This window comes from Proteus sp. fly-1008 (assembly GCF_040140305.1).
GTDB classification, from domain to species: domain Bacteria; phylum Pseudomonadota; class Gammaproteobacteria; order Enterobacterales; family Enterobacteriaceae; genus Proteus; species Proteus vulgaris_B.
The window spans coordinates 173,015-230,685 of the sequence record NZ_JBEEWH010000003.1 but is presented as its reverse complement, the minus strand read 5'-3'; the positions used below and the strand labels follow the sequence as shown (position 1 = coordinate 230,685).

The 57,671-nt window shown below is 38.4% G+C and carries 45 protein-coding genes (2 of these 45 running past the window's edge); 30 read left to right on the top strand and 15 right to left on the bottom strand.

Features of this window, described 5'->3' with window-relative positions:
- The 12 genes from murE to lpxC form a co-directional block, all read left to right on the top strand.
- Nucleotides 1-932: the 3' portion of a UDP-N-acetylmuramoyl-L-alanyl-D-glutamate--2,6-diaminopimelate ligase gene (gene murE / locus ABN256_RS07575; RefSeq protein ID WP_349439307.1), read on the top strand. The gene continues 556 nt to the left of window position 1, outside the view; 932 of the gene's 1,488 nt are visible here — the last part of the coding sequence; the start codon falls outside the window, past its left edge; its stop codon occupies nucleotides 930-932.
- Nucleotides 929-2,311, top strand: a complete 1,383-nt coding sequence (gene murF / locus ABN256_RS07570; protein ID WP_072069271.1) for a UDP-N-acetylmuramoyl-tripeptide--D-alanyl-D-alanine ligase — start codon at nucleotides 929-931, stop codon at nucleotides 2,309-2,311. The genes murE and murF overlap by 4 nt, the downstream gene beginning before the upstream one ends.
- The gene (gene mraY, locus ABN256_RS07565) at nucleotides 2,305-3,387 is read left to right on the top strand and encodes a phospho-N-acetylmuramoyl-pentapeptide-transferase (RefSeq protein ID WP_023581493.1); all 1,083 of its coding nucleotides are present in this window, start codon (nucleotides 2,305-2,307) and stop codon (nucleotides 3,385-3,387) included. Before murF ends, mraY begins: the two co-directional genes overlap by 7 nt.
- A 1-nt stretch (nucleotide 3,388) precedes the next feature.
- Nucleotides 3,389-4,699, top strand: a complete 1,311-nt coding sequence (murD, locus tag ABN256_RS07560; protein ID WP_349439306.1) for a UDP-N-acetylmuramoyl-L-alanine--D-glutamate ligase — start codon at nucleotides 3,389-3,391, stop codon at nucleotides 4,697-4,699.
- Nucleotides 4,699-5,892: a cell division protein FtsW gene (gene ftsW, locus ABN256_RS07555; RefSeq protein ID WP_072069269.1), complete on the top strand. Its 1,194-nt coding sequence runs from the start codon at nucleotides 4,699-4,701 to the stop codon at nucleotides 5,890-5,892. Before murD ends, ftsW begins: the two co-directional genes overlap by 1 nt.
- Nucleotides 5,889-6,971, top strand: coding sequence for an undecaprenyldiphospho-muramoylpentapeptide beta-N-acetylglucosaminyltransferase (murG, locus tag ABN256_RS07550; protein ID WP_197268962.1), 1,083 nt, complete (start codon nucleotides 5,889-5,891; stop codon nucleotides 6,969-6,971). The genes ftsW and murG overlap by 4 nt, the downstream gene beginning before the upstream one ends.
- Nucleotides 6,972-7,012: 41 nt before the next feature.
- A complete protein-coding gene (murC, locus tag ABN256_RS07545; protein WP_072069267.1) occupies nucleotides 7,013-8,476 on the top strand; it encodes a UDP-N-acetylmuramate--L-alanine ligase in 1,464 nt (487 codons plus the stop codon).
- Between the two features lie 5 nt (nucleotides 8,477-8,481).
- Nucleotides 8,482-8,838 carry a hypothetical protein gene (locus ABN256_RS07540; RefSeq protein WP_196554009.1) on the top strand — a complete coding sequence of 119 codons (357 nt, stop codon included), beginning with the start codon at nucleotides 8,482-8,484 and terminating at the stop codon, nucleotides 8,836-8,838.
- A 1-nt stretch (nucleotide 8,839) separates the two neighbouring features.
- Complete coding sequence (gene ftsQ / locus ABN256_RS07535) at nucleotides 8,840-9,625, top strand: cell division protein FtsQ (protein WP_115350670.1); 786 nt, start codon at nucleotides 8,840-8,842, stop codon at nucleotides 9,623-9,625.
- A gap of 45 nt (nucleotides 9,626-9,670) precedes the next feature.
- Nucleotides 9,671-10,927 (top strand): cell division protein FtsA, encoded by a 1,257-nt coding sequence (gene ftsA, locus ABN256_RS07530; protein ID WP_006533748.1) that lies wholly within the window; start codon nucleotides 9,671-9,673, stop codon nucleotides 10,925-10,927.
- Nucleotides 10,928-10,997: 70 nt separating this feature from the next.
- Entirely contained in the window at nucleotides 10,998-12,164 is a 1,167-nt protein-coding gene (gene ftsZ, locus ABN256_RS07525; RefSeq protein ID WP_072069264.1) for a cell division protein FtsZ, read from the top strand.
- Between the two features lie 98 nt (nucleotides 12,165-12,262).
- Nucleotides 12,263-13,180, top strand: a complete 918-nt coding sequence (lpxC, locus tag ABN256_RS07520; protein WP_036913397.1) for a UDP-3-O-acyl-N-acetylglucosamine deacetylase — start codon at nucleotides 12,263-12,265, stop codon at nucleotides 13,178-13,180.
- Between the two features lie 34 nt (nucleotides 13,181-13,214).
- Here the strand turns inward: lpxC and ABN256_RS07515 are convergent, their stop codons facing one another.
- Complete coding sequence (locus ABN256_RS07515; protein WP_196554010.1) at nucleotides 13,215-13,730, bottom strand: DUF721 domain-containing protein; 516 nt, start codon at nucleotides 13,728-13,730, stop codon at nucleotides 13,215-13,217.
- A gap of 45 nt (nucleotides 13,731-13,775) precedes the next feature.
- Here ABN256_RS07515 and secM point away from each other — a divergent pair, with 45 nt between their 5' ends.
- A complete protein-coding gene (secM, locus tag ABN256_RS07510; protein ID WP_115350669.1) occupies nucleotides 13,776-14,303 on the top strand; it encodes a secA translation cis-regulator SecM in 528 nt (175 codons plus the stop codon).
- Nucleotides 14,304-14,402: 99 nt separating this feature from the next.
- Nucleotides 14,403-17,111 (top strand): preprotein translocase subunit SecA, encoded by a 2,709-nt coding sequence (secA, locus tag ABN256_RS07505; RefSeq protein ID WP_115350668.1) that lies wholly within the window; start codon nucleotides 14,403-14,405, stop codon nucleotides 17,109-17,111.
- Nucleotides 17,112-17,219: 108 nt separating this feature from the next.
- On the opposite strand, the gene cueR is transcribed toward secA, so the two are convergent.
- The 4 genes from cueR to ABN256_RS07485 all read right to left on the bottom strand — a co-directional run bounded on the left by cueR (nucleotide 17,220) and on the right by ABN256_RS07485 (nucleotide 26,999).
- Entirely contained in the window at nucleotides 17,220-17,669 is a 450-nt protein-coding gene (gene cueR, locus ABN256_RS07500; RefSeq protein WP_115350667.1) for a Cu(I)-responsive transcriptional regulator, read from the bottom strand.
- A gap of 110 nt (nucleotides 17,670-17,779) precedes the next feature.
- On the bottom strand, nucleotides 17,780-20,269 hold the full coding sequence (locus ABN256_RS07495) for a heavy metal translocating P-type ATPase (protein ID WP_196554011.1): 2,490 nt from the start codon (nucleotides 20,267-20,269) through the stop codon (nucleotides 17,780-17,782).
- Nucleotides 20,270-20,546: 277 nt separating this feature from the next.
- A complete protein-coding gene (gene hpmA, locus ABN256_RS07490; RefSeq protein WP_349439304.1) occupies nucleotides 20,547-25,280 on the bottom strand; it encodes a calcium-independent hemolysin HpmA in 4,734 nt (1,577 codons plus the stop codon).
- A gap of 33 nt (nucleotides 25,281-25,313) precedes the next feature.
- Nucleotides 25,314-26,999: a ShlB/FhaC/HecB family hemolysin secretion/activation protein gene (locus ABN256_RS07485; RefSeq protein WP_197268965.1), complete on the bottom strand. Its 1,686-nt coding sequence runs from the start codon at nucleotides 26,997-26,999 to the stop codon at nucleotides 25,314-25,316.
- 827 nt (nucleotides 27,000-27,826) lie between these two features.
- Between ABN256_RS07485 and tnaC the strand changes: the two genes are divergently transcribed.
- The 4 genes from tnaC to mutT all read left to right on the top strand — a co-directional run bounded on the left by tnaC (nucleotide 27,827) and on the right by mutT (nucleotide 31,281).
- Nucleotides 27,827-27,931: a tryptophanase leader peptide gene (gene tnaC, locus ABN256_RS19195; protein ID WP_071788547.1), complete on the top strand. Its 105-nt coding sequence runs from the start codon at nucleotides 27,827-27,829 to the stop codon at nucleotides 27,929-27,931.
- A gap of 115 nt (nucleotides 27,932-28,046) precedes the next feature.
- Nucleotides 28,047-29,450: a tryptophanase gene (locus tag ABN256_RS07480; RefSeq protein ID WP_072069257.1), complete on the top strand. Its 1,404-nt coding sequence runs from the start codon at nucleotides 28,047-28,049 to the stop codon at nucleotides 29,448-29,450.
- Nucleotides 29,451-29,522: 72 nt separating this feature from the next.
- Nucleotides 29,523-30,773 carry an aromatic amino acid transporter gene (locus ABN256_RS07475; protein ID WP_196554015.1) on the top strand — a complete coding sequence of 417 codons (1,251 nt, stop codon included), beginning with the start codon at nucleotides 29,523-29,525 and terminating at the stop codon, nucleotides 30,771-30,773.
- Nucleotides 30,774-30,879: 106 nt separating this feature from the next.
- Nucleotides 30,880-31,281, top strand: coding sequence for an 8-oxo-dGTP diphosphatase MutT (gene mutT / locus ABN256_RS07470; protein WP_196554016.1), 402 nt, complete (start codon nucleotides 30,880-30,882; stop codon nucleotides 31,279-31,281).
- Nucleotides 31,282-31,349: 68 nt separating this feature from the next.
- Here mutT and yacG read toward each other — a convergent pair whose 3' ends face one another.
- The 6 genes from yacG to ppdD all read right to left on the bottom strand — a co-directional run bounded on the left by yacG (nucleotide 31,350) and on the right by ppdD (nucleotide 36,043).
- On the bottom strand, nucleotides 31,350-31,562 hold the full coding sequence (gene yacG / locus ABN256_RS07465) for a DNA gyrase inhibitor YacG (RefSeq protein WP_196554017.1): 213 nt from the start codon (nucleotides 31,560-31,562) through the stop codon (nucleotides 31,350-31,352).
- Between the two features lie 54 nt (nucleotides 31,563-31,616).
- On the bottom strand, nucleotides 31,617-32,369 hold the full coding sequence (gene zapD / locus ABN256_RS07460) for a cell division protein ZapD (RefSeq protein WP_072069254.1): 753 nt from the start codon (nucleotides 32,367-32,369) through the stop codon (nucleotides 31,617-31,619).
- Nucleotides 32,362-32,985: a dephospho-CoA kinase gene (gene coaE / locus ABN256_RS07455; protein WP_196554018.1), complete on the bottom strand. Its 624-nt coding sequence runs from the start codon at nucleotides 32,983-32,985 to the stop codon at nucleotides 32,362-32,364. Before coaE ends, zapD begins: the two co-directional genes overlap by 8 nt.
- A gap of 233 nt (nucleotides 32,986-33,218) precedes the next feature.
- Entirely contained in the window at nucleotides 33,219-34,418 is a 1,200-nt protein-coding gene (locus tag ABN256_RS07450; RefSeq protein WP_197268967.1) for a type II secretion system F family protein, read from the bottom strand.
- Nucleotides 34,415-35,515 carry an ATPase, T2SS/T4P/T4SS family gene (locus tag ABN256_RS07445; RefSeq protein WP_231619266.1) on the bottom strand — a complete coding sequence of 367 codons (1,101 nt, stop codon included), beginning with the start codon at nucleotides 35,513-35,515 and terminating at the stop codon, nucleotides 34,415-34,417. The genes ABN256_RS07450 and ABN256_RS07445 overlap by 4 nt, the downstream gene beginning before the upstream one ends.
- An 84-nt stretch (nucleotides 35,516-35,599) precedes the next feature.
- A complete protein-coding gene (ppdD, locus tag ABN256_RS07440) occupies nucleotides 35,600-36,043 on the bottom strand; it encodes a prepilin peptidase-dependent pilin (protein WP_196554020.1) in 444 nt (147 codons plus the stop codon).
- A gap of 211 nt (nucleotides 36,044-36,254) precedes the next feature.
- Between ppdD and ampD the strand changes: the two genes are divergently transcribed.
- The 10 genes from ampD to ABN256_RS07390 all read left to right on the top strand — a co-directional run bounded on the left by ampD (nucleotide 36,255) and on the right by ABN256_RS07390 (nucleotide 50,717).
- Nucleotides 36,255-36,797: a 1,6-anhydro-N-acetylmuramyl-L-alanine amidase AmpD gene (ampD, locus tag ABN256_RS07435; RefSeq protein WP_072069249.1), complete on the top strand. Its 543-nt coding sequence runs from the start codon at nucleotides 36,255-36,257 to the stop codon at nucleotides 36,795-36,797.
- 325 nt (nucleotides 36,798-37,122) lie between these two features.
- Nucleotides 37,123-37,893, top strand: coding sequence for a pyruvate dehydrogenase complex transcriptional repressor PdhR (pdhR, locus tag ABN256_RS07430; RefSeq protein WP_072069345.1), 771 nt, complete (start codon nucleotides 37,123-37,125; stop codon nucleotides 37,891-37,893).
- Nucleotides 37,894-38,056: 163 nt separating this feature from the next.
- Entirely contained in the window at nucleotides 38,057-40,723 is a 2,667-nt protein-coding gene (gene aceE / locus ABN256_RS07425) for a pyruvate dehydrogenase (acetyl-transferring), homodimeric type (RefSeq protein WP_072069248.1), read from the top strand.
- Between the two features lie 12 nt (nucleotides 40,724-40,735).
- Nucleotides 40,736-42,601 (top strand): pyruvate dehydrogenase complex dihydrolipoyllysine-residue acetyltransferase, encoded by a 1,866-nt coding sequence (gene aceF / locus ABN256_RS07420; protein ID WP_197268968.1) that lies wholly within the window; start codon nucleotides 40,736-40,738, stop codon nucleotides 42,599-42,601.
- A 201-nt stretch (nucleotides 42,602-42,802) separates the two neighbouring features.
- Nucleotides 42,803-44,230: a dihydrolipoyl dehydrogenase gene (gene lpdA, locus ABN256_RS07415; protein WP_072063363.1), complete on the top strand. Its 1,428-nt coding sequence runs from the start codon at nucleotides 42,803-42,805 to the stop codon at nucleotides 44,228-44,230.
- A 506-nt stretch (nucleotides 44,231-44,736) separates the two neighbouring features.
- The gene (gene acnB, locus ABN256_RS07410; protein ID WP_197268969.1) at nucleotides 44,737-47,334 is read left to right on the top strand and encodes a bifunctional aconitate hydratase 2/2-methylisocitrate dehydratase; all 2,598 of its coding nucleotides are present in this window, start codon (nucleotides 44,737-44,739) and stop codon (nucleotides 47,332-47,334) included.
- A gap of 136 nt (nucleotides 47,335-47,470) precedes the next feature.
- Nucleotides 47,471-47,842, top strand: a complete 372-nt coding sequence (locus ABN256_RS07405) for a YacL family protein (protein WP_196554023.1) — start codon at nucleotides 47,471-47,473, stop codon at nucleotides 47,840-47,842.
- Between the two features lie 92 nt (nucleotides 47,843-47,934).
- A complete protein-coding gene (mscS, locus tag ABN256_RS07400; RefSeq protein ID WP_196554024.1) occupies nucleotides 47,935-48,795 on the top strand; it encodes a small-conductance mechanosensitive channel MscS in 861 nt (286 codons plus the stop codon).
- A 476-nt stretch (nucleotides 48,796-49,271) separates the two neighbouring features.
- The gene (gene argO, locus ABN256_RS07395; protein WP_196554025.1) at nucleotides 49,272-49,895 is read left to right on the top strand and encodes an arginine exporter ArgO; all 624 of its coding nucleotides are present in this window, start codon (nucleotides 49,272-49,274) and stop codon (nucleotides 49,893-49,895) included.
- 87 nt (nucleotides 49,896-49,982) lie between these two features.
- On the top strand, nucleotides 49,983-50,717 hold the full coding sequence (locus tag ABN256_RS07390; RefSeq protein WP_072069241.1) for an oxidative stress defense protein: 735 nt from the start codon (nucleotides 49,983-49,985) through the stop codon (nucleotides 50,715-50,717).
- A gap of 70 nt (nucleotides 50,718-50,787) precedes the next feature.
- Here ABN256_RS07390 and ABN256_RS07385 read toward each other — a convergent pair whose 3' ends face one another.
- Nucleotides 50,788-51,687, bottom strand: coding sequence for a LysR family transcriptional regulator ArgP (locus ABN256_RS07385; protein ID WP_109407438.1), 900 nt, complete (start codon nucleotides 51,685-51,687; stop codon nucleotides 50,788-50,790).
- A 161-nt stretch (nucleotides 51,688-51,848) separates the two neighbouring features.
- Between ABN256_RS07385 and rpiA the strand changes: the two genes are divergently transcribed.
- Nucleotides 51,849-52,505: a ribose-5-phosphate isomerase RpiA gene (rpiA, locus tag ABN256_RS07380; RefSeq protein ID WP_196554026.1), complete on the top strand. Its 657-nt coding sequence runs from the start codon at nucleotides 51,849-51,851 to the stop codon at nucleotides 52,503-52,505.
- Nucleotides 52,506-52,777: 272 nt separating this feature from the next.
- A complete protein-coding gene (gene serA, locus ABN256_RS07375; protein ID WP_072069238.1) occupies nucleotides 52,778-54,028 on the top strand; it encodes a phosphoglycerate dehydrogenase in 1,251 nt (416 codons plus the stop codon).
- Nucleotides 54,029-54,099: 71 nt separating this feature from the next.
- On the opposite strand, the gene ABN256_RS07370 is transcribed toward serA, so the two are convergent.
- The 3 genes in view from ABN256_RS07370 to ABN256_RS07360 are tightly spaced (at most 18 nt apart) and all read right to left on the bottom strand, a layout consistent with a single transcriptional unit that may run on beyond the window.
- A complete protein-coding gene (locus ABN256_RS07370; protein WP_331459167.1) occupies nucleotides 54,100-56,220 on the bottom strand; it encodes a type I secretion system permease/ATPase in 2,121 nt (706 codons plus the stop codon).
- A gap of 18 nt (nucleotides 56,221-56,238) precedes the next feature.
- Complete coding sequence (locus tag ABN256_RS07365; protein WP_349439303.1) at nucleotides 56,239-57,600, bottom strand: HlyD family type I secretion periplasmic adaptor subunit; 1,362 nt, start codon at nucleotides 57,598-57,600, stop codon at nucleotides 56,239-56,241.
- A 2-nt stretch (nucleotides 57,601-57,602) separates the two neighbouring features.
- On the bottom strand, nucleotides 57,603-57,671 hold the 3' end of the coding sequence (locus ABN256_RS07360) for a peptidase domain-containing ABC transporter (RefSeq protein ID WP_197268971.1). The gene runs 1,992 nt beyond the window's last position; the window shows 69 of its 2,061 coding nt (coding positions 1,993-2,061); its start codon lies off the right edge, out of view — the gene reads right to left on this strand; the stop codon is at nucleotides 57,603-57,605.

The window sequence follows — 57,671 nt, the reverse complement described above, 5'->3', positions numbered from 1 at the left end:
CTCATGGCTTAGTGCAAGGTCGCGTTAGCGCTTTACCTTTTGTGGCGAGTGTGTTTACCAATTTAAGTCGTGATCATCTTGATTACCATGGTGATATGGCAAATTACGAAGAGGCAAAATGGTTACTGTTCTCCACACATCATAGTGGTGAAAAAATCATTAATGCTGATGATACTGTTGGTCAAAAATGGCTATCACGTTTGCCAGACGCTGTTGCAGTGACAATGGATAATAAATTGCCAGTAAATTGGCAAGGCCGCTTTGTTAAAACAACAGACATTAATTACCACGATGAAGGCGCGACTATTCGCTTTAGCTCAAGCTGGGGTGAAGGAGAAATTGAAAGTCCATTAATGGGGGCATTTAATGTCAGTAATCTATTATGTGCTTTAGCGACATTGTTAGCGCTGGAATATCCATTAGATGCTGTGATTAAGGCATCATCTGCACTCACTCCTGTTTGTGGTCGAATGGAAGTGTTTAGTGCTGATAATCGACCTACTGTTATTGTCGATTATGCTCATACTCCTGATGCGCTAGAAAAAGCACTCCAAGCCACTCGTTTACACTGCTCTGGTAAATTGTGGTGTGTGTTTGGTTGTGGTGGTGATAGAGATAAAGGTAAGCGCCCACTAATGGGTGCAGTTGCAGAAGAATTAGCAGATAAAGTTGTTATTACTGATGACAATCCACGTAGTGAAGAGCCACAAGCCATTATTCAAGATATTCTTTCTGGTTTAATGGATCCTGGTCGTGCAATTGCTATTGAAGGTCGAGCAGAAGCAGTGACTAACGTGATTATGCAAGCCGACGCTAATGATATGATTTTAGTCGCGGGTAAAGGGCATGAAGATTACCAGTTAGTCGGTTCACGTCGCCTTGATTATTCGGATAGATTAACCGTTGCACGGTTATTGGGGGTGATAGCATGATCCCTTTATCACTCGAAATCATTGCACAAGTCACTGATGGTAAGTTGAGTCATATTGCTCAAAGCCAAGCTAATCAGCTAACGATTAAGTCAATTTCTACAGATAGTCGCAATATCGATGAATATTGCCTCTTTATTGCATTAGCGGGTGAGCGTTTTGATGCGCATAACTTTATCGCTGATGTTAAAGAAAAGGGCGCTGTTGCTGTATTGGTCAATCGTGAAATTGATATTGATTGTCCGCAAATCATTGTGAAAGACACCCGTTTGGCAATGGGGGCGGTTGCTACTCATATCCGTTCACTGAGCAATGCTAAAATTGTGGCATTAACAGGCTCTTCAGGAAAAACATCCGTCAAAGAAATGACGGCTTCAATTTTGCGTCATTGTGGTGAAACTTTATATACCCACGGTAATTTAAATAACGATATTGGTGTGCCACTAACACTGTTTCGTTTAACACCAGAGCATCGTTTTGCTGTTATTGAGCTAGGTGCAAACCATATTGGTGAAATTGCCTATACCGTGGATATGGTTAAACCAGATAGCGCCTTGGTAAATAATCTCTTTTCTGCTCATATTGAAGGTTTTGGCTCACTTGAAGGCATTGCCCAAGCAAAAGGCGAAATCTTTACTCATCTAAAAGAGCAAGGTACAGCCATTATTAATCTTGATAGTAATGGCTTACCTCTATGGAAACGCCATTTTAATGCGCGTCAAACGCAATGGTCTTTCTCTTTATCAGCTCAAAGCAATGCGGATTTTTATCCGACGGATATCGCTGTTAAGCAATTCACCACTAACTTCACCTTACATACACCAGAAGGTTGTGTTGAAGTCACTCTTCCATTGCCGGGGCGTCATAATATTGCCAATGCTTTAGCTGCCAGTGCGCTGGCACTTTCAGCAGGTGCAACGCTTGATGCGGTTCGCCTTGGGTTATCGACATTAAAAGCGGTACCTGGAAGATTGTACCCTGTGGAGTTAACCACAGGAAAAATGGTGCTAGATGATACTTATAATGCGAACGATGGTTCGATGATCGCGGGCTTACAAGTTTTATCACAATTGCCGGGATATAAGATTTTTGTTGCAGGTGATATGGCTGAGTTAGGTAAAGACTCAGAGAAATGTCACCGCGATGTGGGGCGTTTTGCACACAATGCAGGGATTGATAGTGTATTTACTGTAGGGGATCACAGTCACTTTATTAGTGATGAAAACCAAGGTGGTCAGCATTTTACATTTAAAGCCGACTTACTTGCTCAATTAATTCCATTATTACAGCAGCATGATGTTGTTTCAGTTTTAGTAAAAGGTTCACGAAGCTCCGCGATGGAAGATATCGTGAACGCATTAAAGGAGTGCTTTGAATGTTAGTTTGGCTAGCCGAATATTTGGTTAAATACCATACATTTTTTAATGTGTTTTCTTATCTGACATTCAGGGCGATTGTTGGTTTATTGACGGCATTAATTATTGCTTTGTGGATGGGGCCTCACCTCATCGCTTGGTTACAAAAAATGCAAATTGGGCAAGTGGTTCGTAGTGAAGGGCCAGAGTCTCACTTTAGCAAACGTGGTACACCAACAATGGGCGGGATTATGATCCTGTTCTCTATCTCCATTTCCACACTACTATGGGCAAGATTAGACAACCCCTATGTTTGGTGTGTGCTGCTGGTTTTAATTGGTTATGGCGTCATTGGCTTTGTTGATGATTATCGCAAAGTCGTTCGTAAAGATACCAAAGGCTTGATCGCACGTTGGAAATATTTCTGGCAATCCGTGTTGGCGTTAGTCGTTGCATTTAGTATGTATGCTATTGGTAAAGATACACCTGCAACACAGCTAGTCGTTCCATTCTTTAAAGATGTTATGCCTCAATTAGGCATGCTTTATATTTTATTGGCGTATTTTGTCATTGTAGGAACCAGTAACGCCGTTAACTTAACGGATGGTTTAGACGGCTTAGCTATAATGCCAACCGTTTTTGTGGCAGCCGGATTTGCTTTGGTTGCATGGGCGACTGGTAACGTTAATTTTGCAAGCTACTTGAAAATTCCTTATTTAATGCATGCTGGCGAATTAGTGATTGTCTGTACTGCCATCGTCGGTGCGGGTTTAGGTTTCCTTTGGTTTAATACTTACCCAGCGCAAGTCTTTATGGGAGATGTTGGTTCTCTCGCATTGGGTGGCGCGCTAGGTACGATTGCTGTGTTATTACGTCAAGAATTCTTATTAGTGATTATGGGCGGTGTGTTTGTTGTTGAAACACTCTCCGTTATTTTGCAAGTCGGTTCATTTAAATTACGTGGTCAACGTATTTTCCGCATGGCCCCAATTCATCACCATTATGAATTAAAAGGCTGGCCTGAACCTCGTGTTATTGTCCGCTTCTGGATTATATCGCTGATGTTAGTACTAATTGGTCTGGCGACGTTAAAGGTACGTTAAGATGGCAAATTATCAGGGAAAAAAAGTCGTTGTTGTTGGGCTTGGAATAACAGGCCTTTCCTGCGTTGACTTTTTTATCCGTCAAGGTGTTACACCTAAAGTGATTGATACGCGCCAAAAACCAGGAGGCTTAGATAAGCTTCCTATTGACGTTGAATATCATACAGGCAGTTTTCACCAAGCATGGCTTAATGATGCAGATTTAATTATCTCAAGTCCTGGTATTGCCCTTTCGACACCTGAGCTTGTTGAAGCTGCAAGTTATGGTGTCGAAATTGTGGGGGATATTGAACTATTTTGCCGCGAAGCAAAAGCACCTATTGTGGCTATCACAGGCTCTAACGGTAAAAGCACAGTCACAATGCTTGTGGGTGAAATGGCAAAAGCGGATGGCATTCGTGTTGGTGTTGGGGGGAATATAGGTGTTCCTGCACTGACTTTACTAACTGAGCCTCATGATCTTTATGTATTAGAACTATCAAGTTTTCAACTAGAAACCACATATAGTTTAAAAGCGGCAGCGGCAACAGTCTTAAATATTAGCGAAGATCATATGAATCGCTATCCATTAGGATTGGAACAATACCGTGAAGCGAAATTACGTATCTATGATAATGCCAATACCTACGTTTATAACCAAGATGACACACTCACATTACCTTTAGCGGGTAAAGATGGCCGTTGTGTCAGCTTTGGTGTAGGACAAGGCGATTATCAGCTTGATAACACGAACCGCGTCTTAAAAGTAAAAGGTGAAAAAGTTCTTTCAACGTCCGAAATGTATCTTTCAGGACAGCATAATTATACCAATGGACTTGCAGCATTGGCACTTGCTGATGCGGTAGGGATCACACGTAAAGCGGGATTGGGAGTACTGAAAAACTATCACGGCTTGGCTCACCGTTTTCAATTAGTTTATTCACATCAAAATGTACGTTGGATAAATGATTCTAAAGCAACTAATGTCGGTAGCACAGAAGCAGCCCTTCGTGGCTTAGACGTCGAAGGTACATTGCATCTTTTATTAGGAGGCGATGGAAAATCAGCCGATTTCACTGCTTTATTGCCTTATATCAGTGGCGGCAATATTCGTCTCTATTGCTTTGGACAAGACGGGCAAGCCCTAGCAAGTTTACGGCCAGATGTCTCTTTATTAACTGTGACAATGGAAGAGGCAATGCGTGCATTAGCCCCTACTGTTAAACCCGGGGATATGGTGTTGCTTTCACCTGCTTGCGCAAGTTTAGATCAATTTAAATGTTTTGAGCAACGTGGCGATGAATTTGCACGCTTGGCAAGGGAGCTTGGCTGATGAGCATATTCGCAATGCGAAGACTAAAACAGTGGTTAGTGGGCAGTTATCAAACTGAGAATACGGCGTTTGTACCGTATGATCGCACTTTGCTCTGGTTTACTTTCGGATTAGCGGTTATCGGTTTTGTCATGGTGACATCAGCTTCAATGCCAGTTGGTCAACGACTTGCAGAAGATCCTTTCTTATTTGCAAAGCGTGATGGGATTTACCTTATTGTGGCGTTTTGTATTGCGTTAGTCACTATGCGTATTCCTATGGCAATTTGGCAACGTTATAGCAGTTTAATGCTGTTTGGTTCAATACTACTTTTATTAGTGGTATTGGGCGTCGGAAGTTCGGTTAATGGTGCTTCACGTTGGATTGCTGTGGGTCCCTTAAACTTTCAACCTGCTGAATTATCAAAACTGGCTTTATTTTGTTACTTATCTAGCTACTTAGTTCGAAAAGTTGAAGAGGTCAGAAACAACTTTTGGGGTTTCTGTAAACCTATGGGTGTTATGTTAGTGCTGGCTGTTTTACTGTTATTGCAGCCAGACTTAGGTACCGTGGTCGTGTTGTTTGTTACCACATTGGCACTTTTATTTTTGGCGGGTGCTAAAATTTGGCAATTCTTAGCGATTATCGGTTCAGGTATTGCCGCTGTGGTTATGCTTATCATTGTTGAACCTTATCGTGTTCGCCGGATCACTTCTTTCTTAGAGCCTTGGGAAGATCCATTTGGTAGTGGTTATCAATTAACGCAATCTTTGATGGCATTTGGCCGAGGCGATTTGCTTGGGCAAGGTTTAGGAAACTCCGTACAAAAACTGGAATATTTACCAGAAGCACATACCGACTTTATTTTCTCCATTTTGGCAGAAGAACTTGGTTATATCGGTGTGGTTTTAGTGCTTTTAATGGTATTCTTCATCGCTTTTCGCGCGATGCAAATTGGGCGACGTGCATTGATGCTCGATCAACGCTTTTCAGGCTTTTTAGCGTGTTCAATCGGGATCTGGTTTACATTCCAATCATTGGTCAATGTAGGCGCGGCAGCAGGCATGTTACCAACGAAGGGATTAACTCTTCCTCTTATTAGTTACGGTGGTTCAAGTTTGATTATTATGTCAACAGCCATCGTGATGTTGTTACGAATAGATTATGAAACACGTCTAGCACAAGCTCAGGCGTTTGTAAGGAGCCCAAAATGAGCGAGCGTAGACGCCGTTTAATGGTAATGGCTGGTGGCACGGGCGGACACGTATTCCCCGGGCTAGCTGTTGCTCATTATCTACAATCCCAAGGTTGGGAAATCCGATGGTTAGGAACGGCGGATAGAATGGAAGCTGATTTAGTACCCAAACACGGTATTGATATTGAATTTATTCGCATTTCTGGCTTACGTGGTAAAGGTATTAAAGCATTAATAGCAGCGCCAATTCGTATTATTAAAGCTATTTTTCAGGCGCGTACCATTATGAAACGTTATCAACCTGATGCTGTACTTGGTATGGGCGGTTATGTTTCTGGCCCAGGTGGTGTAGCAGCTTGGATGTGTGGCATTCCTGTTATTTTACATGAACAAAATGGGATTGCTGGATTAACCAATCGTTGGCTATCCAAGATTGCTAAACGTGTATTGCAGGCTTTTCCTGGTGCATTTCCTAAAGCGCCTATTGTTGGGAATCCTGTACGTGAAGATGTGTTAGCGCTTGAAGCGCCATCGGTACGATTAAAAGAAAGATCCGGTCCCATTCGTGTGTTGATTATTGGTGGTAGCCAAGGAGCTCGAATTTTAAATCATACCTTGCCGGTGGTCGCTGGTTTGCTTGGTGAACATGTTACAATCTGGCATCAAGCTGGAAAAGGTGGCGAAAGTGATACAAAAACACGCTATCAGAATGAATTAGCAAAAAATTCAGTTAAATCTGAATATAAAGTTACTGAATTTATTGATGATATAGCGCAAGCTTACCAATGGGCTGATGTTGTTGTATGCCGTTCAGGTGCATTAACCGTCAGTGAAATTGCCGCTGCGGGATTACCCGCTATTTTTGTTCCCTTCCAGCACAAAGATAGGCAGCAATATTGGAATGCCCTGCCATTAGAAAAAGCAGGGGCTGCACGGATTATCGAGCAAAATGATTTAACTCCAGAAGTCATTGCACAAACCCTGAAGCAGTGGGATAGAGAAACATTGTTAGCGATGGCAGAAAAAGCAAAAAGTGTTGCGATTACGGATGCCACAGAGCGTGTAGCGAATGTGATAATCGAAGTGGCAAAAAAATAAACGTAACCTGTAACCATTAACTTAGAGTGAAGAAGTAAATAGTGAATACACAACAACTGGCAAAATTAAGATCGTTTGTGCCTGAAATGAGAAAAGTTAAGCATATTCACTTTATTGGCATCGGTGGTGCTGGTATGGGTGGGATTGCCGAAGTGCTAGCGAATGAAGGCTATGAAATCAGTGGTTCTGATTTAGCGCCAAATGCCGTTACACAACAGCTCGTTGCTTTGGGCGCAACTGTTTATTTTAATCACCGCCCTGAAAATATTCGTGGCGCTAGTGTTGTTGTGGTCTCGACTGCAATCAGTGCTGAGAATCCTGAAATTATTGCCGCGAGAGAGGCACGTATTCCAGTTATTCGTCGTGCTGAGATGTTGGCTGAATTAATGCGTTATCGTCATGGTGTGGCGATTGCAGGAACTCATGGTAAAACCACCACGACAGCAATGATTTCAAATATTTATGCACAAGCAGGATTAGATCCTACTTTTGTGAATGGCGGATTAGTTAAATCAGCAGGTACGCATGCTCGTTTAGGATGTAGCCGTTATTTAATCGCCGAAGCTGACGAAAGTGATGCGTCGTTTTTACATTTACAACCTATGGTGGCTGTCGTTACGAATATAGAAGCAGACCATATGGATACATATCACGGTAATTTTGACAATTTAAAAGAGACGTTTATTACCTTTTTGCACAATTTACCGTTTTATGGTCGTGCAGTGATGTGTCTTGATGATGATGTTATCCGTTCTATCATCCCTAAAGTTGGTCGTTATATTACGACTTACGGGTTTAGTGAAGATGCAGACGTTCGAATTACACATTATGAACAAAAAGGTGCTCAAGGCTTCTTCACTATTTCTCGTGAAGATATGCCTGATTTACAAGTTGTATTAAATGCGCCTGGTCGTCATAACGCATTAAATGCCACTGCAGCTGTGGCGGTTGCTACTGAAGAAGGTATTGCTGACGAACATATTTTAGCAGCATTACTTAACTTCCAAGGTACGGGGCGCCGTTTCGACTTCTTAGGTAATTACGGCCTTGAACATGTTAATGGTCAAGAAGGTGAGGTGATGTTAGTCGATGATTATGGCCATCACCCAACAGAAGTTGACGCAACGATTAAAGCAGCGAGAGCTGGTTGGCCAGATAAACGTCTAGTCATGATTTTCCAACCGCATCGTTATACGCGTACACGTGATTTGTATGAGGACTTTGCTACGGTTCTCAACCAAGTTGATATTTTATTATTAACAGATGTTTATTCTGCCGGAGAAACTCCGATTGCAGGTGCAGATAGTCGCTCACTTTGTCGAACAATTCGCCAGCGTGGCAAGCTAGATCCTATCTGGGTATCTGATGTCGATAATATTTCATCAATATTAGCGGGTGTATTAACAGATAATGATCTTGTTTTAGTTCAAGGTGCTGGAAATATTGGTAAAATAGCGCGTCGCTTAGCAGATACGAAACTACAGCCATCTTTAAGCGAGGATTAAGACGGATGTTTGAGCAAGTGAGCATCATTTATGGTGAAATAGGTAATCAACTCGCTGTAATGATGAGGTGTTATGAGAAAAATAGCACTGTATTGGCGAAAAAAATAAATGAGAATTCGCTTGCTCAAAACCATGTTGAGAAAAAATTTCAGTTAAAAAGTAAGAAAAATGCAGAAAAATTCGCAATTTCTTCTTTTAAAGTAAATAATTCTCAACAGATTGAACAATTTAGTGATTTAATTATCAAACCTAAAGGTGTTCATAAAGTATATATATGTAGGAAAAGTATTAATCGAAGGAACATCGGACAAAAGGATGGGCGATTCTCTGGTTTAAACGTTGCTCAGGAGTTAGTGGGTTAATATGTCACAAGCAGCGCTAAATATAAAAGAACACAAAGAGAAACAGCATTCTGACAGACCGAGTAATGGTACTTATTTATCAGGATTAATTTTTTTCTTATGTGTGATTGCCACTATTGTTTGGGGTGGAATACAAGTAGTTAACTGGATGAAAGATGCAAATCGTCTTCCTATCTCAAAACTTGTATTAACCGGTGAGAGGCATTACACAACAAATGATGATGTGCGTCAGGCGATTTTATCTTTAGGGCAGCCAGGCACATTTATGACACAGGATGTGAATATCATTCAGCAACAAATTGAGCGTATGCCATGGATTAGGCAAGTCACTGTGCGTAAACAGTGGCCTGATGAGCTTAAAATCCATCTGGTAGAGTATGTTCCCTTTACTCGCTGGAATGATACTTACTTTCTTGATAAAGAAGGGCGTGTTTTCAGCTTGCCAACGCAATTGGAAACCAAAGGTAATTACCCTTTGTTATATGGCCCTCAAGGAAGTGAAAAAATGGTGTTATCAGGTTATGTGGCAATGAGAGATCAACTTCTTGCAAGTAATCTGAATTTAAAAGCAGCGTCAATGTCTGCACGTCAAGGATGGCAATTAGTTTTAGACAATGATGTCCGATTGGAGTTAGGTCGTAAGGATAACGAAAAACGGATCGCTCGCTTTATTGAGTTGTATCCGATACTGCAACAAGAAACAGATAAACGAGTTGATTATGTTGATCTGCGTTATGACAGTGGTGGTGCAGTCGGATGGGCTCCTTTATTACTTGAGAATGAATAAACAAGACGTGGCAGATGACACGATGAAGGCGAAGGCAGAACAATAATGATCAAAGCGACGGACAGAAAATTAGTAGTTGGTCTTGAGATTGGTACGGCCAAAGTAGCCACCCTTGTCGGTGAGATCCTGCCTGATGGTGTTGTAAATATTATTGGGGTAGGAAGTTGTCCATCTCGAGGCATGGATAAAGGTGGCGTTAACGATCTTGAATCCGTCGTAAAATGTGTGCAACGGGCGGTAGATCAGGCTGAATTGATGGCTGACTGTCAAATATCTTCAGTATATTTGGCGTTATCAGGCAAGCATATCAGTTGCCAAAATGAGATTGGTATGGTGCCAATTTCAGAAGAAGAAGTGACTCAAGATGATGTTGATAGCGTGGTTCATACTGCGAAATCCGTCAAAGTAAAAGATGAACATCGGGTTTTACATGTTATACCGCAAGAGTATGCCATTGATTATCAAGAAGGGATCAAAAACCCTGTTGGATTGTCGGGTGTACGTATGCAAGCTAAAGTTCATTTAATTACCTGCCATAACGATATGGCAAAGAATATTGTAAAAGCAGTTGAACGCTGTGGATTAAAAGTGGATCAACTGATTTTTGCGGGACTAGCTTCAAGTTTCGCTGTATTGACAGAAGATGAACGTGAACTTGGTGTGTGTGTTGTTGATATTGGTGGCGGTACGATGGACATCGCCATTTATACTGGTGGAGCATTAAGACACACTCGCGTTATTCCTTATGCTGGCAATGTGGTAACAAGTGATATCGCTTATGCGTTTGGTACACCCCCAAATGACGCTGAAGCTATCAAAGTTCGCCATGGTTGTGCATTAGGCTCTTTAGTTGGTAAAGATGAAAATGTCGAAGTTCCTAGTGTCGGAGGCAGGCCACCAAGAAGTCTGCAACGACAAACTCTTGCTGAGGTGATTGAGCCTCGTTATACCGAATTGCTCAATCTTGTTAATGAAGAGATTTTAAAAGTTCAAGAACAATTACGCCAGCAAGGGATTAAGCATCATTTAGCTGCAGGTATTGTGCTAACAGGTGGTGCTGCACAGATTGATGGACTTGTTGAATGTGCTCAACGTGTTTTTCACACGCAAGTACGGATCGGTAAACCGTTAAATATTACCGGGCTAACAGATTATGCGCAGGATCCCTACTACTCAACAGCGGTTGGGCTTTTGCATTACGGTAAAGAATCCCACTTTGGTGAGGAAACAGAAACCGAAAAACGCTCTGCTGTCAGTGGTTTGTTTAAGAAACTTACCGGCTGGCTGAAAAGAGAGTTTTAATAATCAGACAAATTTAAAAAGAGGTCGTTTGAGCAAGCGACTCTGAGAAGGCACAAAACGGAGAGAAATTATGTTTGAACCTATGGAATTAACCAACGATGCGGTGATCAAAGTCATCGGCGTTGGTGGCGGCGGCGGTAATGCGGTTGAGCACATGGTTCGTGAACGTATTGAAGGCGTAGATTTCTTTGCAGTCAATACGGATGCTCAAGCGCTACGTAAAACAGCGGTCGGACAAACTATCCAAATTGGTAATGCCATTACGAAAGGCTTAGGTGCAGGTGCAAACCCTGAAGTGGGTCGTAATGCCGCAGAAGAAGACCGTGAAGCGTTGCGTGCAGCGCTTGAAGGTGCCGATATGGTCTTTATCGCAGCAGGTATGGGTGGTGGTACGGGTACAGGTGCCGCACCAGTTGTTGCTGAAGTTGCTAAAGAGTTAGGCATTTTGACCGTTGCTGTAGTAACTAAGCCTTTTAATTTTGAAGGCAAAAAACGTATGGCATTTGCGGAACAAGGTATTACTGAGCTATCAAAGCATGTTGACTCATTAATCACTATTCCTAATGACAAATTATTAAAAGTATTGGGTCGAGGAATTTCATTATTAGATGCGTTTGGCGCGGCTAATGATGTCTTAAAAGGCGCAGTTCAAGGTATCGCTGAGCTAATCACTCGCCCAGGTTTAATGAACGTTGACTTTGCTGACGTAAGAACCGTGATGTCTGAAATGGGTTATGCCATGATGGGCTCTGGTGCTGCTAAAGGTGAAGATCGCGCTGAAGAAGCTGCAGAAATGGCGATTTCAAGCCCATTATTGGAAGATATCGACCTGTCTGGTGCGCGTGGTGTGTTAGTCAACATTACCGCTGGCTTTGACTTGCGTCTTGATGAATTTGAAACAGTGGGTAATACCATTCGTGCATTTGCATCAGATAACGCGACTGTGGTTATTGGTACATCCCTTGACCCAGAAATGAATGATGAACTGCGTGTAACTGTCGTTGCAACAGGTATCGGCATGGACAAACGTCCAGAAATTACGCTGGTAACGAATAAGCAAAATCAGCAAAGCGCAATGGAGAATCGTTATCAGCAAATGCAAAATAGCATGTCTTCTTTTACTGCTGTAGAAGAAAGCAAGCCAGCAGCAAAAGCAGTTAACGAACAATCTACTCAGGCGAATAAAGAGCCCGATTATTTAGATATCCCTGCGTTCCTGAGAAAACAGGCTGATTAATCGCCAAAAAGATTGGCATCTCCGCTTTTTGTGCTAAACTGTCCTGCCAATTATAAGTATAATAATTGGTAGGACGGATAACATTGCGAGATAAAATGATGATCAAACAACGGACATTAAAACGAATTGTACAAGCAACTGGTGTGGGTCTTCACACGGGTAAAAAAGTTACGCTTACAATGCGTCCGGCGCCAGCAAATACTGGGGTCATCTACCGTCGTACTGATTTAAATCCACCGGTGGATTTTCCAGCAGACGCAAAATCAGTTCGTGACACTATGCTATGTACTTGCTTAGTTAACGAAGATGATGTGCGTATATCAACCGTTGAGCATTTAAACGCAGCACTGGCTGGTTTAGGCATTGATAATATCGTAATTGAAGTGAATGCACCTGAAATTCCAATTATGGATGGAAGTGCAGCACCTTTTGTTTTCTTGTTACTTGATGCGGGTATTGAAGAACTTCGTACTGCGAAGAAATTCATTCGTATCAAAGAAACAGTACGTGTAGAAGATGGTGATAAATGGGCAGAAATGCGTCCATACAATGGATTTAAATTAGATTTTACTATCGATTTTAATCATCCAGCCATTGATGCAAGTACACAGCGTTATAAATTAGATTTCTCTGCTGAATCCTTCATGAGCCAAATTAGTCGTGCTCGTACTTTTGGATTTATGCGTGATATTGAATATCTGCAATCTAAAGGATTGTGTTTAGGCGGAAGCTTCGATTGTGCGATTGTGGTTGATGACTATCGTGTTCTCAACGATGATGGACTGCGTTTTGAAGATGAATTTGTTCGTCACAAAATGTTGGATGCAATCGGTGATTTATTTATGTGTGGCTATAACATTATCGGTGAATTCACCGCGTTTAAATCAGGTCACGCATTAAACAATAAATTACTCCAAGCTGTATTAGCAAAAGAATCTGCATGGGAATTCGTCACATTTGAAGACGAAGCACAAATGCCAGTGGCATTTAAAGCTCCCTCAATGGTTTTTGCTTAATTTCAGCGATGGAAAGCACGTTAATTATCTCTAATTAACGTTCATCTTTGGTTGCACTTGTACTCTCTCCGGCAAGTGCAGCCAACCGCTCTAATTTCTCTCTTAACTTCTTCGGACTTTTCTGCGCCAAATACTTTAATGATTGAGCACTTTCTAAACTCAAGTGACGTTTCTTTGTAGGCTCTTGTTCTTTTAATGATGATATTAAAGATCTTTTTTCCGGTTTTATTCCTAAAGTCGGATTAATTTTGATGTCTATTGAGGATAAGGATGGTAAAATTTCTTGTCTTAATGCAGAAAGTAATGATGGAGTTTCATAACGTAATCGTGTTAACCAACTTGCGTTTGCTACTTCAATAATTAAAATAGCATTGCGATAATTTGCGACACGGCATTTATCTTGTAAAGGAACAGGCAAAAGAGCCATGACGGCGCGATTTAATTTTAGTAAAATCGTTGCACGCTGTTGTATGAGTTGTAATGTATTCTTATTGGAACCTTCAAGTTCTATGAAGATTTTTTCCAATGATTGTGGGTAACTATCCCGCATAGATTTTGACTCCACAAAATAAAAATTAATGAGCAACAAAGGTTAATGAGCATTATAAGTTTTTGGCGACAGTTTGGCAGGCGATATTTTTGGTCGCATCTGCTTTTAGGGATGGTAGCAGCAGGTATCGGAATACCTTCGCTGTTGTCTGCTCATGCCGAAAATCCACAGCAAACAGATACACCTTCTTCTCAAAATCGTCAAAGTCAGGCACTCATTGCGTTTGACAATTTATTCTTACGTCAAAGTGTACAGAATCCTGCCTCATCCTTCACCTTTAATTACTGGCAACAGCATGCAGTAAAAAATGTTATTAAACAGCTTTCTTTTGCGTTCACCATTAATTCTCCTGAATTGATGGTCAAAGCCAAAGATGAGCCGTCTCCGGTTTCCAATGTTGCAGAGGTCATGCTTGATACTCTGTATGCGTTATTAACAGACACATCATCAACCGCATTAACTCATTTGCCGCTTTCTGGCTATGCTTTAGCACAGAATACCACTTCTTATCATACCGGATTGTGGCTTGCACAAATCCGTGGGATCCGCGCTGGACCTTACCTAACCGCTTAATTGAGTCACTTAATCTAATAAGATTATGATTATCTCTGTGAATACATAAAACAGAGGCTTTTTTCGGCGTTTTCACGCCATAAATGAGAATAAAGATTTATGTTAGGTAAAATTGTAACCAAAATTTTTGGTAGCCGTAATGATCGTTCTATCCGCCGTATGCGCAAAGTCGTCGTTGAAATTAATAAACTAGAGCCAGAATTTGAAAAACTGACTGATGATGAGTTAAAAGCAAAAACAGATGAGTTTCGTGAGCGCTTAAAAAAGGGTGAAAAAGAGGAAGATATTTTACCCGAAGCGTTTGCAACTGTTCGTGAAGCAAGTAAACGTGTCTTTGGTATGCGCCATTTCGATGTGCAGCTAATCGGTGGCATGGTGCTAAATGAACGTTGTATTGCTGAGATGCGCACAGGTGAAGGTAAAACATTAACTGCAACATTACCGGCGTATTTAAATGCGTTATCAGGTAAAGGAGTTCACGTTGTTACCGTCAATGACTACTTGGCACAACGTGACGCTGAAAATAACCGTCCTTTATTTGAATTCTTAGGATTAAGCGTTGGCATCAACCTACCGAATATGGCACCACCAGTAAAACGTGAAGCCTATAACGCAGACATCACTTACGGTACTAACAACGAATTTGGTTTTGACTATCTACGTGACAACATGGCGTTTAGCCCACAAGAGCGTGTTCAACGTAAATTACACTACGCATTAGTGGATGAGGTTGACTCAATCTTAATCGATGAAGCGCGTACACCTCTGATCATTTCAGGCCCAGCAGAAGACAGCTCTGAGCTTTATATCCAAATGAACAAAGTGATCCCTCATTTGGTTTCTCAAGAAAAAGAAGATTCAGATACTTTCCAAGGCGAAGGTGATTACTCTGTTGATGAAAAAACGCGTCAAGTGAATATCACAGAACGTGGTTTGGTTAAGATTGAAGGATTATTAGCAGATGCGGGCATGATGAAAGAAGGCGAGTCTTTATACTCACCAGCTAATATTATGTTAATGCACCATGTGACAGCAGCATTGCGTGCTCATGCTCTGTTTACCAAAGACGTTGACTACATTGTTAAAGATGGTGAAGTTATCATTGTTGACGAACATACTGGTCGTACAATGCAAGGTCGTCGTTGGTCCGATGGTTTACACCAAGCGGTTGAAGCAAAAGAAGGTGTGAAGATCCAAAATGAGAACCAAACATTAGCATCAATCACATTCCAGAACTATTTCCGTTTATACGAAAAATTAGCAGGGATGACGGGTACTGCGGATACTGAAGCGTTTGAGTTTAACTCTATCTATCGTTTAGAAACGATTGTTATTCCAACTAACCGCCCAATGGTGCGTAAAGATCTACCTGACTTAGTTTATATGAATGAACAAGGTAAATTTGCAGCTATTATCGAAGATATTCGTGAGCGCACCAAGAATGGCCAACCTGTACTTGTTGGTACTATCTCAATTGAAAAGTCAGAAGAAATCTCTAATGCATTAACGAAGGCGAATGTTCACCATAACGTGCTGAATGCGAAATTCCACGCAATGGAAGCGGATATTATTGCTAACGCAGGTTTACCTTCAGCGGTAACTATCGCAACTAACATGGCAGGTCGTGGTACTGATATCGTGTTAGGGGGAAGCTGGCAAACTGAAGTGGCTAAACTTGAAGAGCCAACTGAAGAGCAAATTGAAGAAATCAAAGCCAAATGGAAAGAGCGCCATGACGCAGTATTAGCTTCAGGTGGTTTACATATCATTGGTACTGAACGTCACGAATCTCGTCGTATTGATAACCAGTTACGTGGTCGTGCGGGTCGTCAAGGTGATGAAGGTTCTTCTCGTTTCTATTTATCTATGGAAGACTCCTTAATGCGTATTTTTGCTTCAGATAAAGTATCTGGCATGATGCGTAAATTAGGTATGAATGAAACCGAAGCGATTGAGCATCCTTGGGTAACTAAAGCAATTGCAAATGCGCAACGTAAAGTAGAAAACCGCAACTTTGATATTCGTAAGCAATTGCTTGAATATGATGATGTAGCTAATGACCAACGTCGTGCAATCTACACTCAACGTAACGAATTACTGGATGTGGCAGACGTAAGCGAAACTATTGACAGCATTCGTCAAGATGTCTTCACTACAATGATCGACAACTACATTCCACCTCAATCATTGGAAGAAATGTGGGATATCGAAGGTTTAACGGCATGTCTACAAAAAGACTTTGATTTAAATTTACCAATCAAAGAATGGTTAGATAAAGAGCCTGAGTTACACGAAGAAACATTACGTGAACGTATTTTAGAAAAATCTATCGAAGTCTATAAAGCGAAAGAAGAAATCGTTAGTGCTGAAATGATGCGTAACTTTGAAAAAGGCGTGATGTTACAAACGCTAGATTCATTGTGGAAAGAACACTTGGCAGCGATGGATTACTTGCGTCAAGGTATCCACTTACGTGGTTATGCACAAAAAGATCCAAAACAAGAGTACAAACGTGAATCGTTCGCAATGTTTGCTAATATGCTGGAATCACTAAAATATGAAGTGATTAGCACACTAAGCAAAGTCCAAGTTCGTTTACCAGAAGAAGTTGAAGAGTTAGAACGTCGCCGTCGTGAAGAAGCAGAACGTCTGGCAAAACAACAGCAGTTAAGCCATGAAGTGACAAAAGAATCTCAAATGTCAGCGGTTGATGGTCAAGTGGCTGCAGGTAAAAAAGTGGGTCGTAATGAACCATGTCCTTGTGGATCAGGTAAGAAATTTAAACATTGTCATGGTCAATTAGGTTAATTGACGTATTGATAATAATAGCTATTTAATTGAGCTTTTAATAAAAAATCCCGCTGAGTTGGACTGGAGTCAGTTCATAATAAGCGGGATTTTTTTATCATAAATAAATTAGATTGAAGAACGAAGGTGAGAGAGATGGCTTTTGGTTGTGCCCTTTTCAGACGTCGCTTTGGGTGCTGCTAATCCTGCAATAATCGGGCAATCTGGATTATTGTCACCTTGGCAATCTTTTGCTAAATGTTCTAGTGTTTGTGTCATCTGCTGAAGTTCAGCTATTTTACGGTTAAGCTCTTCAATATGAGAAATGGCTATGGATTTCACATCTGCGCTAGCTCGTTCTCTGTTGTTCCATAAAACTAATAACGTTGATATTTGTTCGGTTGAAAAGCCAAGTGCCCGTGAATGGCGAATAAAACGAAAGCAAGCCACATCAGCTTCACTGTAATCTCGATAACCCGCATCAGTACGAATGGCTTTGGGAATTAAACCAATTTGTTCATAATAACGGATCATTTTGCTGGAAATACCGGATTTTTTTGCTGCTTGACCAATATTCATCATGTTTTCCTTATTAGAATAATGAAGCGTGCTTTTATAAGTAAAGGATAGTCGCTTTATATTATTGAGCCAGACTCGTATTGAGTCTGGCTATAGAGATAATCTATCTATTAATGATTTTTTATTGGTGCTTGAAAGCGTTTTAGTCTTAGTGCGTTACCTAATACAAACACACTGGAAAGTGCCATAGCACCGGCAGCAATAATTGGTGAAAGTAGCATGCCATTAATAGGGTAAAGCATGCCTGCTGCTACTGGAATTAATAATGCGTTATAGGCAAATGCCCAGAATAAATTTTGTTTGATATTACGAATGGTTGCTTGGCTTAAGGCAATGGCATCAACTACACCTCGTAAATCACCAGACATTAGCACCACATCAGCAGCTTCAATGGCAACATCGGTTCCTGTGCCAATTGCCAATCCAACGTCAGCTTGTGCTAGAGCAGGAGCATCATTGATACCATCACCAACAAAAGCAACTTTGGCACCTTTAAGACTAAATTGTTTTAATGCTTCCACTTTTCCATCAGGAAGCACTTCAGCGGCTATCTCATCAATATCTAACTGTTTTGCAATCGCTATTGCTGTTGCTTTATTATCACCGGTGATCATTGCGACTCTAAGGCCTAAGTCATGTAAGGCTTTAATGGCTTCTGGCGTTGTCTCTTTGATTGGGTCGGCAACGGCAATAATTGCAGCAAGGCGCCCATCAATCGCTGTATACAGCGGGCTTTTACCTTGTTCACCTAACTTTTGGGCTGATGAAATAAAGTGACTGACATCTAATCCAAGTTGCTTCATAAAACGATCAGCCCCTACAGATACCGTTCTTCCTCCCACTTTTGCACTGACACCAAAGCCAGGTACTGCTTCAAAGTTTTCAACTGTTTTGAGTGTTAACTCAGCCTCTTTAGCTGCATTTACAATCGCTTCTGCTATTGGATGTTCGGAATATGTTTCAATTGCTGCGACCAAACTTAAGACTTCGTTATATTCAAAACCTTCAGCTGGAATTAAATCTGTCAACTCAGGTTTGCCTTTGGTTAATGTGCCTGTTTTATCAAGTGCGACAACATTGACATCACGTAAGGCTTGTAAGGCTTCACCTTTACGGAAAAGAATACCCATTTCAGCCGCCCGACCTGTCCCAACCATAATGGATGTGGGGGTTGCTAAGCCCATTGCGCATGGACAGGCAATAATTAATACAGCAACGGCATTAATTAGCGCGAAAGTTAATGCAGGCTCTGGGCCAAAAGCTAACCAAATAAAGAATGTAATTGTGGCAATTAACATCACTGCAGGCACAAACCACATAGTGACTTTATCGACAAGTGCTTGAATAGGAAGTTTAGAACCTTGTGCTTCTTCCACTAAGCGAATAATTTGAGCCAAAACAGTATTTGAGCCAACTTTGGTTACTTTAAAACTAAAAGCACCTGTTTTATTAATCGTGCCACCAACAACGTCAGAGCCAATCTCTTTCGATACAGGAATGGGTTCACCAGTTATCATGCTTTCATCAACGTAAGAATTACCTTCAACAATTTCACCATCAACGGGTATTTTTTCTCCGGGGCGGACAAAAACGATATCACCCATTACAACCTGATCGAGTGGAATTTCTAAGGTTTGATTGTTACGAGATACACGCGCTGTTTTTGCTTGTAGACCCACTAAACGTTTAATTGCTTGGGAAGTATTTCCTTTTGCTTTAGCCTCAAGTGTACGACCTAATAAGATCAAGGTCACAATGACTACGGCTGCTTCAAAATAGATATTTGCTGTACCTGCGGGTAAAACTTGAGGAATAAAGGTTGATACCACAGAATATCCGTAAGCGGCTGCTGTACCGACAGATACCAATGAGTTCATATCTGGAGCACCACGTAATAATGCAGGTATTCCTTTTTGGAAAAAGCGTAAGCCGGGGCCAAACATAACAATGGTGGCAAGGATAAATTGAATATACCAATTTAATTGTTGGCCAAGTATTTGTGTCACCCAACCATGTACACCAGGAATAAAATGCGATCCCATTTCAATGATAAAAACGGGTAGGGTGAATATTGTGGCAATAAGTAATGCACGACGTAATGAGCGCTCTTCTTTTTGGCGACGCTCCTCACTGATATCACGAATATTATCTCGATTATCTGATAAACGACGTGGTTTATATCCAGCATGTACAACAGCGGCTTCTAAATCAGTGATAGATACTACACCAGATAAATGACGTACACGAGCACGCTCTGTGGCAAGATTAACGGTGGCTTCTAATACACCAGAAACTTGCGATAATGCTTTTTCAACACGACCAACACAAGAAGCGCAGGTCATTTCTTCAATCGCCAATTCGGTAATTTCTTCTGGTACTTTATAACCAGAATGCTCAATGGCAGTAACGGCAATGATAGGATTTGGCGTGTTAGTAAATGTGATATCAGCACGTTCAGTGGCTAGATTCACAACGGCATCTTGTATTTCAGGCACCGCTTTTAATGCTCGTTCAACACGACCAACACATGAAGCACATGTCATGCCTTCCACAGGTAAGCTCAGCCGATTGGCAGAGGATAACGTTGTCTTCGTATTCATTAAAATTCCCCTCTTAAATATGGTATGAAATAAAGCTTAGGCTTTACCATTAGGGGAAGGTCAAGGGTTGTATGTTAATTTGTTTTTTACAGTTTTGAACAATATTTTATTTTTAATTCAAATAATTATGTTTTCGAAGACTTTTGGAATATTAGAAAATGCAATTTTATAGGGGGAGAAAGGGCTAAAATGCAGAGAGATAAAAACCCCGCTTATTGTAATAACAAGCGGGGTTGGCTTACAAAAGAATAGGCATTACTCTTTTATCAGGTATCTATTACTTTTCAGAAATAGATGATTTTGTGTTTACAGTCTCATTGACTTTAACGGGGGATTTTAATGATAAGTCACCACCTGCAAGTTGTTTCACTAAATCAACGGCTGATGATTTAAGATCAAGATCTGCACCCGCTTCATAATGATGGCCTTCAATATTATTTAATTGAACGTTGCTACCACCTAAATCAACTTGTCCTTGCTCGCTTTTCACTTCAACACCTGTAAGTTTAGTTGTGCCACTTACATTTAATGAAATGTCATTTTTGCTTGTTAAGGTTGAAGTTTGGGCAACTGCATCATTATCAATATGAGAAACTTTGATATCGGCATTAGCGGTATGACCTTCTGCGCCAGTAACGATATTTTTGATACTGTTACCTATTGTACCAACACCTTTATCAATTTTTTCTTTTGTCTCACCACTGATACCGGTTTTATCTGCAATAGTGGAAGAAAGAGAATTGTATTTATCAGAAATAACATCTGTTGCAGATTTAATTCCTGAATCAATAGTTTCTTTGATCGTATTTTCTAACAAGGATCCACCAGCTTTTGCTGTTTTATCAACTTGGCTAGATTTAGGATCATTGTTGTGGTTGTAACCCACATTTACATCAACATTAACATGACGGTTGCTATCTTTTTGGCTAGTCACTGTAAAGTCACCACCAATATTGCCCGTTACATTATCTGCAGAAACATTTGCACCAGAAAGAGCGAGGTTTTTATCGCTATTTACAGTTAATGTGCCTGTTTCTACGGAGGCATTTTGGTGAGTAGATTTTTGTTGATCTTCAACGTTTACTAAAACTTTGCCACCAATATCATGGATTGAGGTGGCTGGATTTTCTTCTGTCACTTCTTTTGGCGTGGTATTGGTTTGTTTACCATTTAAAGAAATATCAGTACCCCAATTGTTTTTGTAATCAGTTGATTGTGCTGATGTGAGTGTCGTATCTCCAGATTGAGACGTTAATTGTGTATCTTTGCTATTAACTTTAGTGCCTTGAAGACTAACTGAACTACCATTAACAGTTAAATTACCTTGGTTAGCGATTGTGCCACCTTCACGCGAGACGGTTTTTTCATCTTGCTTACCAATAGCAAATTCAGCGCCACCTAATCCATTGACAGAAGACGATTTTTCTTCCATTTTTTGGCCAAATCCTGCTTGTAATCCACCAGATAAGTTCTTACCTGTTTCAGTACGTTGAGATTCGGTAGCTTGGAAATCAACTTTGTTAGTTGCAGTCAGAGCAACATCATTTTCGCTGGTTAAATGAGTACCTTGTAAAGTCAGATTATGACCTGAATTTAACTCAATACCCTGAGAGCCATTTACTGAACCTGCTTTCGCTGTTGTCTGATCTTTTTGATGATTAGCACCACCTGCATTAAAGCCACCACCGTAATCTTTACTGTCTGGTGTTGTACCTACTTTCAGGTTTGCACTACCATTCACGTTATGTTGACTTTCAGAATGAGTATCTGTTGCTTGTGCAAGCGTTAAATCACCGCCAGCATTAATAACAGTTTTGCCATCTTGAGCATCAAACTTAGTGCCTTCATAATGTGCATCTTCGCGTACATTAATATTGATATTGCCAGCAGAGTTAAACTGGCTACCATCAGCTTTCGTTGTGGTTAGGCTTGTGTCAGAGGTTTTACCTTCACCTTTAATCGCTACGGTAATGTCGTTGCCAGTTTTTGTGCTGACACCAACTTGACCTCCTCCCGTTGTTTCGTGGAAGGACTCTTGATGTTTATTTTGTGCCGCTTCACTGGTGTGAGTGTTAGCCGTTAGTGCAATATCACCTTGGGTAGATTGATAATGAGTTCCTTGATCATGTAACGTTTTATTGCTGTCAGTATTAATTTTACCCGCAGTAATTGATGTTGAAACCGCTTGGCTATCATTTTGTGATTTCTGACTACCACCACCTTTAATACCGACTTCAACACCGACATTAGGTGCTTCTAAGTTACTTAAGTTAGCAAGATTACCAATGGCATCTTTAAAGGTAATTTTTTTATCTAAGTCGGTATTATTACCGGGTTTAGCTGTATCAATGCCATCTTCAACCGCTTTTTTAATTGGTTGAGTAACACCACTGTAATCAAGATTAACACCTACATCGACACCGATATTTAAGGTATCTGTTTTAGATGTTGCACTGTCATTTACAGCAAGGTGATTGATATTTTCACCTGATTCTTTATACACACCGTCAACTTTGTGTGATGCGCCTTGATGCGTCACATCATTATTTGCAGTAATGGTTAAATCACCTGCAACTTGAGTTTCGCTACCTTTATTTTTGGTGATCTCAGTTGTTGTATGCTGTTTATCATATTGGAAATCAGCTTTACTACCGATTTTATCAACACCACCAGTGTAGCTAAAACCACCTGAAATGGTTCTATCTGTACTGTCTGTTTCTTTTTTGTTTTCTGTTGAAACAAAAGCAATATTGTCACCAGAAACAGTGGCATTACCTGCAGTTGTTTTTAAATCAGAGCCTGCAAAAGTAACATCTTTATCTGCTTGAACTTTAACACTGCCACCACTAATAGTAGATCCTACTTGTTCAGTTTCAGTGCTGTTGTTTTTATTGGATGTATGAGTGATATGAAAACCTGCGCTATATTGCTTGTCTTCAACTTCTTTAGCATGACCGGTGATCTCTAATGATGTTTTTTCATCATTGATTTTTGTGATTTGCTGTGCAGATTTAACGTTGATGTCACCTAAAGACTCAATACCTAATTCATCGGCACTTTTAATTAAGCTACCAATTACATTAACATCTTTGCCACTGACCACAGTTAATTCTGCATCAGAAACTAATTCACTACCGGTTGAATGCTGTTGGTTAGTTTCATTCTTGTGGGAGTTTTTAGTGATGTTAAATGCAGTACCTGTACGTTCATCTGTTTTAGTGATGGTTTCGCTAATCGCATTATCAATAATAACATCACCTTGAGTCGTTTTAACAAAGGCACCTTGATTGCCCTTTACTTGACTACCTGTGACTTTGACACTGTTATCTGCTGCAAGTAACAGTTGTCCGTCAGCCGTTAATTGTGTTGAATGGCTGACTTCTTGTTTGTTGTTATTATTCTTATTATTACCACCGCCGATACCACCCCAAACAACATGATTGTCGGTTACTGTTTTATCATTGTTAGTCTTTTGAACATTAAGATTGATGTTCTCTTTAGCATTAACGACAACATTCTCATTAGAATGTAATTTTGCACCTTGAGCGGTAACTGAGCCTTCAGCATTTAAGCCTAGCGTTTTACCTGCGGTCAGTTCGCTGGCTTTTAAGGTTTCTGTTTGATGGCTATTGCTCCAACTACCTGTCTCTAGACGAGAAGTGTGGTTACGTTTATAACCATTTTCACTGCGATTTTCTTTTTCAACTAATCCATTGATATTAATATCTTTATTAGCATTAATTGCCAGAGTGTTACCTGCATTAACTTTTGCACCTTCAAGAGTGACATCACCTTGAGTTGCAGTTAGTGTGGCATTGTTCTTAGCATCAATATGGCTACCAGCTTGTTGTACCAATTCTTTTTCTTTAGTGACATCATACTGCCAAGAATAGAACCAGCGATTGTCGGTATCAGTCTCTTTTTGTTGTAGCTGTTTGCCATCAACAGTTAAATGAGCGCCTTGTAATAAAATATCATCACCCATTAAATCAGAGGCTTTGATTTGGTTTTTATTATCAGCAATTAATGTGATGTTTTTACCTTTTAACTCTGTTTTTGTCAGAGTTTGGCTTGAACCACTGTTATTAACTGCGATACCACCACGGTAATTTTGGTAGTTTTCACTGCCATCTTTGTCGAAATTATCGTAACGAACCTGACTATCCGTTTGAATATTATCAGCTTTTACGCTTAATTCATTATCAGAAACGAATTTACCTGTTAACTTAACACCACTTCCTTCTGCGGTATTAATAATACGAATACGACCAGATTGCATGCTTCCGAAGAAATAGCTATCTAGTGCAGAAGTTGGTTTTTGGGATGAAAGAATATCAAAACGTTGAGAGAAAGTATTTTGTCCTGTTAACGCTGAAATTTCAGCAGCAGTTATTTTTCCTTTACTATCAATACGTGGTGCAATTAAATCTAAAAGACCCGGAGCATATAAACCGTTTTTACCAATAGAAAGTAAATTGGTGTTATTAAGTGTGCTATATCCTTTTAACTCACCATTTTCAAATAGTGGATTACCCACGACTAAAGAAGAACGGCTTGTATTGATAAAACCACAACCATCACAAGTAATGCCATTTGGGTTAGATAAAACATATTCCGCAGCAATACCAAAGACTTCTTGCTGACCTAATAAGAATGATGGGTTACGACTAACAACCTCATTTAAAATTAAAGAAGCGGCTTGCCCATTTAAATTACTGTTGGCATTTAATTGCCCAGCAAGTTGTGATTGCCCAGCTTCTAAGGCGTTGTTAAATACTGCACCAGGTTTGCCTACATTAAAATCTTGATATTGGTTGTGAGAAATACCTTCACTATTTGGTGTAACGATATTAATGACTTGAGTACCACCATTGACTGATGAAACATTCGGTCCTTGAGTGCCCGAATCAGGAACAATACCGCCAGCATATGCATTTAATGATACGAAAATAATCGCTAAAGATGCAGCAAGCCTACCCGAAGGAGAGAGCTTGAAATTTTTTGAGTTCATAGAGTTTTCTCCGTTTATTGCTATGAGTGTGAATCAAAATAAATATGAAAATCTAACTAACACTTGAGTAGGGTCTTTGGTTTTATTGGAATTCGTTTGGTTGTAAAGCAAATGCCCCTTAGCGACTTCGATATCGAATTGTGCTTTTTGATATTGAAGATTTAAGCCTGAACTTAGTCCATAACCACTACGCCATCCTTCATAGTTGCCATGTTGTTGAACACGACCTGCATCTAGGCCAATTCGAGGGGTGATTGAAAAGGTATTTATTCGATAAGGATAAGAAAGGGTATTACGTAAATATCCTCCGTTATCACCAGAAAGTGTACTTTGGTCAAAACCACGGATTGCATTTTTATCAGTTAAACTGAGCCATTCAACTCCGGGTAAGGTGTCAGGGCTGTATTGACCAATGAAAGCGCTATTGAATAAAAATGTAGGATCTGATAATGAAAAACGATGTTGCCAATTGGCAAAAAGCTTAACTTTTGTAAAGCGATAGTCATTACCACTCCCATTAGCAACATGAGGTGATCCGTCTGCACCAAACCAACCAATGGCTTTTTCTGCACTTAAATTCACACTCACAACGCCGTTGGAAATAATGTGTAAATGGTTGATGCCTAGCTCTACGGTAGTGAGTGCTGGGCTACTTAAATCTAAGCGGATTTGGCTGAAATAGTTACGTATTCGTTTATGTGTTACCTGCATGTTTAAGGTATCTATCTGTTTTTGACTACGATAAAAAGCGTAATCCCCCCTTAAACCTATTTGTGTGGTATTCCCGGATAAACGTACTGTACGTGTCTGTAATGATTGATGAAATTCGTACTCCGAATAGCTACCAAAAGTACTGAATGTCAATGCACCATAAGGTAAAGAATAGAGTAGGGTGTAAGCACGATTAAAACGTGTATTTGGGTTGTCTGTGGTGATGCTAGCATTTAAGCTGACAAAATCGGATAGCCCCAAGGGACTGTCTAAGCTTGCATTTGTTCGAACTAACCAGCGTCCTGAGTTTTTTTGCCCATAGTTATCACTTGAAATATTCAAGTGCCAAGGCGCTTGGCGCTGATTGGTGAGCTGAATAATTGAGCCACCTAATTGCCTACCCGGTAATATATCGAGTTTGACTTTATTGGATTGTAAACGGTTCGCTTGATCAAGCCCCTGATCAAGCTTTGACAGTTTTAACGGTTCTCCTTCAACATGAGGAAAAAGTAAAGCTGTGTTAACGCCTCGATCACTGCCCTGTATTTTTTCAATAAAGCCTTCAATAACATATAACCCAAGCTGTTGTTCTTCATTAGGTCGTAAAAATTGGATCCTAGCAGTGATATAGCCATGTTGAAGGTAGCGTTGAGTTAACTCTTTGACTAATCGGTTAACGTCAGCACTTTTTATACATTGCTCTGGTAATGGTGTTAATGAATCAAGATCTTTTTCATTGAGTAAGGTAATTCCTTGAACATAAACACCATTAATAGGCAAACAATGTTCTGATTCAGTAATAAATGTGGGGGTAGGTGAAACCTCTAATGCATTTTCTTGAAGTTGTTGATAGCGATTTTGTTCAATAAGTTGATTTATTTCACGTTGGCTATCTTGTAATGCGCGCCTCGATTCTCCCATCGAGCCTAAATAACCGGCGTCATTCGCTGTTAATCCACTGGTTGAAAATCCACTTAATAGTGTTAATAAAATAACTTTTTTTCTCATTTTACCTCAATATAAAGGTATTAATTCAAATATAAATAATATGACTTAAAAATAGTAAGATAATAATTAATGTTTTTATATTATCTTTAATTTAAAAATAATAAACACCACGCACTCTCAATATGAAAATAAATTTAAAATCGACGAAATAAAGATAAATTTTTATTTCTTCCAATATAAAATATCGACATAACTAATATGATTGATATCACCAAAAGAATTAATCAAACAAATGATTTAATTGAATGTTGTCTATGGTATTGATTTTCATGGTTATAATCTACCGTGTTATTTTTCTCTCTGTTTAACTTAACATCGATTTTTCTGTGTTAATTAATAAAATTTTATTTTTTCTTAAGAGATTATAAATAATGAGAGGATGTTCTAGTAAATGAAGTAATTTAAAGTAATCACTTTTCATTTGTTATTTTTAAGTTTATTAATGTTGCATTATGAAATAAAAATTCCATGAATTATTATTTCATTTTAATGAATAAAATAGGATTTATAAAAGTAAAGATATCATGTTTTTATTGTTAAATAATTAATCATGATTAAAAGTAAGGTTGTTGGGATTTTATTTTAATATTATGAAAGTGTAATATGAATACATGTATTACAACTTAATGATGCCAATAAAAATTTAAACTATAAAAAATAGTTTATTAAAATTTGAAGTAAGTGATAGTGATCACGTTAATATATTATTTGTCATAAATAGTGTGATAAATATCCAAAATATACTATTGTTATATTACTAATCGTGTTTAACTGTTATATAAATTAGCATGTAAATTGTACTATTTCCTGACTATAAGGGTTAAAGTATGTTCTCATCATTTAATGTTTTGATAATATTAAGAGGTTTCTTCAGATTGAAGAAATGGTTTAATATTGATTCTGAACTCGCCTTCTTCTTTCCTGAAAAATAATCCTTTTTTATATCCATATAAAATAATTTAATACTCTTTTTCCGTTTAATTTAAATGGGAAGATTATTTTATTTATTCGTAACTTTATAATTTAATATATATTAAAGGTATTATCATGGCTAAAAGAATTGTAGAACCATTCCGCATTAAAATGGTAGAAAAAATCCGTGTTCCTTCAAGAGAAGAACGTGAAGCTGCATTAAAAGAAGCTGGTTATAACCCATTCTTATTACCAAGTCATGCCGTTTATATAGATTTATTAACAGACTCTGGTACTAACGCAATGAGTGATCATCAATGGGCTGCGATGATAACAGGTGATGAAGCTTATGCCGGTTCAAGAAACTATTATGATTTAAAAGACAAAGCCAAAGAGCTATTTAATTACGATTATATTATTCCTGCTCACCAAGGTCGTGGTGCTGAAAATATTCTTTTCCCAGTATTATTAAAATATAAACAAAAAGATGGAAAAGCGAAAAATCCTGTTTTCATTTCTAACTTCCATTTTGACACAACAGCAGCTCACGTCGAATTAAATGGCTGTAAAGCAATTAATATTGTTACTGAAAAAGCATTTGATTCAGAAACCTATGATGATTGGAAAGGCAATTTTGATATTGCTAAATTAAAAGAAAATATTGCTAAGCATGGTGCTGATAACGTTGTTGCGATTGTTTCAACTGTAACTTGTAATAGTGCTGGTGGTCAGCCTGTTTCAATGGATAATTTAAAAGAAGTTTATGAAATCGCCAAACAACACGGTATTTTTGTTGTGATGGATTCAGCTCGTTACTGTGAAAATGCGTATTTTATTAAACAGCGTGATCCGAAATATAAAAATGCCACAATTAAAGAAATTATTTTAGACATGTATAAATATGCTGATGCATTAACCATGTCAGCGAAGAAAGATCCATTGTTAAATATCGGTGGTTTAGTCTCTATTCGTGATAATGAAGAAGTCTTTACATTAGCGAGACAGCGTTGTGTACCGATGGAAGGTTTTGTCACCTATGGTGGTTTAGCGGGTCGTGATATGGCTGCTATGGTACAAGGTTTAGAAGAGGGTACAGAGGAAGAATATCTGCACTATCGTATTGGTCAGGTACAATACTTGGGTGATCGTCTACGTGAAGCAGGTATTCCAATTCAATATCCTACTGGCGGACATGCTGTTTTCGTTGACTGTAAAAAGCTAGTACCGCATATCCCTGGTGACCAATTCCCTGCTCAAGCGGTCATTAATGCTCTTTATTTAGAATCTGGTGTTCGTGCAGTTGAAATTGGCTCATTCTTATTGGGTCGTGACCCTGCAACAGGTGAACAAAAACATGCAGATATGGAGTTTATGCGTTTAACCATTGCTCGTCGTGTCTATACTAACGACCATATGGATTATATTGCTGATGCACTTATTGGCTTAAAAGAGAAGTTTGCAACGCTTAAAGGTCTTGAGTTCGAATATGAACCACCTGTATTAAGACACTTTACTGCTAGATTAAAACCTATCAAATAAATAATACTCCACAATAATAATGGCTCTCGTGCAATGCGAGAGCCCTATCCTTATTTCAGTAAGGACTAAAAAATGGAAAATAAGTCGGTAAATAAAGAACCCTCAATTATTGTAGGGGGATTTGTGTTGGGCGGCGCTATGATCGGTGCGGGAATGTTTAGCCTCCCAACAATAATGTCTGGCGCTTGGTTTATTAACTCACTCTTTATATTGTTTATTGTTTGTTTTTTTATGTTTCACTCAGGAATATATATTCTTGAATGTATTTCAAAATATGGGGCGGGAACAAACTACTTTCATATATCAAAAGAGTTATTGCCAAAATGGGCCTGTTATCTTGCTAATGCATCTTTAATATTTGTATTATATATATTAATTTATGCTTATATTTCTGCTGCGGGTTCGATTATTTATGAGGCGTCATCATTATATGGCATTAATCTAAACCTGAGAGCAATATTTTTTGTATTTACTATCGTGCTTGGAGCAACAATATGGTGGGGAGGCGCTTGTGCGAGTCGCTTAACTTCCATTTTCTTATTCATTAAAATTGTTCTATTTGTATTGGCTTTTTCTGGATTGTTTTTTAAAGCAAGTGGCGACTTATTATTTAGCGCAACTTTTGAAGGGAAAAGCCAGTTATATCTTTATCCATTTATTTTTATCATTATTCCTTATGCGATAACTTCATTTGGATATCATGGAAATGTTTGTAGTCTTTATAAGCTTTATCATGAAAATGAAAGAAAGGTTGTTAAGAGTTGTGTGATTGGTTGTGTTTTAGCACTAGCCATTTATTTACTTTGGATGATTGGTACTATGGGGAATCTACCCCGTGAACAATTTATTACCATTATTCAAAAAGGCGGTAACTTAGATGCCTTTATTGATTCGTTATATACCGTCTTGAATAGTAAATATATTGAAGGTTTTTTATTATGGTTCTCAATTAGTGCCGTATTCTGTTCATTCTTAGGGGTAGCGATTGGTTTGTTTGACTATATTTTAGCATCACTAAAATTTGAAGATAACAAAACCGGACGCTTAAAGTCGGGTGTTTTATGTTTCACACCACCTTTATTGCTCTGTTTGCTTTTCCCTAATGGTTTTTTAATTGCAATTGCGTATGCAGGTACGGCGGCTTGTGTCTGGGCAATTATTTGTCCTGCAGTTATGGCACTGAAAGCGCGAGAAAAATTTCCCAACTCAGGTTTTAAAGTGTGGGGCGGTAAAGGGTTAATTTATTCTGTTATCGCTTTTGGTGCTGTAGGCATTATTTGCCAAACATTAGCACAGCTTGGTTTCTTGCCTATTTATCGTTAATTAATCGATATAATCAAGGAAAGAAAACCAGAGTAGCGCCATTGGATATACGTTATAATAACGTTAAGTTGTTATAATAACTGGACTATTCAATAGGTTGTCTATAATGGATAAAAAAAAGCTACATATTGCTGCGGGTATTATTTGTGATCAAAACAATAATGTCTTTATCACCCAACGCCCCCTAAAATCACATATGGGGGGATTTTGGGAATTTCCGGGAGGGAAATTAGAAGATGAAGAAACTCCTGAGCAGGCATTAGTGCGTGAGTTACAAGAGGAAATTGGTATTGATGTAACCCAGTGCTCGCTTTTTGAAACGGTAGAGCATGATTTTCCAGATAGACATATTACATTATCTTTTTTCTTAGTAACTCAATGGGATAATGAGCCATACGGTAAAGAAGGGCAAGATTCAAAATGGACTTCTATCGCATCATTAAATGCTGATGATTTTCCACCGGCTAACCGCACAATTGTGGCATTGTTACAAAATAAAAGTAGATAAACGAATATAGTAATAAATAAAATAGCCACTCCAATGAGTGGCTATTTTTTATGTTCTTAATCGGAATATTAAAAATCTTTAATCTCAGGTTGTGGAGATTCACTCCAGTCGTCACTGTCATTAATATCGCTTTGGCTTGGAATACGTTTTGATTCGTCAGCCCATTCACCTAAATCAATAAGTTGGCAACGTTTGCTACAAAAAGGGCGATAAGGGCTACTTTCATTCCAAATAACTTCTGTTTGGCAGGTTGGACATTTCACAATTAATTCTTCGCTCATTATCTCTCCTAGATTTCATTGGCGCGATAGGTGTTCATGGTGATCAACACAATGTTAGCAACAAGCAATCTCAAAGGGTAGTTCTAGCGGTATTGTTCCATTTTCACTATCAAGTGGTAAGAATCGGATCGCGTAACGATTTTTATGGCCAGATACTTGAGGGTAGATCTGGTGGTCAATGGCGATTTTAAGACGTAGTAGTTCACCTTCTTCAGCACTATCTTGGTAAAAACCACGATGACTTAACGCGGGTTTAAAAGTATCTGATTGGCGAATAAGCGTTAGTAAGCTATTCAATGCATTTTGTAATGGTAACAAGCCTGTCATCCAGTTTTGTAATCTTTCATCACGGATGGTTTGAGGCAAACTTAACCATAAATGCAATGCAGGTACATCAAAATTACAGCATCCTCCTGGGATACTTAGGCGCTGTTTGACTAAACTTATTACTTTATCTTGTTTTAAATGCTGCCCAATTCGCGGAGCTTGACTTAATACCGATGCATTTTCGGCTAGTTCATTAATAATTTGTGTGACAATTTCTTTATCAACATTAGGGAATGATAGCCATTGTTGTAATTTTTTTTGTCTTTTTTCTAATTCTTTGAGTAATTCAGCACGAATTTCACCACGATCAAGCACTTCAATAAATTCTGATATCGCGCGGAAAAAAGAGAGTGCGGTGGGTAACGAATCGATTGTACGAAAACTATTAATTTGAATTAATGAGTTTTCAATTCTAAGCCATGAACGCATTTTTTCATTTAGGGGATGTTCGAAGATGATAGTTGTGATGTCATCACTCATGGCTGTTGTCCTGTAACGCTTGTTGAGCTAATTCTAAGTAATGCTGATGGAGTTGCTTAACTTTGCCAATTATATTTTGGCTATTATCGTGATTTTCAATAATATCATCAGCGGCGGCTAATCGTTCTTGTCTTTGAGCTTGTGCCTTTAAAATATTGAGCACTTGTTCTCGGCTTACGCCATCTCGTTTCATTGTTCTTGCTATTTGTTCTTCTTGTGTAACATCAACGACAAGAACACGAGAGGCTAAGTGAGTTAATTTATTTTCAATTAATAAAGGAACAACCCAAATAAAATAAGGGGTTTTAATTTGTTGTATTTGTCTTTGAGTCTCTTGCTGTATCAGGGGGTGAAGAAGATTATTGACCCAGTTTTTTTCTTCATCATGTTGAAAAATAATCTGGCGTAGCTGAGCTCGGTTTAATGAACCATCAGGCAATAAAATGCTGTCACCAAAATGTTGATGTAACGCATTTAGCCCAAAGGAATGAGGTTCTACCACTAATCGAGCAATAACATCAGCATCAACAAGAGGTACACCTAATGAGGCAAAAGCATTAGCAATAGTGGTTTTACCACTACCTATTCCGCCTGTAAGAGCAACCGTATAAGCCATTGTGTTTATCTATTTTTAATGAATTAAAATTTGCTATTAGTTTGGATATTCTAAAGCCTAATTTTGTTTTTATCACAAGATAATAACCGCAATATTTAGGTTTTATTCGGTTATTATGATAGGTGATTTTCTGCTACCCTAACATCCTACCTCATAATCAGTAATAGAATTATCATCAATCAATTACTTAGCGAGAAAGATCACAATAGCATATTACTCATAAAATTTGTGATTCATTGTATAGTATCACCTAACTGTAATATAGGAAGATACATAGCCATAATTAATGTACCAATAATCGATGCAATTATCGCCATTAACAGCGGCTCTAACCATGTACTGATAGTATTTAATTGTTCTTCAAGCTGATGATAAAACCAATCACTTAATTGCTGACAAAAATAGAGTAACTGTCCTGAGTTTTCTGCACAAATGATAAATTGGTGGCAAATAGGAGGAAAGTAAGATGCATTTTTCATAAATAAACTTAATGATTTTCCTTGCGTAATGTGTTCACTCATTTGTAATAGCTGACGTTTATAAATAGGATGTGTAAGTTGTTCTATAATAATCGTTAAGCCTTGTAATAATGGTAATCCAGCTTGTTGTGTAATACTTATTATTTGAAAAATAAGATAGAGTTGATGGTGTTTTAATAGCGTGCCGAAATAAGGTAGGTGAAGGAAAATAGTTTGTTCATAATAATAAAATAACGGCGAGTAATGGCGAATAAAATGATAAAGCAATATTAGCCCAATGAAGAAAATAAGTATTATAAAAATATAGTTAGAAAACCATTGGGAGAAAGCAATTAATGCTAAAGTTAAATCAGGAAGCTCGGTATTAAAGGCACTGTATAAGGACTGATATTCAGGTAAAACGTATAACAACATAATACTGGTAATAGAAAATAGAATAGCCAATAAAAAAAGTGGGTATTTAAAAGATTTTTTAATCTTATTAACTATTTCTTGTTGTTTTTTTAATTGTGTTATTTGAAGTGTTATGACTTCATTTAATTTTCCGCTTTCTTCACCAATAAAAATAAAGCGCACTAATGAAAGTGGAAAATAAACGGGATAACGGCTTAACTGTTTTGATAATGTGCCACCTTGCATTAAGTTAAAAATAATATCATCTAATACACATTGCCAATGAGTATAACGACATTCATTTTTTAATAACGTTAAAGCAGGTAAAAGAGCTAAACCTGAGTGAAGTAATAATGCGAGTTGTTCAAGTAATTGAATACGATATTTTTTATCACTTTCTTGAAATATCATGATTTTGTATAAACGTATTTTTATGGGGATTTTTTGTTGCTGTATTAATTTAATGAAGACATCATTATTTGATGATGCGAGAATGTTTCCTGAACACCATTCGCCTTGATAACTTAGTGCAACGTAACGATAAACTTGCTGTAATCTCATTCAATATCTCCCAGAGTTTGATAAACCTCTTCAAGTGTTGTTATTCCTTGTTTAATTAATAAAATACCTGAATGGAGTAAATTATAGGGAGATGCATGTGCTTGTTTTGTTGGTTCAAAACAGTCATAGATTGCCGTTCTTCCTTTATAACCGGAACTACATTGTTGGCAACCTATTGCTTGCCAGTTCGGCAATTCAATGATTTCTTCATTAATATTAATCTGTTTTTTATTGGGTAAGCAGGTTTTACAATGCGAGCATAAACAGCGCACTAATCGCTGTGAAATAATTAAGCTAATACAAGAGTGAATAAGATCTTTTGCAATACCTAAATTGTGTAGGCGCATTAAGGTGGTATTTGTGGAATTAGTGTGCAATGTGGATAAAACAAGATGTCCTGTTTGTGCTGTTTTCATTGCCATTTCAGCAGTGGAGGGATCTCGAATTTCACCCACCATTATAATATCAGGGTCTTGACGTAATAATGCGCGTAGTATTGTAGTAAATGTGATCCCTGCTTTTTCACAAATCTGAATTTGATTAATACCCTCTAATGGTAATTCAATGGGATCTTCAACACTATTTATATTACGGTTATCTTTATTTAAATAATGTAAGCAACTATATAAAGTTAGTGTTTTTCCACTACCTGTTGGGCCTGTGACTAAAATCATACCTTGAGGTAAAGTTAAATATTTTTTTAATAGTGTTAAATGAGATGGCTGAAATCCTAAATAGTTTAAATCTGGTTGTTGGAGGTTATTGATAAGGCGTAAAACGATTTTTTCACCATAAAGAGTGGGAAGTGTCGCTATTCTTATTGAATAATTTTTCTCATTATAAGACCAAGTAAATTGTCCATCCTGAGGTAATCGTTTTTCTGTAATATTTAAATTAGCCAATATCTTTAAACGTGTCACTATTTCTTCTGAGAATTCATTCGGAGGTGGAGAAAATAAATATAAATGGTTATCTATTCTGGCTCTAATTCTAAAGTTGAATTGTTGAGGTTCAATATGTAAATCAGAAACACGCATTAAAATGCTATGGCGTAATAGATGTTCAATAAATTCTGTTGCTGAGTGTGTAATATCCATTATTCACCTTTTTATATTTGTTTTATTTGTGTTGTTTTAATATAGGAACATTCAATACGAATGTTCCCCAATATCCATAATGCATTAATATGATTTGAATATTTCAGTACATTGCTTTTGTAACGTAGTATTAGCGGCAGAGCATAGTGTCCTCCATATGGGAAGATAATCACCCGCACTTTTTTCTAAAGACATGACAATGGTTAGGCCTTCAAGTTGTGCTTTCCCAGTTGCATTAATGACACCATTTAATACAGATACTTCAGAAAGGTATCGACTGCGAAATTGTGGGGGCATAAATGTTGAGTCGGAATCGCAATGGTGAAGTTCATTTTCATAACGACATAATTCAACAGCTGAACGATAAGGGGAGAGCGTTTGCAAAATATCGGTTAAAGCCGCTTTTTGGATATAGCCTTGATAAGCAGGAATAGCTACGGAGCTTAAAATAGAAATAATGGCTATGACAATCATAAGTTCCATAAGGGTAAAGCCATTTTCGGATGAGTGATAATTAAGTGCGTTCATCTAGCGTCCTCCTTGATTAATAGACACTAGAAGTATGAAAAAAAAGGACTTTATTGGCGAATAGATAAAATAAAATTTGAGTAAAATATCGAAAAGAAAACAGAGCTATACAAATTTAACCTTTATTATTGAGAGAAAGTTCGCATTTATTGATGAATATTAGTTAATAAAATTATTGATAATAGCTAAAACACAGTAGAAGAGGGTTGATGTGGAAATTAAACAAGGTTGGCTTATTGATGCAAGAAAAGTACCTTCACCAAACCATGATAAAAGGCCTGAAGGAGAAGTCCCCTCTTTACTGATTGTTCATAATATCAGTTTGCCACCAGGTCAATTTGGTGGGCCTTATATTGATAGGTTATTTACCAATACATTATCAGAGCAAGATCATCCTTTTTTTAGTGAAATAATCGGGTTAAGAGTATCTGCTCATTGCCTTATTCGGCGTGACGGTGAAATTGTGCAATATGTGCCTTTTACAGATAGAGCATGGCATGCGGGCGTATCTTTATATAAAGGTAGAGAAAAGTGCAATGATTTCTCTATTGGTATAGAGCTTGAGGGTACTGATAATTGTAATTTTACACTAAACCAATATCAGCAATTAGCCAAGATAACTCAATCACTTATTACGCTTTATCCTGCCATTAAAGAGAACATAACAGGGCATAGTGATGTTGCTCCAAATCGAAAAACAGATCCAGGGCCTCACTTTGATTGGGACTATTTTCATAGTTTGTTAACGAAATAACAAGATTAATTGAATTAAAACGTAATCAAGATAAGTATTTATTCATTTTGTTATTGCTGTCACGCTTCAGTTTGACTGTTTATGTGTTTAAAAAACGTTAAAAAATTTATTTTTAACGTTTCAGTATAATGCGATCTAGTTATCACTTTTGATGAATTTTTAAAATAATTTGTTAAAATTTGCAGGTTTTTATGATTTCGCTCAACAACTGTATGGACAGTTAGTGAATACTTTGTTACTTTATTATCCGTTATATTAAATTGGTATTACCAATTGACAACTCAATCACAAAGGTAATAGTTATCCAATAATGGCTTCCAGCAATATGGCTTATACAAAAATCCGTCAACCTAAGCTTTCTGATGTCATTGAGCAACAGCTTGAGCATCTGATTTTAGAAGGCACTCTGCGTCCAGGAGAGAAACTCTTACCTGAGCGTGAGCTGGCGAAGCAATTTGATGTATCTCGCCCTTCATTGCGTGAAGCTATCCAAAAATTAGAAGCTAAAGGTTTTTTACTTCGTCGCCAAGGTGGTGGAACATTTGTTCAGCATAATCTCTGGCAAAGTTTTAGTGATCCTTTAGCTCAACTGCTTAGCGGACATCCCGAATCTCAATTTGATCTCTTAGAAACGCGCCATGCCCTTGAAGGCATTGCTGCTTATTATGCAGCGTTACGCGGTACTGATGAAGATCTTGCTCGTATCAAAGCAAGCCATGATTGTATTTTGAAGGCCCATGAAAAGGGTGATTTGGTCGCTGAGTCTGAAGCTGTATTGCAATATCAATTAATTGTCACGGAAGCTGCTCATAATGTTGTTCTATTACATTTATTAAGATGCATGGTACCTATGCTTGAGCAGAATATCCGCCAGAATTTTGAGTTTCTTTACACTCGTAAAGAGATGTTAACTGCCGTAAGTGAGCATCGTAGTCAGATTTATCAGGCTATTATTAATAGAGAGCCAGAGGTAGCGCGTGAAGCTTCACATCGCCACTTAGCCTTTATTGAAGATGTTTTGTTGGATATGAGTCGTGAACATACTCGCCGTGAGCGCTCTTTGCGCCGGCTCCAACAACACCCTGATTTATTTTAGTAGCACAGATCCTGACCGCTGAGTCTGTACTACCTATCTCCCTGTGATTTTCAGGGATAGCGGTAATAACAGCAGGGTCTATCTTCCCGTCATATCAAATGGGTATAACGGGAAGATAGACTCCCATAACCATTAAAAACAGATAACAGATAAGGAATACACCATGTCAGATATGCTGAAAAATGACGTGGATCCGATCGAAACTCGCGACTGGTTACAAGCGATCGACTCGGTCATCCGTGAAGAAGGTGTTGAGCGTGCACAGTTCCTGATTGATCAGGTATTAAAACAAGCGCGTAATGGCGGTCTTAATATTGCTTTAGGCGGCTCTGTACACAGTGATTATATCAATACCATTCCTGCTGAAGATGAACCCGCTTACCCTGGCAATCTGGAATTAGAGCGTCGTATTCGTTCTGCTATTCGCTGGAACGCAGTAATGATGGTTCTGCGTGCATCCAAAAAAGATTTGGAACTCGGCGGACACATGGCGTCATTCCAATCTTCTGCAACGTTATATGAAGTGTGTTTTAACCACTTCTTCCGTGCTCAAAATGAAACTGATGGCGGCGATTTAGTTTACTTCCAAGGACATATCTCCCCAGGTATCTATGCTCGCGCATTCTTAGAAGGTCGTTTAACAGAAGAACAATTAAATAATTTCCGTCAAGAAATTGGTGGTAAAGGTTTATCTTCTTATCCTCACCCTAAATTAATGCCTGAATTCTGGCAGTTCCCAACTGTTTCTATGGGTCTGGGGCCTCTATCTGCAATTTATCAAGCTAAATTCCTGAAATATTTAAATCACCGTGGCTTAAAAGATACGACTAAACAAACTGTTTATGCGTTCTTAGGCGATGGCGAAATGGACGAACCAGAATCTAAAGGTGCAATCACCATCGCAGTTCGCGAAAAATTAGATAACCTGTGCTTCGTTGTTAACTGTAACTTACAACGTCTTGATGGCCCAGTTACAGGTAACGGCAAAATTGTTAACGAATTAGAAGGTATCTTTGCAGGTGCTGGCTGGAACGTTATCAAAGTAATGTGGGGCGATCGTTGGGATGAGCTTCTGCGTAAAGACACCTCTGGCAAACTCATTCAATTAATGAATGAAACTCTGGATGGTGATTACCAGACATTTAAATCTCGTGATGGCGCTTATGTTCGTGAGCACTTCTTCAATCGTTACCCAGAAACTGCTGCATTAGTTAAAGATATGACTGATGATGAAATCTGGGCATTAAACCGTGGTGGTCACGATCCGAAGAAAGTTTTTGCTGCATTCCAAAAAGCAAAAGACACTCAAAACAAACCAACTGTTATTTTAGCTCAAACCATTAAAGGCTATGGTATGGGTGAAACAGCAGAAGGTAAAAATATTGCTCACCAAGTTAAAAAAATGAATATGGATGGCGTTCACCATTTCCGTGATCGTTTCAATATTCCAGTTGCTGATGAGCAAATTAAAGACCTTCCTTATATTACTTTTGACAAAGAGTCAGAAGAATATAAATACCTGCACGCACGTCGTCAGGATTTAGGTGGTTACCTGCCAGCACGTCGTCCTCGTTTTGAAGAAAAACTAGATATTCCGACACTGGAAGATTTCAGCCAATTACTGGAAGAACAATCTAAAGAGATTTCTACAACTATCGCATTCGTTCGTGCACTGAATGTAATGTTGAAAAACAAATCTATCAAAGATCGTTTAGTTCCAATTATTGCTGACGAAGCACGTACTTTCGGTATGGAAGGTCTGTTCCGTCAAATCGGTATTTACAGCCCGAATGGTCAGCAATATACGCCTCAAGATCGTGAGCAAGTTGCTTACTATAAAGAAGATGTTAAAGGTCAAATTCTGCAAGAAGGTATCAACGAACTGGGTGCTGGCGCATCTTGGTTAGCTGCTGCAACATCTTACAGCACTAACAATTTGCCAATGATCCCATTCTATATCTACTACTCAATGTTTGGTTTCCAACGTATTGGCGATCTATGCTGGGCAGCAGGTGACCAACAAGCTCGTGGCTTCTTAGTGGGTGGTACTTCAGGCCGTACAACACTTAATGGTGAAGGCCTACAACACGAAGATGGTCATAGCCATATTCAATCACTGACTATCCCTAACTGTATCTCTTATGATCCAGCCTTCGCTTATGAAGTTGCTGTTATCATGCAAGACGGTTTAGAACGTATGTATGGTGATAAACAAGAAAACGTTTATTACTACATCACTACACTCAACGAAAACTACCATATGCCAGCAATGCCAGCCGGTGTTGAAGAAGGTATCCGTAAAGGTATCTACAAACTGGAATCACTGGAAGGTGCGAAAGGTAAAGTTCAATTACTGGGTTCAGGTTCTATTTTGCGTCATGTACGTGAAGCAGCACAAATCCTGTCTACTGAATACGGTATTGGTTCTGATGTTTATAGCGTAACTTCATTCACTGAACTGGCTCGTGATGGTCAAGATTGTGAACGTTGGAACATGCTACACCCATCTGAAGCACCGCGTGTACCTTACATCGCTCAGATTATGAATGATGCACCAGCTGTAGCCTCTACTGACTATATGAAGTTGTTCGCTGAACAAGTTCGTACATATGTACCAGCAGATGATTACCGCGTATTAGGTACAGATGGTTTCGGTCGTTCTGATAGCCGTGAAAACCTGCGTCACCACTTCGAAGTTGATACTTCTTATGTGATTGTTGCTGCATTAGGTGAATTAGCTAAACGTGGTGAGATTGATGTGAAGATTGTTGAAGAAGCAATCAATAAATACAACATCAACCCTGAAAAAGTAAACCCACGTCTGGCGTAAGAGGTAAAGTGAATGTCTATTGAAATTAAAGTCCCAGATATCGGTGCTGATGAAGTTGAAGTCACCGAAGTGATGGTGAAAGTGGGCGACCGTATTGAGGAAGAACAATCCTTAATTACTGTAGAAGGCGACAAAGCCTCTATGGAAGTCCCATCACCACAAGCGGGTGTAGTGAAAGAGATCAAAATTGCTGTGGGCGACAAAGTCCAAACAGGTTCTCTTATCATGATTTTTGAAGCAGAAGGTGCCGCGCAAGCTGCACCAGCTCAAGTAGCAGCTCCTGCACCAGCAGCTGCGCCTGCAACTGCAGAATTAAAAGAAGTTCATGTACCTGATATCGGCGGTGATGAAGTTGAAGTTACCGAAGTGATGGTGAAAGTGGGCGATAGCATTGCTGAAGAACAATCACTGATCACTGTAGAAGGCGATAAAGCTTCTATGGAAGTTCCAGCTCCATTTGCTGGCGTAGTAAAAGAAATCAAAATCGCAACTGGTGATAAAGTGAGCACTGGCTCTCTTATCATGGTATTTGAAGTTGCAGGTAGCGCACCTGTTGCTCAAGCAGCACCAGCTCCAGCAGCATCTGCACCAGCAACATCTGCTGTGAAAGAAGTGAATGTTCCAGATATCGGTGGTGACGAAGTTGAAGTTACTGAAGTAATGGTTAAAGTAGGTGATTCCATTTCTGAAGAACAATCACTTATCACCGTTGAAGGTGACAAAGCTTCTATGGAAGTTCCAGCACCATTTGCAGGTGTGGTTAAAGAGATCAAAATTGCAGTGGGCGACAAAGTGAAAACTGGCTCACTGATCATGACGTTTGAAGTTGCCGGTGCAGCACCTGTTGCTCAAGCACCAGCTCCAGCAGCAGTCGCGCCAGCAAGTTCTGCACCAGCAGCACCTGCAAAAGCACAAGCAACTGCACCAGTAGCAAAAGAAGAATTCGTTGAAAATGATGCTTACGTTCATGCAACACCTGTTATTCGTCGCTTAGCGCGTGAATTTGGTGTGAATTTAGCGAAAGTGAAAGGTACTGGTCGTAAAGGCCGTATCTTACGTGAAGACGTTCAGTCTTACGTGAAAGAGTTAATTAAACGTGCTGAATCAGCGCCAGCGAATGCAGGTGGTGGATTACCAGGCATGTTACCTTGGCCAAAAGTTGACTTCAGCAAGTTTGGTGAAATTGAAGAAGTTGAATTAAGCCGTATCCAGAAAATCTCTGGTGCTAATTTAAGCCGTAACTGGGTGATGATCCCTCACGTAAATCTGTTCGATGAAGCAGATATCACTGAGGTTGAAGAATTCCGTAAACAGCAAAATAAAGAAGCAGAGAAGAAAAAACTGGATGTTAAGATCACTCCGTTAGTCTTCGTGATGAAAGCTGCTGCAAAAGCACTGGCAGATATGCCACGCTTTAACAGTTCTATCTCTGAAGATGGACAGAAACTGATCCTGAAAAAATACATCAATATTGGTATTGCTGTAGATACACCTAACGGTTTAGTTGTTCCTGTTTTCAAAGATGTTAACAAAAAAGGCATTATTGAACTGTCTTATGAGTTAGCTGAAGTTTCTAAGAAGGCACGTGCAGGTAAATTGACCGCTGCGGATATGCAAGGTGGATGTTTCACAATTTCTAGCCTTGGTGGTATCGGTACTACCGGTTTTGCACCAATCGTTAACGCACCAGAAGTTGCGATTATGGGACTTTCCCGTTCTTCTATGAAACCTGTATGGAATGGTAAAGAGTTCGTACCACGCTTGATTCTACCAATGTCATTATCTTTCGATCACCGCGTGATCGATGGTGCTGACGGTGCTCGATTCATCACTCTGATTAATCAGTACATGAGCGATTTACGTCGTTTGGTAATGTAATTATTTAAACCGGTGCTTAGCACCGGTTTCTCTGATTACGATGATGGATTTTACAGTCATACATCTTAGGTTGTGAGATCCGTCATGTTAGAGCGCTTTTCAGTTTATTAACATTTCTGTAAACTGCATGCGGTATGTAAGTCTCGGTGTTAAATATGGATTTTCGTCTGACTCGCCGGACAAATAAATAATGAGGTCACGATGAGTACTGAAATTAAAGCACAGGTAGTGGTTCTCGGTGCAGGCCCTGCGGGTTATTCCGCGGCGTTCCGTTGCGCTGACTTAGGTTTAGAAACAGTTTTAGTTGAACGTCACTCTACATTAGGTGGTGTTTGTCTGAACGTGGGTTGTATCCCTTCTAAAGCGTTACTCCACGTTGCTAAAGTTATCGAAGAAGCGAAAGCATTATCTGAACACGGTGTTGTTTTTGATGCACCAAAAACAGATATCGACAAAATTCGCATCTGGAAAGACAAAGTTATTTCTCAATTAACCGGTGGCTTAGCGGGCATGGCTAAAGGCCGTAAAGTGACTGTTGTTAATGGCGAAGCACGATTCACTGGTTCTCACACATTGTCTGTTGAAGGTGGTGAAGGTACAACTACCATCACTTTTGAAAATGCAATCGTTGCTGCCGGCTCACGTCCAATCGAATTACCATTTATTCCACATGAAGACCCACGAGTATGGGATTCAACAGATGCACTGCAACTGAAAACTGTACCAGAGCGTTTACTGGTTATGGGTGGCGGTATCATCGGTCTGGAAATGGGAACGGTTTATCATTCTCTGGGTTCTCAGATTGACGTGGTTGAAATGTTTGATCAGGTTATTCCTGCTGCTGACAAAGACGTGGTTAAAGTATTTACCAAACGTATCAGCAAGAAATTTAACCTGATGCTAGAAACCAAAGTTACTGCGGTTGAAGCAAAAGAAGATGGCATCTACGTAACGATGGAAGGCAAAAAAGCCCCAGCAGAACCACAACGTTACGATGCAGTATTAGTTGCTATCGGTCGTGTGCCTAACGGTAAATTACTAGACGCAGGTAAAGCGGGCATCGAAGTTGATGATCGTGGCTTTATCCATGTTGACAAACAAATGCGCACTAATGTACCTCACATCTTTGCTATTGGAGACATTGTTGGTCAACCAATGCTGGCTCATAAAGGTGTTCATGAAGGTCATGTTGCAGCAGAAGTTATTTCTGGTAAAAAACATTACTTCGATCCTAAAGTTATCCCATCAATCGCTTATACTGAACCAGAAGTTGCATGGGTTGGTATGACAGAAAAAGAAGCGAAAGAGAAAGGCGTTAGCTATGAAGTGGCTTCTTTCCCATGGGCGGCATCAGGCCGTGCAATCGCATCAGATTGTGCTGATGGTATGACTAAACTGATTTTCGACAAAGAAACTAACCGTGTTATCGGTGGTGCAATTGTTGGTTCTAACGGTGGTGAACTGTTAGGTGAAATTGGTCTGGCAATCGAAATGGGTTGTGATGCTGAAGATATCGCATTAACTATCCACGCTCACCCAACGTTATACGAATCAATTGGTATGGCTGCGGAAGTATTTGAAGGTAGCATCACTGACCTGCCAAATCCAAAAGCGAAAAAGAAAAAATAAGCGACTTTTTTACTGGAAACAGTTTTGCTGAAAATAGCTTTACTGAAATCAGTTTACTAAAGTAGTTTAAATGATAAGGGCTAAGTTCTTTATGGAACTTGGCTCTTTTTTTATTGAAAAGCTGATTGTCTTCTATCGTGTGATGCGGGTTATTTAGTGTGAATGATGTTTATTTGACCGTAAATTTTACTTTAGTGCTAATTCGGGTGTGAAAAAAACTATAAAAAGTGTGGTTATTAACCAAAATCTTGGTTAAAAGTCTCTGTTATATATTTTGTTTAAGTGTTTTAATCTGAATAAGTGGATATTTGAATCTGATTAATGTTACTTTTATGTGAACGAATTAACATCGTGTTGAAGATTTGCTATGCTGATAGCCCTTAGCTGGGCATAATTTCACAACCTCTTATGTTTTATGCGAGCAAAAGATCCTCTGACCTGGCACCTTATTAACAAGGTGCAGACAGCCGGGTTATACAAAATGACAAAGAAGCGAGGAGACAGTCGTGCTAGAAGAATACCGTAAGCACGTAGCAGAGCGTGCAGCTGAAGGTGTCGTTCCAAAACCTCTCGATGCCACACAAACAGCCGCACTTGTTGAGCTATTAAAAACCCCCCCTAAAGGTGAAGAAGAATTTCTTCTTGATTTAATTGTTAACCGTGTTCCACCCGGAGTTGATGAAGCTGCCTATGTTAAGGCGGGTTTTTTAACTGCCCTCGCGAAAGGCGAAACCACATCACCCCTTATCTCGCCAGAAAAAGCCGTTGAATTATTAGGTACCATGCAAGGTGGCTATAATATTCATGCTTTAATTGAATCTCTGGATAACAATAAATTAGCCCCAATTGCAGCTAAAGCGCTTTCACATACCTTATTGATGTTTGATAACTTCTATGATGTTGAAGAAAAAGCCAAAGCAGGCAATGAGTATGCTAAACAAATTATGCAATCTTGGGCTGATGCAACATGGTTTACTGAACGTCCAGAATTAGCAGAAAAAATAACTGTTACCGTATTTAAAGTCACTGGTGAAACTAATACCGATGACTTATCTCCAGCACCAGATGCTTGGTCTCGCCCAGATATTCCATTACATGCTTTAGCCATGTTAAAAAATGCGCGCGAAGGGATTGAACCTGATCAGCCGGGTAGTGTGGGTCCTATTAAACAAATTGAAGCATTAAATAAAAAAGGCTTTCCACTAGCTTATGTTGGTGACGTTGTAGGGACGGGTTCTTCTCGTAAATCAGCGACAAACTCCGTACTTTGGTTTATGGGAGATGATATCCCATTCGTTCCTAATAAACGCGGTGGTGGCGTTGTTCTCGGTGGTAAAATTGCACCTATCTTCTTTAACACTATGGAAGATGCAGGGGCATTGCCTATCGAAGTTGATGTTTCTAAATTAAATATGGGTGATGTTATTGATATTTACCCATATAAAGGTGAAATTCGTAACCATGAAACGAATGAGTTACTAGAAACCTTTGAGCTGAAAACAGAAGTATTAATTGATGAAGTTCGTGCTGGTGGTCGTATTCCATTGATCATTGGTCGTGGGTTAACGTCAAAAGCACGTGAATCACTAGGCTTACCAGTTAGCACACTATTCCGTCATGCTAAACCTGTTAAAGAAAGTAACCGCGGTTTCTCACTAGCTCAGAAAATGGTAGGCCGTGCTTGTGGCCGTACAGGTATTCGCCCTGGCGAATATTGTGAGCCAAAAATGACCTCTGTCGGTTCACAAGATACAACAGGTCCCATGACACGTGATGAGTTAAAAGACTTAGCTTGCCTTGGTTTCTCTGCTGATTTAGTGATGCAATCATTCTGCCATACTGCGGCTTATCCAAAACCGGTAGACGTTACAACACATCATACTTTGCCTGACTTTATTATGAACCGTGGTGGTGTTTCACTGCGTCCGGGTGATGGTATTATCCACTCATGGTTAAACCGTATGTTATTACCTGATACTGTTGGTACAGGTGGTGACTCGCATACTCGTTTCCCTATTGGTATCTCATTCCCAGCAGGTTCTGGCCTAGTGGCTTTTGCTGCTGCAACTGGGGTTATGCCATTAGATATGCCAGAATCTGTTCTGGTACGTTTTAAAGGCGAAATGCAACCGGGTGTGACACTGCGTGATTTAGTTCATGCTATTCCTTATTACGCGATCCAAGATGGTTTACTGACAGTTGAGAAAAAAGGTAAGAAGAACATTTTCTCTGGTCGTATTCTTGAGATTGAAGGTTTACCAGAACTAAAAGTAGAACAAGCATTTGAGCTTGCTGATGCATCAGCAGAACGTTCAGCGGCAGGTTGTACCATTAAACTGGATAAAGCGCCTATCATTGAGTACCTGCAATCTAACATCATCTTATTGAAATGGATGATATCTGAAGGTTATGGCGATCGTCGTACTATTGAGCGTCGTATTACTTCAATGGAAAATTGGCTGAAAGATCCGCAATTACTTGAAGCGGATGCTGATGCAGAATATGCCGCAGTGATCGAAATTGATTTAAATGAGATCAAAGAGCCAATTCTATGTGCCCCTAACGATCCAGATGATGCTCGCCTGTTATCTGAAGTAGCAAACAGCAAAATTGATGAAGTATTCATTGGTTCTTGCATGACTAACATTGGGCACTTCCGTGCAGCGGGTAAACTGCTTGATCAACATAAAGGTCAATTACCAACACGTTTATGGGTTGCTCCACCAACAAAAATGGATGCCGCACAATTAACGGAAGAGGGCTATTATAGCGTCTTTGGTAAGAGTGGAGCACGTATCGAAGTACCTGGTTGTTCACTATGTATGGGGAACCAAGCGCGTGTTGCTGATGGTGCAACTGTTGTTTCAACCTCGACACGAAACTTCCCCAACCGTTTAGGTACAGGTGCAAATGTGTATCTTGCTTCAGCAGAACTTGCGGCAGTTGCTTCATTATTAGGTCGTTTACCTGAGCCTCAAGAGTATCTCGACTTTATGAATAAAGTCGATGAAACTGCAGAAGATACTTATCGCTATCTGAACTTTGATCAACTTGCCCAATATACAGATAAAGCAGACCAAGTTATTTTCCAAACAACGGTATAACGATTAATTTATTGCTTTAAACGTATTTAATATGAACAAACGGGAGGCTAATGCCTCCCGTTTTTTGTTATTTTTGTCATAATAAGAATAGGGTATTTTTTATTTAAAAGCGAAAGCTTAATAAGGGGCGTACACCATGGATTATGAATTTCAGCGAGATCTCACTGGCGGTATACTAGCCCGATTTTCGATGGATCATGAAGCAATAGGTTATTGGTTGAATGATGAAATTCAGGGCGATATTAATCTTATAGACCAAATTCTTGAAGAAATGGAAGGCATTAAAGGTAGCGAAAGACAATGGGAACTCATCGGTAAAGAATATAGCCTTTCGATTGATGATGAAGAAGTGATGGTCAGAGCGAATACACTCCATTTTGAAACAGATGAAATGGAAGAGGGCATGAGCTATTACGATAACGAAAGCATTGCTTTTTGTGGTTTAGACGATTTTGCTACCATGCTACAGAAATATCGGTTATTTATTCTGGAAAATAGAAGGAATTAACAATTCCTATTTATTTATGAAATAAATATGCCACAATATACTATTGAACAGCTATTCTTCTTATTACATTTTTAAGTCTTAAAGGTGGTCTAATGAATGAATTACCCGCGAGTTTAGATGAAGCAACAGGTTGGTTTGTTGCGAATCAAGATCTCTTTATTCAATATGCTGTGAATATTGTTGCCGCATTTTTGATCCTATTTATTGGTCTTTTTGTCGCAAAAATGATTGGTAAAGGTGTCGCAAGAGTTCTTACATTGCGCCATATTGATGCTACTGTTGTGACATTTTTATCTGTTTTAGTTCGTTATACTGTTGTTGCTTTTACCTTAATTGCTGTATTAGGACGATTAGGTGTACAAACAGCCTCCGTTATCGCAGTATTAGGTGCTGCAGGTTTAGCGGTAGGCTTAGCATTACAAGGTTCACTGTCTAACTTTGCGGCAGGTGTATTAATTGTTATTTTCCGCCCAATTCGTACTGATGAATATGTGATGATTGGTGCAGTTGAAGGTACGGTGAAAGATGTACAAATTTTCTCAACCACACTACGTTCAGCGGATGACAGAATTATTGTTATTCCAAATAGCAAAATTATCAGTAGTGAAGTCATTAACTTAAGTCGTGAGCCAAATCGCCGTACACAAATTATTGTCGGTGTGGCTTACGATGCGGATATTGATAAAGTAAAACAAGTGTTAGGTGATGTTGTTGCTAAAGACAAACGCATTCAACATGATAAAGACGTGACTATCCGTTTACATGAAATGGCGCCATCTTCATTAAACTTTGTGGTACGTGTTTGGACAACCAATGGTGATGCATGGCCTGTTTATTGGGATCTAATGGAAGATTTTAAACGTGCATTAGATGCAAACAATATTGGAATTCCATTCCCACAAATGGATGTTTATATGCATCAAACACAAAGTACGACAGCGAAAGCAGAATAGTCTCACAAGAATAGATGACACAGAGCCACGTTAATAACGTGGCTTTTTTGTATGATGAGAAAGGAAGCATAATGAGATAACACAGATTAGAAAGGGATTGGGTATTAAAGATGGAGATAATCTTAAGGAGTTTCTTTTTTGTTTTTCATTATGTTGAGGGCTATCTTGTTTTCTCTTTGGCTCTATTATTATTGTGGTATTCACATAAAGCAGCTAAAAAACGAACATGTATTATCTTATTTATTACCGCATTAATTGTGGTAATGCCTCATATTGTTATCTGGTCTAATTTTATTTTTATGTTATTAATGAATATGGTTATTTCATCTTATTAATCTTAGTGAGATTTTTATTTTTTCCATATTTTATTATCATTAGTTTTTCTTATTAACAATAAGAATGATTCATTTCCTCTAATATCAAAATCCCTCTATTATTCAGCTAATTCCTAACGAATAATTATTAAGGTATTTTGCATGTTTACAACTTTTATTCAGGGTTTTTTATTAAGTGCAGCCATGATTTTACCGATAGGTGCACAGAATGCTTTTGTTTTACAGCAAGGGAGTAAAAAACAATTTCATTTAATGAGTGCATTTTTATGCGCTTTAAGTGATGTTGTATTGATAACAGCAGGTGTTTTTGGTGGTAGTGCATTACTTAGCCAATCAGAAACGCTTTTATTCTTGATCACATGGGGAGGAGTGGCATTTTTACTTTGGTATGGTTGGAATGCATTTAAAACCGCTTTTTCAAAAGATATTGAATTATCACAAAGTGAAAATCAGGTAAAAAGTCGTTGGCGTGTGATTGTGACATTAATTGCCGTAACTTGGCTTAATCCTCATGTTTATTTAGATACTTTTGTTGTGATAGGTAGTATTGGAGGACAATTAACCTCAGATCTTCGACCTTGGTTTACAATTGGTGCGGTATTTGCCTCTATAAGTTGGTTTTTTGCATTATCACTACTTGCGGCTTGGTTTTCTCCCATATTAAGCAAAACACGCTCTCAACGTATGATTAATTTGTTTGTAGGATGTGTGATGTGGTTTATTGCTGTTCAATTAGCTGCGCAAGGATGGAAAACTCTCTTTTAATCTTAAAGAACTTTACATCATATATGCTAATGTTCTTCTTAGTCCTAAAAACAGGGCATTAAAATTAATCTTGTCAGGGGGTTTTTTGTGAAATTAAGAGCGATTGTATTAGCATCCGTGTTTACGCTGGGATTACCTTCCATTGCACTAGCCGCTTCGGAGCCAGAAGGACCACATATTACAACATCGGGTAATGCGACAATTAAAGCGGCTCCTGATATGGCGACATTAAATATTCAGGTTAATGAAAGAGCAAAAGATGCAGCTCAGGCTAAGAAACTAGTCGATGAGCGTGTTGCAAAATATTTTGCCTTCTTAAAAGAAAATGGTGTTGTGAAGGAAGATATCGACGCCGCCAATATCCGTACTCAACCAAACTATGAGTATGATAAAAAAGCAGAGCGTTCGGTGATTAATGGTTATACAGCAACACGTACTGTGAATGTCAAAATTAAGAAATTAGAACAGCTTAATACGTTACTTGATGGCGCATTAGCTGCGGGTTTAAATGAAATTAATAACGTTGAGTTTGGCGTAAATAATCCAGAACAATACAAAGTAAAAGCACGAGAAGTGGCCATTAAAAATGCCATTGATCAAGCAACTTCTGTTGCAAAAGGTTTTGGTGCAGATTTAGGTGCAGTCTATAGCGTAAGCTATCGTGCGCCAGAGGCGACACCTTATCCAATCGCACAAGTACGTATGGATGCAATGGCATTAAAAGCCCAAGCTCCAGCGGCAGTGCAAGAAACTTATGAACAACAAAGTATCGAATTTAAAGATTATGTGGATGTTGTTTTTGAACTAAAACGCACTAAATAATCATGTTACGGTAAAAAATAGGCTTCCTAGAGAAGCCTATTTTTTGTATTAAAAGATGATAATAATCGTGTTACTCTTCACCTTGTTTTAAAACCTTACGGCCAAAATCAATCAGTGCATCTGTCACTTTTCTCATCGTTCTACTTTCTGGTGCAAAACGGTGCCAATAAAGCATACGTCGCTGGCAAAGTCCCGGAGTTAAATCAACCAACTCTCCACTCTTTAGCTCATTAGCAATTTGCAGATGAGGGATCATGCAACATGTTGAACCTTGTTTTGCTAATTGCACAAATGCTTCAGAAGAATTAACAATATGGCAAGGCACGCTACCTGGAGATAAACCAAAGTTTTGCTGTAAAAATGCCTGATGCATATCATCAAGATGGTCAAATGCAACTGCAGGGGCTTTTAATAATGACGACTTAGTTACGCCATTCGCAAAATAACGTTGAGCAAAATCAGGAGAGGCCACAAATAGATAATCAAGAGCGCCTAATTGATCAACAAGGCAACTTGGTAATGCTTGTGGCTGAATACTGATTGCACCAACTACTTCGCCTCGTCTTAAGCGTTCTTGTGTTCGCGTTTCATCTTCAACTTGTATATTAAGCCGAATAGGCAGTTGTGTTAAAACTGGATGCAAAGCAGGTAATAACCACGTTGCCAAACTATCAGCATTTACCGCCAAAGAGAGTAAAAGCGGTGTGGAGCCACTATTTTCATCACCTAACCATTGTTCTTCAAGTAATTCTACTTGATGCAATAATGCCAATAGTTTTTGCCCTTGCTCTGTGGGTTGAGGGGGAACAGTACGCACTAATAGTGGTTGGCCGAATAAGTTTTCTAATTGTTTAATACGCTGTGAAACGGCAGATTGTGTAATACATAACTTTTGTGCTGCTCTTTCAAAACCACGTTCGCGAATGACGGCATCAAGGGCTTGTAATGCTCGATAATCAGGGCGTTTCATTAACAGACTCTCTTTGATTTTATATTCTGTTGCTTACTATGCCATATTTTTTGTAGTAATGAGTTAAAATGTTGCTTCTCAGTTTTTGATGTGTCTCGTGCTAGTTTTGAATGCAATATGCTATTCTTAGTCCATTAACGTGATAAATAAGGTTTTTTTAAATGACTCAGGATGAATTGAAAAAAGCAGTAGGTTGGGCGGCGCTTGAATATGTAAAACCCGGTACTATCGTGGGAGTTGGAACAGGTTCCACAGCTTCTCATTTTATTGACGCATTAGCGACAATGAAAGGTCAAATCGAAGGTGCGGTTTCAAGTTCAGAAGCATCAACAGCAAAACTAAAAAGTTACGGCATTCCTGTTTTTGACTGCAATGAGGTCGATTCTTTAGATATCTATGTTGATGGTGCTGATGAAATCAACCACCAGATGCAAATGATCAAAGGTGGCGGTGCTGCATTAACGCGAGAAAAAATTATTGCAGGTGTGGCAAAAACATTTATCTGTATTGTTGATGAATCTAAACAAGTCGATGTATTAGGTAAATTCCCACTGCCTGTTGAAGTTATTCCGATGGCGCGCTCTTATGTAGCTCGTGAATTAGTTAAATTGGGTGGCTTGCCTGAATATCGTGAGAACGTGGTAACAGATAATGGAAACGTTATTTTAGACGTTCATAACTTAACAATTCTTAACCCTATTGAACTGGAAAATAAAATTAACAGTATTCCTGGTGTAGTTACAGTAGGATTATTTGCTAATCGTGGTGCAAATGTTGTTTTAATGGGAACGTCTGAAGGCGTTAAAACGATTAAGTAAGATGACTAAAAAGAGGTGGCTATGGCGACCTCTTTTTAAAATTATTTTAGAAACTGCAAATTCAGTGATATATATCACACCATAGTTATATCTCTCTTTAAAATCCTGCCTTTTTCAAAGTCAAAATCATTTTACTCGGTAGAAAATCGCTTTCTTTATTGCTTATTCTGTCATCACTGCAATCGGTTGTATTGCCACAAACTCTATTTTTGTTATGTTGTTGAGACAGGATTTTGTTTTTCATTAAATGTAACAACGATAGGGCAGGGTAAATGGTCAAAGTATCTTTGGAAAAAGAAAAGATAAAGTTTCTACTCCTTGAAGGTGTGCACCAAAGTGCAGTAGAAAATTTAAGAGCGGCGGGTTATACCAATATTGAATATCACAAAGGTGCGTTATCGGACGAAGAATTAAAAGAAGCTATCCGTGATGCACGTTTTGTTGGTCTTCGTTCCCGCACTCATTTAACAGAAGAAATTTTTGCAGCCGCTGAAAAATTAGTTGCTGTAGGATGCTTCTGTATTGGGACCAATCAGGTTGATTTAGATGCGGCCTCTCGTCGCGGTATCCCTGTTTTCAATGCGCCTTTCTCAAACACTCGTTCCGTGGCTGAGATGGTGCTAGGTGAATTACTGTTATTACTGCGCCGTATTCCGGAAGCAAACGCGAAAGCCCATCGTGGTGTTTGGGATAAGCAAGCTAAAGGCTGTTTTGAAGCGCGTGGTAAAAAACTGGGTATTATTGGTTATGGTCATATTGGTACACAGTTAGGTATTTTGGCTGAAAGCGTGGGTTTAGATGTTTATTTCTATGATATTGAAAACAAACTGCCACTGGGTAATGCAACACAAATTCGTCATTTGTCTGAACTATTGAATATGTGTGACATTGTCAGCTTACATGTACCAGAAACACCATCAACAAAGAATATGATCGGTCATGAAGAAATTCAGCGCATGAAACCAGGTTCAATTCTTATCAATGCCTCTCGCGGTACTGTGGTTGATATTCCTGCATTAGCACAAGCGTTAGAATCAAAACATTTATCTGGTGCTGCCGTTGACGTGTTCCCATCAGAGCCTGGTGCAAATAACGATCCTAACGATCCGTTTGTCTCTGAACTTATTAAATTCGATAATGTGATATTAACGCCACATATCGGTGGTTCAACACAAGAAGCGCAAGAAAATATTGGTTATGAAGTTGCAGGTAAATTAGCTAAATATTCAGATAATGGCTCAACGCTATCTGCGGTTAACTTCCCTGAAGTTTCATTACCAAGCCACGGCGATGATGTAAACCGTTTACTGCATATTCATGAAAACCGCCCTGGTATGATGAATAGTATCAATAATGTGTTTACTGAACAAAACATCAACGTGGCAGCACAATTTCTGCGAACTTCAGGCAATGTAGGTTATGTTGTGATTGATATTACAACTCAAACCAAGGCTCAAGCAGAGTTAGTCTTGCAACAAATCAAAGCATTACCAGGTACTATTCGTGCTCGTATGCTGTACTAATTATTGATATAATTATCAGTAATATATTAAAGGCTCGGTATTTCGAGCCTTTTTTGTTTCTTTAAACATTATTATTGAACTTGCTGTTTCCATAATTGGTAATAAAGCGCTCTATTTTCAAGCAAATCCGAATGAGTTCCTTCTTCCAATACTCGTCCTTTATCTATGACATAAATATAATCTGTATACACTAATGTATTGAGACGGTGTGCAATGCTAATTACAGTTCTATTTTTACAAATCCGAGGTAAACTTGCCAAAACTTGTGCTTCAGAGATGTAATCTAATGCTGATGTGGCTTCATCTAAAATAAGAATACGTGGATTTGTTAATAAAGCTCTTGCCAGTGCAATACGTTGGCGTTGGCCTCCTGATAAGTTAGACCCTCTCTCTCCGACTTGAGTGTTAAATCCCAAAGGAAGTTGCTCAATAAACTCTAGAGCACCTGCAAGTTGGCATGCTTCTATTAATTCTTTTTCACTTGCATTGGGTTTTGATAAACGAATATTTTCGACAATAGAACCACTAAATAAAAAACTTTCTTGTAGAACAATGCTAATACTTTGGCGTAATGAGAGAGGATCGGCGATAGCCAAATCCATGCCATCAATATAAATTTGTCCTTGTTGAGGAGTATAGAGACGTTGAATTAAACGCGTAACGGTACTTTTTCCTGAGCCAGAGCGACCTGTAATACCAATAAATTGGCCTGCAGGAATAGAGAACGAGAGTGATTCAATAACATCTGGCGTATGGCAGGTATAACGAAAATAGACATTTGAAAAATCAATATGACCTATGATTTTGGGCACTGTTACTAATCCATTATATTGGTGTTCTGTCGGTGTATTTAAAATCTCACCAATACGACGTAGAGAAATCGTTGCTTGTTGAAAATCTTGCCAGCATTGCGCTAAACGTAAAATAGGCTGTGTGATATGTGCAGTAAAGAGATTAAATGCAATAAGTTCACCCACTGTTATTTGTGTATTAATAATTAAATTAACACCTTGCCACAAAATAATCGCTGTTGTGATTTTATGAATGATAAATATAAGTTGTTGAGCTAATAAATTTTTTTTAGTTGCTGAAAATCGTTTGTTAATCTGATCGGCAATTTTATATTGCCATTTATCGATAAAAAGATTTTCTGTTGCTGTAATTTTTATGGTTTCAATACCAGTAATTGTTTCGGTTAATAAACTGGTAGTATCAGCATTAGCTTGATATTCCTGCTCAACCCAATAACGAATAATAGGGCCAAGGATCAGCCAAAGTGTAAAATAAAGAACTAATGCACCTAACGTTATCCAAGTTAGTGGTACAGAATAAGTAAACATCACAGAAATAAATACAATAATAAAAATTAGGTCGAGCACTAACATCAATGCGGAACCAGTAATAAATTGACGAATATGTGAAAGCTCTTGAATACGGGCAATTATTTGGCCTGACTGTCGCTGGTTAAAAAAAGAACTCGGTAAGCGAATAAGATGTTGATAAATTTTACCTGAAAAATCAGCACTAAATTGGCAAGAAATAAATGTATACAATTTGTCTCGTAGAAAAAGATAAACAGGTTCAGTGATTGCAATTAAGAGTAATAAATAACCTAATAAATGTAAGTTTGATAAATTTCTTCCAGTTAATACCTTATCGATTAATGTCTCAAAAATTAAAGGATTCACTAATGCGAAGAGTTGGCTACAACTTGATAAAATAAAAACTAGTAAGAGTGATTTTTTTTGTTTTAAAATAGAAGAAAAAAACCAATTAATATTAAATTTATTACGCAATGATATGTGTTCTTTATTGGTTATGAATACTGTGCTTAATTTTTGTTTTTTATCTATTTTATACTCTATGGTGATATTTCTTTTAATATCAAATATTATTAAAAATTCTTCTTTTTTTTCTTTTAAAATATACCATTGATTGTTTATTTCAATAAGAGTATCAATAAGGTGATGTTTTTTATCCTCATAATCAAAAATATCGAATTTACATTTTAAATTAAGTAATTGAGCAGCTTCTATAACATTCCATTTATTAAATGAATTATCCTTTCCAAGAAAGTGAAAAACATTCTCACTTTTTATATTTCCATTGTTTTTTTTAGAAAAATAAATTAATCCATCAATAATGGAGTAATTGTATTTTTTCATTTTTATAATATTATTTATATATTTCATGAGATTAAATACCCGATCTTATTTTTCAGTCAGTGCGTTATGTCGATAAACTTCTATTGGGCTTAAAACATAATCAATAACACGGCGTTTATCCGTAATTATCTCGGCGACTAAAGACATTCCTGGGGTAAGCTGATAGTACTGATTATTTTTTTCAATGGTTTGTTTATTTAATCTAATTGTAGCAGGGTAAACTAAACCTAATTGTTCATGTTGAACAGAATCTTTAGCGATATTAATAATTTCACCTTCAATTGTACCGTAACGAGTATAAGGAAAGGCATCTATTTTTATCATTGCTTTTTGCCCTATGTGAATAAAACCGATATCTCTATTGAGAAGATTAACCTCTGCAAAATTCTCTTGATGTTCGGGAACTATCGTCATGACACTTTGTGAAGGTTGCAATACACTACCGAGTGTATAAATAGAAATTTGTTGTACTGTTCCTGTGATGGGTGAACGTACGATTTTGAGTTGCTGTCGCTTTTGGAGGTGATTAAAATTTTGAGTATAAATTAATAACTCGCTCTCATATTTTTTATATTTATCATGCCATTCTAGTTTTTTTTGTTTTTCTAATTGTTTTAAGTTTTCATGTAATTGTTTTTCTTGGTTTTTAATAATATAAAATTCTGAATTTTTTATTATTATTGAACGATTTATTTCTAATAGCTCTTTTTCACTTTCAAGATATTCCATTTTGCTAATTATTTTTTTATTAAAAAGATCTTCTTTAATAATAAATCGTTGCTTTATATTGTTTTGTATCTTTTTTAAAGACAGTAGATCATTGTAAGTTAGTGTTTGATTTTTATTATTTACTTCAATTTCGGTTTCTAATACATTTATGTTGCTATCGAATTCATCTTTTTCTTTCTGATAACCTAACAAGATTGATTTTTTTGTTTTATTATCTAATTTATTAAAATGATAAAGATTTTTAGGTGATACTTCTTGGCTCAAGGCTTGATAGCGAATTTTAAGTAATAGTAGATTCTCCCTTTTTTTTCTTATTCCTTTAATTTCTTCATCAACACCCAATATATCAAGTGTCAATAAAGCATCACCTTGATTAACTTTTTGCCCATCTTTTACATGAAGAATAGCCAATCGGCTAGGTTCATGTATTTGAATTATTTGGGAGCGACCAGTAACTACAAGCTTACCCGTTGCAGGGGATTGCACATCTAACTTCCCAAAATAAACCCACAAAATAAAAGCCACAATACTGAGTGAAATGGTAGAAGCAATGTAACGGCTATAAGGGGTTAATGGTTTTTCTATAAGGGCTATATGATTAGGATAAAAATCATAGTGGAACGGCTTTTTATTAAGTCGAAAGACAGTCAATAATAAGTGTTTTATATTTAATTTCATGCTCAACATCCTTGCTGAATTTGCCAAAGTTTTTTGTAATCACCGTTATTTTTAATTAAAGCTTCGTGTTT

Excerpts from the sequence above, each read along its gene's own strand:
- ABN256_RS07365 (WP_349439303.1), bottom strand. The coding sequence starts at position 57,600 with ATGAAATTAAATATAAAACACTTATTATTGACTGTCTTTCGACTTAAT.
- mscS (WP_196554024.1), top strand. The coding sequence starts at position 47,935 with ATGAATGAATTACCCGCGAGTTTAGATGAAGCAACAGGTTGGTTTGTT.
- hpmA (WP_349439304.1), bottom strand. The coding sequence starts at position 25,280 with ATGAACTCAAAAAATTTCAAGCTCTCTCCTTCGGGTAGGCTTGCTGCA.
- coaE (WP_196554018.1), bottom strand. The coding sequence starts at position 32,985 with ATGGCTTATACGGTTGCTCTTACAGGCGGAATAGGTAGTGGTAAAACC.
- aceE (WP_072069248.1), top strand. The coding sequence starts at position 38,057 with ATGTCAGATATGCTGAAAAATGACGTGGATCCGATCGAAACTCGCGAC.
- mraY (WP_023581493.1), top strand. The coding sequence starts at position 2,305 with ATGTTAGTTTGGCTAGCCGAATATTTGGTTAAATACCATACATTTTTT.
- secM (WP_115350669.1), top strand. The coding sequence starts at position 13,776 with ATGAGCATTATAAGTTTTTGGCGACAGTTTGGCAGGCGATATTTTTGG.
- serA (WP_072069238.1), top strand. The coding sequence starts at position 52,778 with ATGGTCAAAGTATCTTTGGAAAAAGAAAAGATAAAGTTTCTACTCCTT.
- murG (WP_197268962.1), top strand. The coding sequence starts at position 5,889 with ATGAGCGAGCGTAGACGCCGTTTAATGGTAATGGCTGGTGGCACGGGC.
- ppdD (WP_196554020.1), bottom strand. The coding sequence starts at position 36,043 with ATGAACGCACTTAATTATCACTCATCCGAAAATGGCTTTACCCTTATG.
- ABN256_RS07515 (WP_196554010.1), bottom strand. The coding sequence starts at position 13,730 with ATGCGGGATAGTTACCCACAATCATTGGAAAAAATCTTCATAGAACTT.
- ABN256_RS07540 (WP_196554009.1), top strand. The coding sequence starts at position 8,482 with ATGTTTGAGCAAGTGAGCATCATTTATGGTGAAATAGGTAATCAACTC.
- mutT (WP_196554016.1), top strand. The coding sequence starts at position 30,880 with ATGGATAAAAAAAAGCTACATATTGCTGCGGGTATTATTTGTGATCAA.
- ABN256_RS07450 (WP_197268967.1), bottom strand. The coding sequence starts at position 34,418 with ATGAGATTACAGCAAGTTTATCGTTACGTTGCACTAAGTTATCAAGGC.
- aceF (WP_197268968.1), top strand. The coding sequence starts at position 40,736 with ATGTCTATTGAAATTAAAGTCCCAGATATCGGTGCTGATGAAGTTGAA.
- ftsA (WP_006533748.1), top strand. The coding sequence starts at position 9,671 with ATGATCAAAGCGACGGACAGAAAATTAGTAGTTGGTCTTGAGATTGGT.
- pdhR (WP_072069345.1), top strand. The coding sequence starts at position 37,123 with ATGGCTTATACAAAAATCCGTCAACCTAAGCTTTCTGATGTCATTGAG.
- ABN256_RS07370 (WP_331459167.1), bottom strand. The coding sequence starts at position 56,220 with ATGAAATATATAAATAATATTATAAAAATGAAAAAATACAATTACTCC.
- tnaC (WP_071788547.1), top strand. The coding sequence starts at position 27,827 with ATGTTCTCATCATTTAATGTTTTGATAATATTAAGAGGTTTCTTCAGA.
- cueR (WP_115350667.1), bottom strand. The coding sequence starts at position 17,669 with ATGAATATTGGTCAAGCAGCAAAAAAATCCGGTATTTCCAGCAAAATG.
- ftsZ (WP_072069264.1), top strand. The coding sequence starts at position 10,998 with ATGTTTGAACCTATGGAATTAACCAACGATGCGGTGATCAAAGTCATC.
- murD (WP_349439306.1), top strand. The coding sequence starts at position 3,389 with ATGGCAAATTATCAGGGAAAAAAAGTCGTTGTTGTTGGGCTTGGAATA.
- ABN256_RS07475 (WP_196554015.1), top strand. The coding sequence starts at position 29,523 with ATGGAAAATAAGTCGGTAAATAAAGAACCCTCAATTATTGTAGGGGGA.
- secA (WP_115350668.1), top strand. The coding sequence starts at position 14,403 with ATGTTAGGTAAAATTGTAACCAAAATTTTTGGTAGCCGTAATGATCGT.
- argO (WP_196554025.1), top strand. The coding sequence starts at position 49,272 with ATGTTTACAACTTTTATTCAGGGTTTTTTATTAAGTGCAGCCATGATT.
- ABN256_RS07385 (WP_109407438.1), bottom strand. The coding sequence starts at position 51,687 with ATGAAACGCCCTGATTATCGAGCATTACAAGCCCTTGATGCCGTCATT.
- ABN256_RS07405 (WP_196554023.1), top strand. The coding sequence starts at position 47,471 with ATGGATTATGAATTTCAGCGAGATCTCACTGGCGGTATACTAGCCCGA.
- ftsW (WP_072069269.1), top strand. The coding sequence starts at position 4,699 with ATGAGCATATTCGCAATGCGAAGACTAAAACAGTGGTTAGTGGGCAGT.
- lpdA (WP_072063363.1), top strand. The coding sequence starts at position 42,803 with ATGAGTACTGAAATTAAAGCACAGGTAGTGGTTCTCGGTGCAGGCCCT.
- rpiA (WP_196554026.1), top strand. The coding sequence starts at position 51,849 with ATGACTCAGGATGAATTGAAAAAAGCAGTAGGTTGGGCGGCGCTTGAA.
- murF (WP_072069271.1), top strand. The coding sequence starts at position 929 with ATGATCCCTTTATCACTCGAAATCATTGCACAAGTCACTGATGGTAAG.
- lpxC (WP_036913397.1), top strand. The coding sequence starts at position 12,263 with ATGATCAAACAACGGACATTAAAACGAATTGTACAAGCAACTGGTGTG.
- ftsQ (WP_115350670.1), top strand. The coding sequence starts at position 8,840 with ATGTCACAAGCAGCGCTAAATATAAAAGAACACAAAGAGAAACAGCAT.
- zapD (WP_072069254.1), bottom strand. The coding sequence starts at position 32,369 with ATGAGTGATGACATCACAACTATCATCTTCGAACATCCCCTAAATGAA.
- yacG (WP_196554017.1), bottom strand. The coding sequence starts at position 31,562 with ATGAGCGAAGAATTAATTGTGAAATGTCCAACCTGCCAAACAGAAGTT.
- ABN256_RS07495 (WP_196554011.1), bottom strand. The coding sequence starts at position 20,269 with ATGAATACGAAGACAACGTTATCCTCTGCCAATCGGCTGAGCTTACCT.
- ABN256_RS07445 (WP_231619266.1), bottom strand. The coding sequence starts at position 35,515 with ATGGATATTACACACTCAGCAACAGAATTTATTGAACATCTATTACGC.
- ABN256_RS07480 (WP_072069257.1), top strand. The coding sequence starts at position 28,047 with ATGGCTAAAAGAATTGTAGAACCATTCCGCATTAAAATGGTAGAAAAA.
- ABN256_RS07485 (WP_197268965.1), bottom strand. The coding sequence starts at position 26,999 with ATGAGAAAAAAAGTTATTTTATTAACACTATTAAGTGGATTTTCAACC.